Here is a 55,896-nt window from a genome sequence, read left to right on the forward strand (position 1 = left end):
CTCCCTCGGCGACAGCGAGATCTCGGGCGAGGGCGTCGGCAACTACGACCCCGCCACCAACACCCCCTCCAACCAGTGCCACCGCTCCCCGGACGCGGCGATCCACCGCACCGGCATCCCCGCCGACCTGACCTTCAACGTCGCCTGCTCCGGCGGCTACACCGGCAACATCCGCATCGGCGGCGCCAAGCAGTACGCCGACGAGCTCGTGCAGAGCGACAGCCTCGCCATCAAGGCCCGCAACACGCGCATCAAGATGGTGCTCCTGGTCGCGGGCGCCAACGACGACCTCCAGTTCGGCCCCGTGATGACCGACTGCGTCACCCGGTGGATCCTCAGCCAGGGGACCTGCGAACCCAAGTACGCACCCGGCTGGCAGGCCCGCGTGGACGGCCTGAAGCCCAAGGTCGAGGCCACGGTCGGCGACCTGAGGACCGTCATGCGCCAGGCCGGGTACGCCGACTCCGACTACAAGCTCGTGGTGATGGGCTACCCCAGCCCGATCGGCCCCGACTTCGGCGACAACCCGAACTTCCCCGGCAAGCTCCCCGGCGGCTGCGCCGGCTACGACTCCGACGCCACCTGGGGCCGCAATTACGCCGTCCCCACCTTCGAGAAGGGCATGCGCGCCGCCGCCCGCGACTCCGGCGCCCTCTACCTCGACAACTCCCGCCTCTTCCACGGGCACGAGGTCTGCATGGAGGACACCTGGGCCCGCGGGCTCTACCTGGACCTCGGCGACCACTTCCCCTGGGACGAGAACACCGCCCGCCAGTCCTTCCACCCCAACTACCGGGGCCACGGGGCCTTCGCCTCCTGCCTGACCCAGTTCTACGACTCGGGCCTGCGCGAGGCCTCCTGCGCCGACCCGGCGAGCACCGGCACCCCCGTCCTCCAGGCCGGCGCCTGGGACGACCTCTACCGGCCCCTGCGCAACGAGGCCACCGCCAACTGCCTCGACACCTTCGGCGGGTCCAGCGCCAACGGCACCCGGGTCGTCGCCTGGGACTGCCACGGCGGACGCAACCAGGGCTGGTGGTACGACGCCGCGAAGAAGTCCGTCCACGTCGAGCTGACGCACGACCGCTGCCTGGACGTCCCCGGCGCCGACTACGGCAACGGGGTCGGCGTGATCGTCTGGAACTGCCACGGCGGCGCCAACCAGCAGTTCGTCCGCGACGGCTCCACCCTGCGCCCCGCCTCCGCCCCGGGCATGTGCCTGACGGTGGCCGCCGCCCACGAGCAGCTGCGCCTGCGCGGCTGCGACGGCTCGGCGAACCAGCGCTTCGCGTAACCCGCTCCCGCTCCGCCGCACGAATCCGTACGAGTCCCCCGTACGAATCCCCGTACGACCCCCACACCCGGCCGGCGCACCCCGGCCGGGTGATCACCTCCCGGCCAGTCGCTCCCGCACCTCGCGCGGCCGGTTCGTGATGATGGTGTCCACCCCCAAGCGCACGCACAGCTCCACGTCCTCGGGCTCGTCCACGGTCCACACCCGCACCGACAGCCCCTTCGCCTTCAGCCGCCCCACCAGCCCCGGGTCCCTGCGGACGAGGTCGATCCCGGGCCCCGCGTGCCCCGCGAACGGCGGTCGCGCCGGCCGCAGCCGTCGCTCGATGAGGTACACCGCCGGCAGGCCCGGAGCCAGCCGGTGCAACCGGGACAGCGCGGTCCGCGAGAAGCTCATCACCTCGACGAGCCCCGAGGCGCCGTCAGCGAGCCCGTGCTCCCCGAGCACCCGCACCAGCTCCGCCTCCAGCCGACCGCCGGCGCGCGTGGGGTGCTTGGTCTCGACGGCCAGCCCGACGGGCCGGTCCGCGGCCAGCGCCTCCTTCAGCAGCTCCTCGAAGAGCAGCACCCGCGCCCCCCGGTGCGCAGGCCCCTTCCAGCCGCCGAAGTCGAGGGCGGCGAGCTCCTCGTAGGCCATCGCGGACACCACCCCGCGCCCGTCCGAGGTCCGCTCCACCCGCCGGTCGTGCACGCACACCAACCGCCCGTCGGCACTCAGCCGCACGTCGCACTCCAACGCGTCCGCCCCGTCGGCGATGGCCTGCCGGTAGGCCTCGATCGTGTGCTCGGGATGCTCGTGGGACGCCCCACGATGGGCGATCACCCGGGTGGCGCGGGCGGTACGGAGCGAAGACGTCGTGGTCATGGGGAGATCCTCGCAAAGCAGAGTGAACGACCGGCCAAGGGGCCGTGTCCACAGGGCCGACCGGGTGACGCCCCGCCGCCGTGAGTCGTGACCGGGGCTACCGGGCGGTCTTCGGGAGGGGCGGGAGGGGGGCCGGGGTGACCTTGAAGCCGCCCTCGACGACCTCCGTGAAGGGGGCGGGGGCCATGCAGGTGCCCGCGGACGGCTTGGCGACGCCGCCGTCCGGGTCCTGGCGCGGCGGGTCGAGATTGGCGACGCCCCAGGAGAAGCCCAGGCGGTCCGGCTCGCCCCGCCCGCCGTCGTGGACGCTGATGCCGATCCGCCGGCCCTCGGTGCCGACGTTCGACTTGGTGACCACGGCCGTGACGGTCGCGGTCCTCCCGCCCGTCACCAGGCAGTCCACCTCGGCCTCGAACGTACCGGTGACCCCGTGCTCGGGGGAGTGGTGGTAGACGGTCACCTTGCCCCGGGCGTCCGTCGGGAGCCCGTTTCGGCCCTGCGGGTCGGGGATCGGCCGGGTGAAGGGGGCCGCCTGCGCGTCGACCGTGAAGCGGATGTCGTCGTCCGGGGAGTAGGCGTACAGCACCGAGGCCGCGCCGTGGACGGCGGCGAGTTTCACCGCCGGGGCCGCCGGGGCCGCCGGGGCGGGCGCCGCCGCGATCAGCGTCGCGAGCAGCGCGGCGGATCCGGCGAAGGCCAGGGCGCGGGTGCGGGTGCGGGTCCTCATCGTGAACTCCTCTGTCCGTACGGCGTGTTCGGGTACGGCAGAAGCCTCGCCGCCCGACGCCCCGCGCTCCATCCGCCGTTCGGCAGACACGGGAGAGGGGCCCTCCGCCGTTCGGCGGAGGGCCCCTCGTCCACGCGCGCTACAGACCCGGGCCGCGCACCGGGATGTGGGTGAACGTCGGCTCCGGGGCCGGGTTCCGGAAGAAGTCGTTCGGCTTGTTCTGCTGACGGGAACCCCCGTGGCATCCGGTCATGATCAAGGACCCGAGGGTCCTGGGGGACGTCCGGTTGTCCCTCCTCAAGGACGACACGACGGGTCCGGAGAAGCAGCGCCACGCAGTAGAGCACTGTGCCGCCGGCCCGGCCGTCGACGGCCGCGTAGTCGGCTGGGCTGAGGACCTGGACTTGTCGTATCGCCTCACAGGGCTTGGGCTTCGCCTCCCCGCACGGCGCGGACCAGAAGTGTGCCCGTGGTGCGCTTGTCGGTCTTGGGGGCCGGGATCACGGTCGCGGTCACTTCGGGGAATCCGTACTCCTTGAGGAGCGAACACCAGATGTCGGGCTGGAAGTCCCACCGCTTCACGATGGCGGGGTCTTCGTCGGGGCCGCGAGGAATGTACGACGCCTGGCACCCGTAGCAGCCGTCGACAGGCGGCCGGTGGGAGAAGGCGAAGACGCCACCCGGCTTGAGGGTGGCGTGAACGATGGGGAGGAGTAGGCCGGGGTCGGTGAACCAGGCGACGCCGAAGACGCTGAACATGGCGTCGAAGATGGTGAAGGTCTCGCCGAGGTAGGCCAGGGCTTCGCCCCGGTGCAGTTCCATGCCGTCCACGTCCGGCCACCGTTCGCGGGCCTTGGCAAGCTGCTTGGGGGAGATGTCCACACCGGTCGCCTTGATGCCGAGGGACGCGAGATGGGCGAGGTTTCCGGCGGACCCGCAACCGAGGTCGAGCACGGTGTCCCCCGGGGCGAGTGCCAGTACTTCGGCGCCGGGGCCATGGTCCGAGTACTGGGTCCAGTTGAACCAGGTGGTCTCACCCTTGGCGTTGGTCTGCCTTCGCTGGGGCTTGCTCTGTGAGTAGGTGTCCCATGCGTCGCTTCGATCGTCAGTCATCCCGTGTCCGTTCTCGGTCATGGCGACAGCCGCCCGGCGTGATGCCGGGCGGCTGAAGTGGAGGGTGCTACTTCTTCACGGGGCTGTCACTGCACCCGGCGTACGACTGGCTGCAATCGCCCGAGCAGTCGGCCGCGTTGCCGGCCGGCCAGAACTCGGGATCGGTCCGATAACCGGCTCCGCGGATCAGCTCGGCGGTTCGGCGCATCGCGGCCCGGCCCTTCTCGGGGTCGTGGCCGCTGTTGCGGTCGGGGACGTGGTGGATGAACCCGCCGTCGAGGGCCTCGCAGAAGTCGGCGTACGGCTTGGTGTGGAGCACGAACGCGTGCCAGAAGAGATCGACACGAAGGCTGGGGGTCGCCTTCTCCGAGGTGGTCGCGGCGACGGCCAGGAACGCGGCGAGCTGTTCCACGCCCCGGGCGCCCTGGTCGTCGGTGATCTCCGGCCAGTAGTCCTCACGGACCATGGTGACGAGGTCGGCCCTCAGACTGGGGCTGATCAGGGCGAGGGCGCGGGCGGTGTCGTACGGGGTGATCGTCACTGTTGTGCCTTCCTTGTCGATGAACATCGGGGGCACTTGCAGGGGGGCCATGCGGCGGACGCCATGGCGGTGAGCGGCTTCTCGGCACTGTTGCCCGGGTAGGTCACCGCGCCTTCCCACGTCCGGCCCGAGTCGCGCGAAACCCGAACGGTGAGGGTCACCGGAAGACCCGGTGGGAACGGTGATCGCGCATCCTGACGTTCGAGTCGGAGACGGCGGAGCAGTCGCCGCGCCGGTGTGCCGCCGACCGCTTCGCGTTCTCCTCTCCACAGGTCTCGCAGCCCTCCACGGGCGTGGGTTGGAGGGCCGGCAGGGAGAGGGTCACGGCTGCGCCGAGACCTCCGCCCGGGGCTCCGTCGTTCTGGCTTGCCATCACTCGCCCCCTCGTCCGGTGGCCGGGTTGGTGAGGTAGATGTTCCTGTCATCGGGCGGCCGGAACGACGGCACTTCGGGCGTCGCCTGGGCGTCACTCGGCAAGGCGTCAATGACGCCGCCGCAGGCGTCAAACCGGTGTCATTGCAGGCGGGTTGGGGCTAGCTTTGACGTCATGACGACGACCGTCGTGGTGCCGAACGATGTGTTGCGGGCCGTGCGTATCGGCCTGCGGATGAGCCAAGACGACCTTGCCAAGGCCCTGCGACGGGCAGGGGTGGAGCTGGGAGAACCCAACGAAGCGTCGAAGCGTCTGGTACAGCGCTGGGAGTCGGGTACGAGCAGGACACCCCGGGGTGTGTACGCCAGGGCGTTGGAGCGGGTCACGGGCCGCCCCGTCGAGGCCCTGGGGTTCTCCCTGCCCGTGCCGATGGCGAGGGTCCACGCAGACGGAACAGGAGGGCATGACATGGATGCAGGGGCAGAGGGTGTCACCTCCGCCACCGTAGGCGCGCAGTCGGCAGCGCGGAGCGCCCAGGAAACGTTCGGGGGCGTCTGGCTCAGCCGGTACGAGTTCTACTCGTCCAGCCGGGGAGACACGTACGAGGGCAAGCACTACGTGGTGATCGTCCAGCACGGGAACCGGCTGACGGCTCAGAGCCTGCCGGGGGCGTCCTCGAACCCGGACAGCCCGCTCACCCTGGATCTGACCGTTGACCGCAACGTGGTCACAGGGTCGTGGGTGGAGCAGACCGCTTCGGACGGCTATTACAACGGGGCCCGGTATCACGGGGCCGTTCAGCTCTTGGTTGAGCCGACCGGCCGACGGATGGCCGGAAAGTGGGTCGGCTTCGGGAAGGACTTCGACGTGAACACGGGCCCCTGGGAACTCCGCCTGGTGGACAAGTCCACGTCGAAGGCGACGCTGGAGCGGTACAGCGTCGCCCCCGAGTAGGAGGAACGCCAGGCCTGCGCCCCCGCACGGGAGAGGGGCAGGCCTGGCAAAGGAGCCCCTGGCAAGCGCGCCGGGGGCTCCTCTGGTCGTTCACAGGCCGGGTTACGCCAGACCGGGACCCCGCACCGGGATGTGGGTGAACGTCGGCTCCGGGGCCGGGTTCTGGAAGAAGTCGTTGCCCTTGTCGTCCACGACGATGAACGCCGGGAAGTCCTCGACCTCGATCTTCCAGACCGCCTCCATGCCGAGCTCCTCGTACTCCAGGACCTCGACCTTCTTGATGCAGTCCTGCGCCAGGCGCGCCGCGGGGCCGCCGATCGAGCCGAGGTAGAAGCCGCCGTGCGTGCCGCACGCGTCGGTCACCTGCTGCGAACGGTTGCCCTTGGCCAGCATGACCTTGGAGCCACCCGCCGCCTGGAACTGCTCGACGTAGGAGTCCATGCGGCCGGCCGTGGTCGGGCCGAAGGAACCGGAGGCGTAGCCCTCGGGGGTCTTCGCGGGGCCCGCGTAGTACACGGGGTGGTCCTTGAGGTACTGCGGCATCTCGGCGCCCGAGTCCAGCAGCTCCTTGATCTTGGCGTGCGCGATGTCGCGCGCCACGACCAGGGGACCGGTGAGGCTCAGGCGGGTCTTGACCGGGTGCTTGGTCAGGGTCGCGAGGATCTCGTCCATCGGCCGGTTCAGGTCGATGGAGACCACGTCCGCCGACTCGTCCAGCTGCGCGTCGGTGGTGTCCGGCAGGAAGCGCGCGGGGTCGCGCTCCAGCTGCTCCAGGAAGACGCCCTCGGCGGTGATCTTCGCGGTGGCCTGGCGGTCCGCGGAGCAGGACACGGCGATGGCGACCGGCAGGGACGCGCCGTGGCGCGGCAGGCGCACGACGCGGACGTCGTGGCAGAAGTACTTGCCGCCGAACTGCGCGCCGATGCCGATCTTCTGCGTCAGCTCGAAGACCTGCTGCTCCAGGGCCTCGTCGCGGAAGCCGTGGCCCAGCGGGGACCCCTCGCGCGGCAGCTCGTCCAGGTAGTGGGCGGAGGCGTACTTCGCGGTCTTCAGCGCGTGCTCGGCGGAGGTGCCGCCGACGACGATCGCCAGGTGGTACGGCGGGCAGGCCGCCGTGCCGAGCGAGCGGATCTTCTCCTCCAGGAACTTCATCATGGAGGCCTCGTTGAGGACCGCCTTCGTCTCCTGGTAGAGGAAGGACTTGTTCGCGGAGCCGCCGCCCTTGGCCATGAAGAGGAACTTGTACGCGCCGCCGTCGGTCGCGTACAGCTCGATCTGCGCGGGCAGGTTCGAGCCGGTGTTCTTCTCCTCCCACATGGTGAGCGGGGCCATCTGCGAGTACCGCAGGTTCAGGCGCGTGTAGGCGTCGTAGATGCCGCGCGAGAGGGCCGCCTCGTCGCCGCCCTCGGTGAGGACGTTCTGGCCGCGCTTGCCCATCACGATCGCCGTGCCCGTGTCCTGGCACATCGGCAGGACGCCGGCCGCCGCGATGTTCGCGTTCTTGAGGAGGTCCAGCGCGACGAACTTGTCGTTCGACGAGGCCTCCGGGTCGTCGATGATCCGACGCAGCTGCGCCAGGTGCGCGGGGCGCAGGAAGTGCTGGATGTCGTGGATGGCCTCTTCGGCGAGCTTGCGCAGCGCCTCGGGCTCGACCTTGAGGAACGTACGGCCGTCGGCCTCGAAGGTCGAGACGCCCTCCGAGGTCACCAGCCGGTACGGGGTGGTGTCCTCGCCCAAGGGCAGCAGGTCGGTGTACGCGAACTCCGGCATGGTGGCCATTCCTCACTCGGCAGACTGCGCTGGCGACCTTTTGGCAGCGCGACTCACCAGCGTAGAACGTCCCGGCGCGGCTGTGTTGGTGAGGTAAGGCTCAGTCGGTAGTATCGCGATCTATCGTGTCTCGCTATGCTGGGCGACGTGGACCTGGAAAAGCACCCCGCCGCCCCCGGCGCCCCCGCGGCCGCCGCCCCCGCAGAGCTGCGCGCCTCCGACGCCGACCGGGACCGGATCGCGCAGATCCTCGCCGACGCCGTGGCCGAGGGCCGGCTGACCGCCGAGGAGCACTCCGAACGGCTCGATTCCCTCTACGCCCGCAAGACCGTCGGCGAACTCGACGCCCTCGTGCGCGACCTCCCGGCCGGCGCTCCCGCCGCCGCGCCGGCCGCCCCGTACGCCGGTGCGACCAGGCCCGCGGTCGGCCCCGTCGAGACCGTCGTCGCGGTGTGCAGCAGCTCCGCCCGCAAGGGCCGCTGGCGCCCCGCGGCGCACACCCGCGCGGTCTCCGTCATGGGCGACATCACCATCGACCTCACCGAGGCCGTCTTCGAACAGCAGATCACCGAGATCAACGTGACCTGCGTACTCGGCAACGTCGAGGTGCTCGTCCCCGAGAACGTCACCCTGCGCGGCTACGGGAGCGGGGTCCTCGGCAACTTCGAGGTGCGCGGCGAGAGCCGCGGCGAGACCGACCCGCAGGCACCCGTCGTGATCGTGCGGGGGTTCTCCCTCCTCGGCAACATCGAGGCCCGCCCCAAGCTCGGTGCCCGCCTGGTCGACCTCGCCCTCAGGCTCCGCAAGCGCCTCGAAGGCTGAGGCTCCCCGCGGGGCGGGACGCGGCCCGACGCGTCCCGCGCCCGCGGCACGGCATGCACACGCGCCTCGCACGGGCATCGTATTTCGGTCGAACCTCCCGCCCCCGGTGGCACACAGTGCATAGGGGCACGCACAGCGGGTAGGGACAGGTGCATCGTGTCTCGCTCGCGTATACGTCGTCAGGAGTAGACCGTGCCGCATCCGCCGCATCAGTCCCTGCAGGCAGCCGCCGTCCAGAGCCTTCAGACGCGCCCGGCCGCCGTGCCGAAGCCGCGGGCGGCGGACCGGGAGGAGGACGGCCCATGGCACGCGGAGGCGGTGTGCCGCAGGGACGAGGCGGGCCTGTTCTTCGCGCCCTCCAAGGAGCCGACCGCCGCCCGACTGGCCCGTGAGGAGGCGGCCAAGCGCGTCTGCGCCCGCTGCCCCGTGATGGTCGCCTGTCGTGAGCACGCCCTCCTCCAGCCCGAGCCCTACGGCGTCTGGGGCGGCCTCACCGCCGCCGAACGCCGCGTGGTGCTGGGCCGCAGGCGGCGCAGGGCCGCCGAGCTGCTCCCGGGCGCGGCCGCGTCCGGCCCCGTGGCCGCCGCCGGCTGAGCGGCTCGGGCCCCGCGTCCCGCCCTCCCGCCGTCCCCGCCCCTCGACCTCGTCTCCGCGGACCCACGACGCCCGCGGGACACCGGACACCGGGCTCCCGCGACCCACGACGTCCGCGGACCCCGCGCGAGCGAGCCGCGAGCCGCGCTCAGCGCTCCGTACCCCCGCACGCGACGGAGGGGCGGTCCCCCGCACCGGGACCGCCCCTCCGTCGTACCGTCACCGGCCGAAGCCGCGTACCCCCGCTACTTCGCGCGGTCGAAGTCGATCGCGCTGTACGCGCGCAGCTTCGACAGGCGGTGCGTGGAGTCGATCTGGCGGATCGTGCCCGACTTCGAGCGCATGACCAGCGAGGAGGTCGTCGCGGTCTCGGAGCGGTAGTGGACGCCGCGCAGCAGTTCGCCGTCCGTGATGCCGGTGGCGACGAAGAACACGTTCTCGCCGGACACCAGGTCGTTGGTGTGCAGGACGCGGTCCAGGTCGTGGCCCGCGTCGAGGGCCTTCTGGCGCTCGGCCTCGTCCTTCGGCCACAGCTTGCCCTGGATCGTGCCGCCGAGGCACTTTATGGCGCAGGCCGAGATGATGCCCTCGGGGGTGCCGCCGATGCCCAGGAGCAGGTCCACGCCGGTGCCCTCGCGCACCGCCATGACCGAACCGGCGACGTCGCCGTCCGAGATGAACTTGATGCGGGCGCCCGTCTCGCGGATCTCCTTGACCATGCCCTCGTGGCGGGGGCGGTCCAGGATGACGACGGTGACGTCCTCGACGGCCATGTTCTTGGCCTTGGCGACCCGGCGGATGTTGACCGAGACGGGGGCGTTGATGTCCACGAAGTCGGCGGCCTCGGGGCCGGTGACGAGCTTCTCCATGTAGAACACGGCGGACGGGTCGAACATCGAGCCGCGCTCGGCGGCGGCCAGGACGGCGATCGCGTTCGGCATGCCCTTGGCGTTCAGGGTGGTGCCGTCGATCGGGTCGACGGCGATGTCGACCTCGGCGCCCGTGCCGTCGCCGACCCGCTCGCCGTTGAAGAGCATCGGAGCTTCGTCCTTCTCGCCCTCGCCGATGACGACGACGCCGTTCATCGAGACGGTGGAGATCAGGGTGCGCATCGCGTTGACCGCGGCGCCGTCGGCGCCGAGCTTGTCACCGCGGCCGACCCACCGGCCCGCGGCCAGGGCGGCGGCCTCGGTGACCCGTACGAGTTCGAGGGCCAGGTTGCGGTCGGGGGCTTCGGGAGAGACTTCGAGCTGGGGCGGCAGGTTGTGCTCGGTCATCGGAGCGCACCTTTCTGTACGACGACGGCCGGGATGTGAGGGTGCTGGAACTCTATCGGTACGTCGACATATTGAGCAGAGCGGGTCACGTATGAGCGGAATATCGGTCGTTCGGTTGGCCTGAGCGGACATCTTGCGGCACGTCCCTCCCGTGTGGAGCGCGCGGCGCGCACGCCACGCCCGACCCCGTCGGTGATCGCCGGCGGCCATGCGGGACGATGGGGGCGTGGCAGGTATGAAAGGCAAGCAGACGGTCTGGGACATGGTCCGCTCGTTGGCGGTGATCGGTGTCGTCGTGGCGGGGATCTACCTCTTCGTCCCGCACGACGACGAGGCCGACCCGACGCGCACGGTCGACTACCGGGTCGAGACCCTGACGGCCCGGCGCGCGGCCCCGTACCCGGTGGCGGTGCCCCTGGGGCTCCCCCAGGAGTGGCGGGCGACGTCGGTCACCTACGAGCGCAAGAACGCGAACGCCTGGCACCTGGGCTTCCAGGACCCGGACCGCGAGTACGTGGCGGTGGAGCAGTCCACCGACACCTCGGAGAAGTACGTCACCAAGGTCACCCAGAAGGCCACGGCCACGGGGCAGACCCAGCAGATCGGCGACCGCTCCTGGGAGCGCTGGGACGGCGAGAAGTACGACGCCCTGGTCCTGCGCGAGCAGGGCTTCGTGACGGTCGTGACCGGTACGGCGCCGGCCGACCGGCTGACGGCGATGGCCGCGGCGCTGGAGTTCAAGCAGGGTCCGCAGGCGCCGCAGGCGCCGTAGACCCGGTAGACCCCCCGTAGGCCCGGCGCCCCGGTGGACCCGTGGGCGCGCGGCGCGCGAGCGCCCGAACACGCGGAAGGCCGCCCACCCCGTACGTCGGGGTGGGCGGCCTTCTCGTCGTGCGCGGGGGCCCGGGGGATCAGACGGTGGTGACGACCTGGTCGAAGTCCAGGCGCGGGGAGCGGGGGAACCAGGCGTTCTCGCCCGGCTTGCCGATGTTGATCACCATCAGCGGGGTGTGGTCGGCGTCCAGGAACTCCTTCTGCACACCGGCGAAGTCCAGGCCGGTCATCGGGCCGGCGGCCAGGCCGGCGGCGCGGACGCCGACGATGAAGTAGGCGGCCTGGAGGGCGCCGTTGACCAGGGCGGACTGCTCGCGGACCGGGCGCTCGGAGAAGAAGGCGTCCTTGGCCTGCGGGAAGTGCGGCAGCAGCTGGGGGAGCTCCTCGTGGAACTCGTTGTCCACGGACAGGATCGCGACCAGCGGCGCGGCGGCGGTCTTGGCCTGGTTGCCCTCGGCCATGTGCTTCACGAGGCGCTCGCGGGCCTCGGCGGAGCGGACCAGCGTGATGCGCAGCGGGGTCTGGTTGAAGGCGGTGGGGCCGAACTTCACCAGGTCGTAGATCGCCTGGACCTGCTCCTCGGTCACCGGCTCGTCGGAGAACGAGTTGGCGGTGCGGGCCTCGCGGAAGAGCAGGTCCTGTGCGGCGGCGTCGAGAACGAGAGACATCGAAAAGCCTTCTTCTGTACGGAGGTGAAGCGCGATGTCCTGAACTCTACGGTGAAAGTAGATGAAATTTCAACTAAAGCGGTGTCGGGGGTGGCCCGAATCACTCCTGGCGGCCGGCCGCGTCCCCTTCGGCCTCCGCCTCGCGGGCGGCCAGGGCCGAGTCCAGCCGGGCTCGCGCCCCCTCCAGCCAGCGACGACACACCTGGGCCAGCTCCTCGCCGCGCTCCCAGAGCGCCAGGGACTCCTCCAGGGAGGTGCCGCCGGCCTCCAGCTTGCGGACGACCTCGATGAGTTCATCGCGGGCCTGCTCGTACCCCAGCGCCGTATCGGTTTCAGCCATTCCCGTGATCGCTCCCTGAATAGTAGGTGTGTAGTGCATCGAGATTGTTGCCGGAGTGTGTCGAGACCGTTCGTGGACGCGGCTACGCCCGAGGCGCGGGACCCGGGGCCGTGTCCGAGGGCGCTTGCGGGGTGGTGGCCCGGGTCGCGTCCCGGGCCCCGTCCCGGGCCGCGTCCCGGGCGCCATCCTGGGCCGCGTCCTGGGCGGCGTCCTGGGCCGCGTCCGTCACGGTAACCGCGAACTCGCCCGCCGCGACCCGCGCCCGCAGCGGCTCGCCCGCCGTCACCTCCGCCGGCGCCCGCACCACGTGTCCGTCGGCCCGCTGGAGCACCGCGTACCCCCGCTCCAGGGTGGCGGCCGGCGACAGCGCCACGACCCGCGCCCGGGTGTGCTCCAGCTCCGAGTCGGCCCGGTCCAGCAGGTGCCCGAGCGTGCGCCGGCTGCGCCCGAGCAGGGCCTCCAACTCCGCCTCCCGGGCCTCCACCATCCGCTGCGGGTGCACGAACACCGGCCGGGCGAGCGCGTGCGCCAGTCCCCGTTCCTCCCGGTCGAGCAGTCCGCGCAGGGCGCGCAGCCCCCGACCCTGGAGCTGGCGCACCCGCTCCAGCTCCTCCCCGACGTCCGGGACCACCTTCTTCGCCGCGTCCGTCGGGGTGGAGGCCCGCAGGTCGGCGACCAGGTCCAGCAGCGGGGAGTCCGGCTCGTGCCCGATCGCCGAGACCACGGGGGTACGGGCCGCCGCCACGGTCCGTACGACCTCCTCGTCCGAGAACGGCAGCAGGTCCTCCACGCTGCCGCCGCCGCGCGCCACGATGATCACGTCCACGTCGGGCCGGGCGTCCAGCTCCCGTACGGCCTCGATCACCTGCGGTACCGCGTGGACGCCCTGCACGGCCACGTTGCGCACCTCGAACCGGACCGCCGGCCACCGCCGCCGGGCGTTCTCCAGCACGTCGCGCTCCGCCGCCGAGGCCCGCCCGACCACCAGTCCGATCAGCTGCGGCAGGAACGGCAGGGGCTTCTTGCGGTCCAGGGCGAACAGCCCCTCGGAGGCCAACGACCGCTTGAGCCGCTCCAGGCGGGCCAGCAGCTCCCCGATGCCGACCGGACGGATCTCCGTCACCCGCAGGGACAGCTGTCCGCGCGGCGCGTACCACTCCGGCTTGGCCAGGACGACGACCCGCGCGCCCTCCGTGACCACGTCCGCGACCTCCTCGAAGACCTGCCGGAAGCAGGTCACGCCGACCGAGATGTCGTGCGAGGGGTCGCGCAGGGTCAAGAAGACCACCCCGGCTCCCGGGCGCCGGTTCAGCTGGGTGATCTGCCCCTCCACCCAGACCTGCCCGAGCCGGTCGATCCAGCCGCCGATCAGCCGGGAGACCTGACCGACCGGGAGCGGCGCGTCCGCCGACGTGTTGAGAGCCATGCAGGCAGGCTAACCGGCCCGGCTGACAGCGTCTCAGGCGGCGGGGCGGGTCGTGCGGCGGCCGCGCTGGACGAACAACACCACGAGCCCCACCGCCAGCCACACCGCCCCCACCAGCTGCGCCGCCCGGGACGCCTCGACGATCACCGCCACCGTCACCACCGCGCCCAGCACCGGAACCACCAGGTGCTTCCACCACACGGGAGCGCCCCCGCCCCGCTTGACCACGAACCAGCCGACCACCGACGCGTGCAACAGGGTGAACGCCACCAGCGCCCCCACGTCCACCACCGAGACCAGGTGGTCCAGCCCGTCGTCGCGCCGCGCCGCCCACACCGCCGCCACCAGCGTCACCGTCGCCGCCACCAGCAGCGCCACCCGCGGGGTGCCGTGCGAGGTGCGGGCGAGCGCGCGCGGCAGCCGCCCTTCCCGGGCCATCGCGAACAGCAGCCGCCCGGCCGCCGCCTGCCCCGCCAGCGCCGCGAACGCCGCCCCCACGGCCTTGCTCACCGCCACCAGGTCGTGCAGCCACACCCCCACCGACGCCTCGACGCTGTCGTAGAAGGCCGGCCCCTGCTTCGCCGGATCGGCGGCCAGCTCCGCCGAGGAGACCGGCGTCAGCAGCGCCGCCAGGTAGGTCTGCGCGATGAACAGCACCCCCGTCAGGGCGAGGCAGAACAACACCGCCCGCGCCACCCGCGCACCGCCGCCCGTGACCTCCTCCGCGAACGAGGCGATGGCGTCGAAGCCGAGGTAGGACAGGACCGCCACCGACACCGCGCCCAGCACCGCCGCCGTACTGAACCCCAGCGAGCCGTCCCCGGTCAGCGGCGACAGCCAGCCCCGCCGGGCACCGTCGCGCACCAGCACCGTCACCGCCGCCACCAGGAACACCAGCAGCACCACGATCTCCATGGCCAGCACCGCGAAGCCCACCCGGGCGGCCGCCCGTACGCCCCACAGGTTCAACGCGGTGGTGACCACCACGGCCAGCGCCGTCCACACCCACTGCGAGACCGCCGGCACCAGCGCGTGCATCGCGATCCCCGAGAACAGGTACGCCACCGCCGGGATCAGCAGGTAGTCCAGCATCGCCATCCACCCCGCGATCAGCCCCGGCCCCTCGCCCAGCCCCTTGCGGGCGTAGGTGAACACCGAGCCGGCCTGCGGGGCCACCCGCACCATCTGCGCGTAGGAGAAGGCCGTGAAGGCCATCGCCACCGTGGCGACCAGGTAGACGAGGGCGACGGCCCCGTGCGACTTGGCGTCCAGCGTGCCGAAGACCCCGACCGGGGCCATCGGGGCGATGAAGAGCAGCCCGTAGACGACCAGGTCCCGGAAGCCGAGACTCCGCCGGAGCGCCGTGGGCTCGGGCGGGCGGGAATCCGTAGCGGATGTCATCGTTCCTCCGGGTGATCTCCGGTGCGGACGTTCGACCGGATCCCTGCGCGTCCCCGCAAGTCTCTGCCGAACGGGGGACGTCCGGCCTGCTGGAGACCCCCGTACGATGGAGCGTATGACTGCTCCCGCCCCCGCTCCCGCATCCCGCCGCGTCCTGCTCGCCGCCCCGCGCGGCTACTGCGCGGGCGTGGACCGAGCCGTGATCGCTGTCGAGAAGGCCCTCGAGCAGTACGGTGCGCCGGTCTACGTCCGACACGAGATCGTGCACAACAAGTACGTCGTCCAGACGCTGGAGAAGAAGGGCGCCATCTTCGTCGAACGGACGGAGGAGGTCCCGCCGGGCAACATCGTGATGTTCTCCGCGCACGGCGTGGCCCCGGTGGTGCACGAGGAGGCGGCGCGCGGCCGGCTCGCGACGATCGACGCGACCTGCCCGCTGGTCACGAAGGTCCACAAGGAAGCCATCCGCTACGCCAACGACGACTTCGACATCCTCCTCATCGGCCACGAGGGCCACGAGGAGGTCATCGGCACCTCCGGCGAGGCCCCCGACCACATCACGATCGTCGACGGCCCCCACGACGTGGACAAGGTCACCGTCCGTGACGAGTCCAAGGTCGTCTGGCTCTCCCAGACCACCCTCTCCGTCGACGAGACGATGGAGACGGTCGACGCGCTGAAGACCAAGTTCCCGCTGCTGGTCTCCCCGCCGAGCGACGACATCTGCTACGCCACCTCCAACCGGCAGGCGGCGGTCAAGGTCATGGGCGCCGACTCCGACCTGGTCATCGTCGTCGGTTCGAAGAACTCCTCGAACTCCATCCGCCTCGTCGAGGTCGCCAAGGACGCGGGCGCCAGGGCCGCCCACCTGGTCGACTTCGCGAGCGAGATCGACGAGGCCTGGCTGGAGGGCGTCACCACGGTCGGCCTGACCTCGGGCGCCTCGGTGCCGGAGGTGCTCGTCGAGGAGGTCCTGGAGTGGCTCGCGGCCCGCGGTTACGCGGACGTGGAGATCGTCAAGACCGCCGAGGAGTCCATCACCTTCTCGCTGCCCAAGGAACTGCGCCGCGACCTGCGCGCCGTGGCGGCCGAGCTGGTGGCCGACGGCTCCGACAAGTAGCGGCCGGCGGCTCCGACGAGTAGCTACGGGCGCGGCTCGTTCGTACGGTGATTCCATGCAGATCTTCGGTGTGGACATCGGCGGTTCCGGCATCAAGGGCGCTCCCGTCAACGTGGAGCGCGGCGAGCTCGCGCAGGAGCGGCACAAGGTACTGACCCCCCACCCGGCCACCCCCGACGGGGTGGCCGGATGCGTCGCCGAGGTGGTCGGCGCCTTCGACTGGAGCGGCCCGGTCGGCGTCACCTTCCCGGGCGTGGTCACCAACGGCATCACCCGCACGGCCGCCAACGTCGACAAGGCCTGGGTCGGCCTGGACGCGGCGGCCCTGCTCTCCTCACGGCTCGACGGGCGCCCTGTGACGGTCCTCAACGACGCCGACGCGGCCGGCGTCGCCGAGATCACCCACGGGGCGGGCCGCGGCGTGGCGGGCACGGTGCTGCTGCTGACCCTGGGCACCGGCATCGGCAGCGCCCTCTTCCGCGACGGGGTGCTCGTGCCCAACACCGAGCTGGGGCACCTGGAGCTCAAGGGTCACGACGCGGAGACCCGGGCCTCGGTCAAGGCCAAGGAGGACGGGGACCTCAGCTGGGAGCGCTGGTCGCACCGGCTGGCCCGCTATCTGGCCCACGTGGAGATGCTCTTCTCGCCCGACCTGTTCATCCTCGGCGGCGGGGTGAGCCGCAAGCCGGAGAAGTTCCTGCCGCTGGTCAAGGACCACGTCCGGGCCCCGATCGTCCCCGCCGAGCTCCAGAACAACGCGGGCATCGTGGGCGCGGCGATGGCCGCGCGGGGCGCCGCGTAGCCGTCCCCGGCCGCCCCGCTCCTCCTACGCCGTACTGCTGCGCCGGGCCGCCGCGGCCCGCCTGCGGCCGCTGAGCGCGGCCCGGCGCACCAGCGCGATCAGGGCGGCGACGAGCGTGCCCGCGTACAGCCAGCCCGCGTGCAGGGACAGCGCGGACACCACCCCCATCAGCTCCCCGCCGAAGCCGCCGGAGCCGCCGGAGACGGGCCACACCCCGGCGGCGAAGGCGATCGGCACGGAGATGGGCGCGGTGATCAGGTCGGCCGGCCTCACCCAGACGGCGGTCGCGGCGGCGACGGGCAGGAACAGCAACCCGTACGCGAAGAGCGAGGAGTCGAAGAGCAGCCAGGAGACCCCGGCGACCAGCAGCATCGCCACGCAGGCGAACAGCCCGCCGCCGAGACCGGTCAGCATGGGCCGCGGCATCCGCCGGGCCGGCCCGGCGGCCGGGGGACGGGGCCGTCGCGCCTGAGGGTGAGGTACCGAACGCATCCTGTATTGCTCCACCCCACCAAACTAGGCGGGAGGGCACCGAGTGGCCGCCTGGACACGCGTACATCCACCGGCGCTCATCGGAAAGTAAACTGTCCGACGGCCCACTCCGGGCCGCCGCCCCCTCCAGCTACGGGAAGTCGCCAACGTGTCGCTCACGATCGGAATCGTCGGCCTGCCGAATGTCGGCAAGTCGACCCTGTTCAACGCCCTGACCAAGAACGACGTGCTGGCGGCCAACTACCCGTTCGCCACCATCGAGCCGAACGTCGGCGTCGTCGGCGTGCCGGACCCGCGTCTGGCCGTCCTCGCGGGCATCTTCGGCTCGCACAAGGTCCTGCCCGCCACCGTCGACTTCGTCGACATCGCCGGCATCGTGCGCGGCGCCTCGGAGGGCGAGGGCCTCGGCAACAAGTTCCTCGCGAACATCCGCGAGTCGGACGCGATCTGCCAGGTCATCCGCGCCTTCAAGGACGAGAACGTCGTCCACGTCGACGGCAAGGTCTCGCCGAAGGACGACATCGAGACGATCAACACCGAGCTGATCCTCGCCGACCTCCAGTCCATCGAGAAGGCGGTGCCGCGCCTGACGAAGGAGTCCCGCCTCCAGAAGGACAAGGTCGCCGTTCTGGCCGCCGTCGAGAAGGCCCAGAAGATCCTGGAAGCGGGCGAGACCCTCTTCTCGAAGGGCATCACCAAGGGCACCGAGCAGGGCGACCTCCTGCACGAGCTGCACCTGCTGACCACGAAGCCGTTCCTGTACGTCTTCAACGTGGACGAGGACGAGCTGACGGACGACGCCTTCAAGGCGGAGCAGTCCGCGCTGGTCGCCCCGGCCGAGGCCATCTTCCTGAACGCGAAGCTGGAGGCGGACCTCGCGGAGCTCGACGACGAGGAGGCCCTGGAGCTCCTCCAGTCGGTCGGCCAGGACGAGCCCGGCCTCGCCACCCTCGGCCGCGTCGGCTTCGCCACCCTGGGCCTCCAGACGTACCTGACGGCCGGCCCGAAGGAAACCCGCGCCTGGACGATCAAGCAGGGCGCCACCGCCCCGGAGGCGGCGGGCGTCATCCACACCGACTTCCAGCGCGGCTTCATCAAGGCCGAGGTCATCTCCTTCGCGGACCTCGTCGAGTGCGGCTCGGTCACCGAGGCCCGCGCCAAGGGCAAGGCCCGCATGGAAGGCAAGGACTACGTCATGCAGGACGGCGACGTGGTGGAGTTCCGCTTCAACGTCTGATTGGACGTGGACAAACGGCCTGACCTGCGAGAAAGCAGGTCAGGCCGTCGTGCTGTCCGCAGCAGTCCGCAGAACGGGAGCAGCTACGTGTCGTAGACCGTGGAGCGGTGTCCGACGTGCACGACCCACACCACGAGCTCCCCGTTGTCGATCGTGTAGACGACGCGGTAGTCGCCGAATCGCAGTCGCCGGCGTTCCGGCTGCGATACGAGCGCGGTGGTGTTGAAGCCGAGGGGGTCGCTCTCCAGCTCGGTCAGCTTGGCCAGGATGCGCAGCGCCATGTCGCGAGGGATCTTCCGAAGCTCGGCCTGGGCCTCTGGCCGGAAGACGGTTCGGTACTCACTCACCTCGCGCCAGTGTCTCCCTCATGATGTCCTCGATCGGGATGCCGGGAGCCGGGTTGGCCATGCGCTCGTCGATGATCCGGTTGATCTCGCGCTCTTCCCACTCCTGGTACTTGCGCAGCACCTCAATGGAGACGACGGCGGCGACTTCCTTGCCCCGGCGCGTGATCACCGTGGGTACGTCGTCGCGATCCGCGCGCTCCACGACCTCAGCCAGGTGTGCGCGCACGTCGCGGATGGACTCTGTGGGCAGCGGCCGTGTCATGCGCTCAAGCGTACCGAGTGTGCCATGTGTACACAACGGACGTGTGGTGATGATCGGGCTGCCTCACCGTGAGCCCGTTGTGGAGGGAGTGCCGGGCGCGGCACTGTTGTGGCTTCTCCCGGCATCCCGTGCGGATCGATCTCGTCTGTCTCAGGTCACGTTGATGCGTGCTCGGCGCGCATGTTCCTGACGTACCGGCGCAGGGCGTCGGCGCTGTGGAAGACGCGATAGTCGCTCGCTTCCATCGCTGCCTGCTCTGCGGGCGTCGTGTCGATGGCCAGGACCACGGACCCGCCCACCTCCTCCTGGAGGCCATGAGGCCAGTAGGCGGTGGCGATGGCGATCGCCTCACCCGTACTGGGATCGACCACCTCGCTGTCCAGGTCGGGCGTCGCGAATCCTGCTTCCTGGACCTCAAGCAGGAGCGCCGCGAGGCCGGGAACGTCGTCGAACGAGGTTGGTTCGGACACCGCCACAGCAGTACGCGGAAGGCCGGATCGTGAGGGAGAGACGAGGTCTACAGGGGCTGGGCCATCGTGGAGCGCGTCCAAGAAGTCGTTTGCGGCGTACGACAGGAGTTCGCGACGCGCGGCCAGGAACTTCGGGTAGTTTTCAACGCGCCAGAGTTCCGGATCCACCGGGATCCACTGTGATTCCAGCGCGCCCGGCATACGCATCGTGATCTCCGCAAGGTACTCCGCGGGATTCTTGGCCCCAACCCGTAGGTTGGTGTCCTGCGTGAGGAAGCAGAAGTTGGCCACCGCGTTGATCTCGGCGTGACTGTACCCATACGCGCGCAAGCGAGCCTTGGGAAAGATGTGGTGCACCTGGAGGGAGTTCAGTCGGCCCAGCATGCCGTCCCGCAGTGGTACCCCGCTGTCCAGATCCTGCGCGCCGTGGACCCGCGTGAGCATGTACAGCAGGGGGTAGAAGCGCGATCCCATGCTGGCACCTGCGAAGTCGTCGGGGCTCACCTGCAGTCGTCCGCCGTTACTGCGTCGCAGCACGTCGATGAGCAGCTCGACTCCGCCGTCGTCGAGCGCCTTCAGATCCTGATTGAGCGTAGTTTCCGTCGCTCCCGTGTGACGGCCCCACAGGAAGCTGTGGACATACCAGTAGAAGAGCCGGTCGCGGGTTGTCCCGTCAGGGAATCGTCCGCCGTGGATGTGGAGCAGACGGCTCATGACAGGAAAGGCTCCCCGGCCACTGATGACCCTTCCGTGGTCGAGCCCCAGCCGTCCGCCCAGCGCGTTGAGCATGTAGTCGACGGAGTCGATGGTCCCTTTCAAGCCGGCCTGGAAGGGCAGGACTCCAACTTCTGCGAGCTTCGAGAACTGCGCCTCGCCGGTGAGCACTGCGTTGACATTGCGCAACAGCCAGTCGAGCTTGAAGTCGAACCCTGCCGCGGACCAAGTCGTCAGGGCCCCGTTCATCGTCGGCCGGGCTTCCGGCCATGAGGCGCAGATCGCAGCCAGGGCCAGATCGCCTTTGGAGAGCTTGGTGCCGCCGGAATTCACCCGGTTGAAGATTTCGACGACGACATCGATGGTCTTGTCCTCACCTGTGACTTCGTCGATGTGGACCTCTCGGTCCATGATCTGGGTGATGCGGTTCAGGCGTTCGATGTAGGTGGACAGCACCTCGGTGTCTCCGTCAGCCAGTTGGTTCACCGTCTGCAGGTGGGTGCTCAGACCGTTGCGAAGGAGAGAGGTGACGTCCAACCACAAGGGGTTGTCCTTCATCTTCGCCGGTGCGTAGAACTCGAACGTCTCTGTATCCAGGTTGAAGTGCAGCCCTGTCAACGTTGCGGGGTTCCCCTCGAAGAAGTGGGGAGGCCGACCGCGGGTCACGCCGTAGAGCGTGGTCACTCGCTGCTGCCCGTCCAGCAGAAGGTTTACAGTGCCGTCCCTGTCGGCCCGGACCCCTCTGGTCTGGGTGCTTTCAACCTTGGTTCCCCAGGTGAGAAAGCCGCCGATCGGGTAGCTGCGATAGAGGGACTGGAAGAATCCGCGTACCTGGTCGCGGGTCCATACATATCCGCGCTGGAATTCCGGCAGGGCGATGTCGCCGGAGTCGATCTTGTCGAGGATCTGGGCAATGCGCATTGTCTTCCTGATCTCCAAGCCCCGGCGGCTTCCCCCCACCAGGTTGCGATCATCGTAAAATATCAGTCACGTCGAACGGTGGCCCCGGGAAGGGGCCAGAGGCTTGGGCAGGTCATCGGCATCCTGCTCCTCCTCCCTGCTCCAGCCGCCCTCATGACCGCCCTGATAGGCCGACGCTCCGTTTGGGCTTCGACTGCAGGCAGGACACAGCGGCTCGCCCCAGCTCTCCGCTGCGCGCCAGGACGACGTCACCACTTCGGAGGGGGGAATCGCTCCAAGCGGCATCCTGCTCACTGTCGCGTCGGATGTTCGCCGTACTGAAGTCGATTCCTGTCAGGTCTTTGGGCACCACGACCGGGACGCCCCGAAGCAGCACACGAGGAACGTCACCGTCGCTGTGAGCCGCTTGTTCGCCCTCACCGACGCGTATCGCCGGCCGTCGGCGCTCGATCACGTAGCCGTAGCCGGTCTCCTCGGGGTGCCGGAACGGCGTCGGTCACCTCTCCGGGTGTAGGTCGGTGCGGTCGATCCAGGTGGGAGCGACGAAGATGGTGTCGGCGCCGTGGGCTTCGGTGGCTTCCAGGAGGAACCATGTGCGGGCTTCCTCGACCAGGTGCTTCCAGGGCGCAGGCCAGTCGAGCTGCCAGTCGAGGCCGGGGCCGGAGACGCCGTACGTGTGGCTGGCGGCCACTCGCCGGAACCGGGAGTAGAGGATCAGTTGGGAGTGGTCGGCCAGGTCGTCGACGATCTCCGCGAAGTGGGACGAGGGCCAGCCGGGGCTGTCCGGTCCGGTACCGGCGCGCAGGCGGGCGGTCGGGGAGGGGACGACGGGGCTGCGGGCGTCGAGGTCGGTCAGGGCCCAGCGGATGGCGACGTGTTCGGACTCGTCGTGTGGAGTCTGCCGCTCCAGGCAGGCGCGGTAGGCGCGCCGCAGGGGCTCGACCGCGTCCTCGATCTTCAGGCTCGCCAGGATCTCATACGAGCCGAGCACGGCGTCGAGCACGCGGTGTCCGCAGCAGGGGCAAGGTGTAGCGGTCGCTCACCTGCGCAGTCTCGTCGTAGGTCCCGCCGGTGTGCCATGGATTTCTCCGCCACGGCACCCCCGGCCAGTCCGTAGCCAGTCCGCCGGACTGTCCTAAACAGTCATCGGGAGCCAACGCATGCCAACAGGGAAATGGCTGGTCGGAGCCCCGGACGGGGCTCCGCCGCAGGTCAGGATCGGGCGGCAGACATTCCGCTTCGACGTGTTGGTCGGCTGCCTGCCGTGATGCGGATGATCTGGCAAACGTGCAGCTCAAAGGGGGTCGGCTCTTCGGAGTCGGACCCCTGACCGTTTCCCGTGCCGGGATGGCGCCGGGAAGCGCGACCCCGCGGCACCTCTCGTCACCCGGCTCTCCCTGCCCAAGGAGTGCCGAAGTGGTACGTTATCAAGTACCACTTCGGGGAAGAGGTCAGGCCATGTCCATAACCGCCAGCGAAGCCCGCAGGGAACTCTTTCCGCTGATCAAGAAGGTCAACGAGAATCACGAGGCCATCGAGATCGTCTCGAAGCACGGCAACGCCGTGCTCGTCTCGGCCGAGGACTACGCGGCCCTGCGCGAGGGCTCCTACCTGCTGCGCTCTCCGGCGAACGCCCGCCGGCTGCTCAAGGCGTACGAGAATGCCCTGGCGAACATCAACGTGTCGGAGCGAGAACTGATCGATCCGGACTCGGCGGACGCGGGTGCGGGTGCCGGGTGAGGCTTGTCTTCGAGGATCAGGGCTGGGAGGACTACACGTCCTGGCTCAAGAGCGACCGCAAGATGCTCGCCCGGATCAACAAGCTCATCGAGGACGTCAGGCGTGACCCCTTCTCGGGGATCGGCAAGCCCGAACCCTTGAAGTACCACCTGCCCGGCGCGTGGTCGCGGCGGATCGACGACGAGCACCGCCTCGTCTACCTGGTGACGGAGAGGGAGATCATCATCCTTGCGGCTCGGTACCACTACTGACCGCGGGAACCTTCGGAAGGGGTCGACTCCGTCGGGCGTCGGCCCCTTCGTCGTGACCGTCAGGTGTCGTACGCGGACGAGGGGTGTCCGATGTGCGCCGTTCAGGGCGAGGTGGCGCGGGAGGCTCCCGTACATCCTCGTCACGTGGCTCTCGGCGGGTTTCGTGACGGCGGCGGTCACCCCTCCGGGTGCAGGTCGCTGCGGTCGATCCAGGTGGGGGCGACGAGGATGTCGTCGGCGACCGGGGCCTCGGAGGCCTCCAGCAGGGACCAGGTGCGGGACTCCTCGACCAGGTGCTCCCAGGGCGCGTCCCAGTCGAGTTCCCGGTCCAGGGAGGTGCCGGAGAGGTCGTACGCGCGGCCGGCGGTCACCCGTCGGAACTGCGAGTGGAGGATCACCTGGGCGTGGTCGGCCAGGTCGTCGACGATCGCGGCGAAGTGCGCCGAGGGCCAGCCGGGGGCCTCGTCCGGGGGTATGGAGCGCAGGCGCGCGGTGAGGGCCGGGACCACGGGGGTGCGGGCGCCGAGGGTGGTCAGGGCCCAGCGCAGTCCGTCGGGTTCGCTCCGGTCGGGCGGGGTGCGCCGGTCCAGGCAGGCGCGATAGGCGCGGCGGACGTGTGCGACGGCCCCGTCGATCCTCAGGTCCGTCAGGGCGATGGCGGCCCATTCGCGGACGGCGGCGTCCTCGCTGTCGAGCAGGCCGACGAGGGCGGGCCCGCAGCGGGGGTCGGCCACCTCCTCGAAGACCTCGATGGCGGTCAGCTGCCCGAAGGCGTCGAGGGAGGGCAGGCCGTCGATGAGGGCGGGTACGGCTTCGGCGCCGATGCGGATCAGCTCCGCGCGGGCGTCGTAGGACGGGCCCGTCGAGTCGTCGAGCCGGCTGATGAGGTGTGCGAGGCGGGAGGGCGTGACGTCGGCCCGTCCGGGTTCGGGGAGCGGGTGGGGCGGCGAAGGGCGGTGGCGACTCACCCGCGCAGTCTCGCCGACCGGTCGCCGCGCGGGAATACCGGGCCGGGCCGGGTGTTGATCACGGCCGGGAGCGGAGGCTTCCGGCGGGACCGGCGACCAGGGGGATCCGATGTCGTATCCGGAGTATCCGGAGCAGGTGTACCACCGCGAGCAGGGCGAGGTCAGCGCGGTCTTCCGGACCGTGGACACGCCGCCCGAGCTGGGGGCGGCGGGCGGGGACGCGATGCACTACCTGGCGACGAAGGCCTCCACGCGCGGGGAGTTCGGGCTCTACCGGGTGGAGATGAGCGCGCGGGCCGGCGGTCCGAAGACGCACTTCCACAAGACGATCTCGGAGTCGTTCTTCGTGCTCGACGGCACGGTCCGGCTGTTCGACGGCGAGCGGTGGGTCGACGCGGGCAAGGGCGACTTCCTCTACGTGCCCCAGGGCGGTCTGCACGCCTTCCGCAACGACTCCGACGCACCCGCCGAGATGCTGATGATCTTCGCCCCGGGGGCCCCGCGCGAGGAGTACTTCGAGGGGCTGGCGGCCATGGCGGACGCCACGGACGAGGAGCGCGCGGAGTTCTTCGTGCGCCACGACTCCTACTTCGTCGACTAGCGCGTACTTCGTCGACCGGTTCGGCCGGAGTCCAGGAGGGCTCCGGGGGGCGCCGGCAGGCTGGGGGGATGGACTACCAGGGGCTGATCGAGGCGTTCATCGGGATCGTCAACGAGGTCGACGACGGGCGGCGGCGAACCGGCGTCGAGGTGCTGTTCACCGAGGACGCCGAATACTGCGACCCCGACGTACGGGTGCGCGGGCGCGAGGCGCTCGTCGAGCACCTCGCGCGGCTGCGGGCGAGCTTCCCGCCGGGGGTCTCGTTCTCCCTGACGGGAAAGGTCGACGGCCACCACGAGCAGGCCCGCTTCGGGTGGGCCTTCGGGGAGGAGGGCGCCCCGGTGCTGGTGGGCACCGACGTCGCCCTGTTCGAGGACGGTCGGATCAGGGGCGTCCACGCCTTCTCCGACCCGAGCTGAACCCCCCGCCCGGAGCCCCCCCCGGAGCCCCCTAGAGCCCCCGCACCGCCGCGACCGTGAAGGTCGTCGGGGCGCCCGTGGTCGGGTTCATCGGGCCGCCGTCCCTGTCGAACTGGGAGCGCACCACCAGGGTGCGCCCCGGGGTGTGCGCCAGGGTCGTCGGGATCTGGAGCGACGCGTCCGTGACGGAGCGGACCAGGCGGGCGCGGGTGCCGTCGGCGCTCAGCTGCCAGCGGGTCAGGGTGTTCGGCAGGTTCTGGGCCACCCGCAGGACGCCGCCGGCGGCGAGGTCGAGGCCGTCGGCGGCCTTCAGGTCGCCGCCGCTCAGGGCGACGCGGCCGATCGCACCGGTGCGCAGGTCGACGCGGTGGAGCTCGCCCGCGGTCATGTCGACCGTCAGGAGGTAGCGGCCCGCGGGGTCGGAGACGATGCCGTTCAGCGCGAAGCTCCCGGCCGGCGACGGCGCGAGGTGTCCGCTCAGGTCGTGCGCCACGGTGAGCGGGCCCGAGCCGGTCCGCAGTTCGGCCGGGGTGACGCGGTAGACCACCGCGCGGACGCTGTCCGTCAGGTAGGCGGTGCCGTCCGGGGTGAGGGTCAGGTCGTTGACGAAGCGGGGGCCTTCGCCCGGCACCTCGAAGTGCGCCAGGCGGGCGCCCGACCGGGTGTCGTACACGGACACCCCGGCGGTGGAGTCGGTGACCCACAGCCGGTGCCGGGCGGCGTCGACGCGCAGGCCGTTCGCCGTGCGCCTGCCGTCGCGGCCGGCCGGGAGGAAGACCTCGGCCGTACGGGCCCCGGGGCGGGCGCGGTACACGGTGCCGTCCGCGTAGGAGCCGACGTAGACCGCACCCGTGCGCGCGTCGGTGGCTATGCCCTCGGGGAAGACCTTCGCGCCGGGGAGGGTGAACGCGGTGGAGACGGTCGGGGCCCCGCCGGCCGCGGCGGGGGCGGCGCCCGCGGTGCCGAGGGCGCCGAGGGCGCCGAGGGCCAGGGCCGCGACGGTGGTCAGGGTGGCGAGCCGGGAAAGCTTCGAGGACTTCGGCATATGTGCATCCGTTCGATCGAGTGTGCTCGAAGAGTAGTTAGGGTTCTAATGCTTGGCAAGGGTCGTAGGATGCGCCCATGACCTCCATGCCCCCCGAGGAGCGGATCGGCGCGCACGTGAAGCGCGCCGAGCAGGCGCTCCTCGCGGCGAAGTCCGCCGCGCTCAAGCCGGCCGCAGTAACGGTTCCGCAGTACGCCGCGCTGCTCTGGCTGGCCGAGAAGCCGGGCATCTCCGCCGCGGCGCTCTCCCGGCTCTGCGGGGTCACGCCGCCCACCATGAACACGGTGCTGAAGAACCTGGACGAGCGCGGGCTCATCGAGCGGACCCCGCACGAATGGCACCGCAACGTGCTGGAGACGCGGCTGACGCCGCGGGGCCGCGAGGTGATGGAGCAGGCGGACGTGGCCGCCGTGCGGGTGGAGCGGGCGCTCGCCGACGCCTTCTCCGAGGAGGAACGGGAGCGGCTCGTCGAGCTGCTGGGGCGGTGCGCGGACGTGCTCGACACCCTGAGGTGACGCGGGGGCGGCGCCGGGGCGACCCCGCCGTGACGTTCGGGGGCCGGGGCCGGTGTCGACGTTCGTCACAGGTTTTTGCGAGCATTTGGAACTTCGTGGGCCGTTCCCCCATCCCAACGTAGGGGATGTCCACCCGTCCTGCCCCGCCCCGGGGCAGGCATGACCGTTCGGAGCGAAGTTCGTGCACGAGTACCCGCAGCAGTCGTCCGGCTACGAGCCCGAGCCCCCGCGCGGGAGCGGTCGGGGGAGCGGGAAGTCCCGGCGCGCGATATGGATCGGCGCGGGCGTCGCCTGCGTGCTGGCCCTGGGCGGCGGAGGCTTCGCCGCCTGGAAGTACGAGTGGTTCTCGGGCAACGGCGAGGCCGTCAGCTTCGGCAAGAGCCCGGCCGGCGGCGCGGACGCGAGCGCCGGGAAGAAGGGTTCCGACCCCTCCGCGCCCGCGGGCAAGCCGAGCGGTGACCCGGACGTGCTCATGCCGTCCGGTCCGAGGTCGGAGTTCAAGCAGACCGCCAAGCTCGACGACGGCACGATCATCGCGAAGACCCGCCTGGCGGGCGCCAAGTCCGGCTTCGAGGGCGACGTCTGGGTCTGGGCCCCCAAGGAGTACGACGACCCGAAGTACGCCAAGAGCGCCTTCCCGGTCCTCATAGCCCTGCCCGGCGGCAACGGCTTCCCGGCCAACTACTGGTCCGACCGCAGCCTCGGCCTCCAGAAGGCCGTCGCCGAGGGCGCCTCGGCGGGCACCAGCCTGCCCTTCATCCTCGTCATGCCGGTGCTCAACCCGGACAACAAGTACTACTACGACGGCGCCGACATACCCGGCCAGGCCAAGATGGGCACCTGGATGGCCGAGGACGTGCCGGACTTCGCCCGCAAGAACTTCCGCACCTACAAGTCCCGCGAGGGCTGGGCCTTCATGGGCAACTCCTCCGGCGCCTTCGTCGGCCTCAAGCAGGTCATGCAGCACCCCGACCGCTTCAAGGCCGTCATCGCCAACGGCGGCGAGATCGTCCCGGACTCCCCGCTGTGGAAGGGCCACCAGGCGGAGATGGACGCGAACAACCCCGAGAAGCTCGCGCAGAAGCTGATCGACACCAAGGGCCCCGACGTCCACGTCGCCTTCCAGTACGGCACCAAGGAGGGCGGCCGGGCCCGCCTGGACAAGTTCCAGCAGCAGTTCGGCAAGGGCCCGATCAAGGTCACGATCCACGAGATCAAGGGCGGCGACCACAACGGCTGGGACTACGTCCGGGGCATGAAGGAGAGCGCGCTCGCCGAGGTCAGCAAGGTCCTGAAGGGCCCCAAGCCCGAGGCCGGCTGAGCCGCCCCGCCCCGACCGCCCCGCACGGGGGCGCGACGTGGCACGCGCCACGTCACCCCGGTCCCAGGCAACCCTTCCGCTCGTTCACACCTCTGTCAGGGGTGTAAGGGGGACCTATCGGTCCGACCCGCGTCCAACCAGGGCGCCGGAGAAGGAACGGGAACAAATCCGTGCAGTATGACCAGCAAGGCGACGGCGGCACCGTGACCAAGGCCCGCCGTCGCCCCAAGCGCCTGCGCCAGATCATCCTCGTCGGCGGCCTCGCGGCCGTCCTCGCCGCCGGGGGCGGCGCCGCGTACAAGTTCGGCCTGTTCTCCGACATAGGGGATCCGGTGTCCTTCGGGAAGATCCAGGAGTCGGCCGCCGCCGAGGACATCCGTCCCGGGGTGCTGATGCCCACGGGTCCCAAGGCCGAGTTCGCCCGCACCAGCCGGCTGCCCGACGGCACGCAGATCGCCAAGACCACCCTGGTCGGCGCGAAGTCCGGCTTCACCGGTGACGTGTGGGTGTGGGTGCCGAAGGAGTACGACGAGCCCCGGTACGCCAAGAGCGCCTTCCCGGTGCTGATCTCCCTGCCCGGCGGCCGCGGCTACCCCACGAACTATTGGGGGACCGGCCCCGGCCTCGGCCTCCAGCAGGCCGTCGCGGACGGGGCCGCGGCGGGCACCAGCCTGCCCTTCATCCTCGTCATGCCGGTGACCAACGCCGACACCAAGCACCACTTCGACGGCTCGGACATCCCCGGAGAGCCCAGGATGGGCACCTGGATGGCCGAGGACGTCCCGGATTTCGCGAAGGCCAATTTCCGCACCTTCACCTCCCGCGACGGCTGGGCCTTCATGGGCTCCTCGGCCGGCGGGTTCAACGGCCTCAAGCAGGTCATGAAGTACCCCGACCGCTTCAAGGCGGTCATCGCCAGCGGCGTCGACATCGTCCCCGACTCCCCACTGTGGAAGGGGAACCGGCAGGCCATGGACGCGAACAACCCGGAACGCCTGGCCGAGAAGCTGATCAAGGCCGGCGGTCCGGACGTCTACGTGAACTTCCAGATCGGCACCAAGGAGAGCGGTCGCGATCTGGCCGAGAAGTTCATGAAGGAGTACGGCAGGGGCCCCGTGCACACCTCGCTCCAGGTGATCCAGGATGGTGAGCACAACGGAAAGTCGTACGTACGTGGCATGAGGGAGGGCTCCCTGGCGTGGATCAGCAAGGTGATGCAGGGACCGACACCCGACCCCGCCGTGCCGTGAGCCCGGTGGTGAAGGGGGCCTCGGCCGCGGCCGCGGCGGGCATCACGGCGGTGTGCGCCGCCGTGTTCCTCACGGCGTCCGCCGAGCGGCCGGTGCACCCCTTCCCGACCGTGGGCGTGCTGATGGCGGGCGGCGAACACTGGTGCACGGCGAGCGTGGTCGACAGCCCGAAGGGCAACGTCGTCGCCACCGCCGCGCACTGCGTGGCCCCCGCCGGCGAGGACGGACAGCCGGGCGAGGTCGCCCACGACGGCCTCGCCATCGGCGAGCTCTCCTTCGCCCCCGCCTTCTCCGGCGAGGGCTCGGGCACCCAACCCCTCGGCACGTGGAAGGTCCGCGCCATCCACGTCGACGAGCGGTGGACGAAGTGGGGCGACGAGACCGCCGACTACGCCTTCCTCACCATCGACCCGGACGAGGACGGGCGCGGCGTCCAGGAGCGGGTCGGCCGCGGCGAGGCCCCGACGCCCGACTGGACCTCCGGCTACGAACGCGACGTCACCGTCGTGGGCTACCCGGAGTCCGAACACAACCCGCAGAACAAGCCGGTGTCCTGCACCACCCAGACCCGCCACGACCTGGACGACCCCGCCATGCTGTACATCAGCTGCGCCGGCTTCTGGACGGGCACCAGCGGCAGCCCCTGGATCGCCGACCGGGGCGGCACGGGCAGCCCGGGGCGCCTGATCGGCGTCCTGAGCGGCGGGGACACGGACGTGGACTCCACCGCCGCGCTCTACGACGACCGGGCCAAGGCCCTCTACGAGCGGGCCGCGCGGGGCTGAGCGGAGCCGGGCTCGGCGGCCGGGTCCGGATCCGGGGCCGGGTCGGGGGCGGGAGCGGGGGCGGCCGGTGGCCCGGCCTTGCGCCGTTCCGTACTGACGATCACGCCGACCGCCGCCACCACGATCCCGCCGCCGGCCAGGATCGGCCAGGTCAGGGCCTCGTCGAGGATCAGCGCGCCCAGCGCGACGGCGACCACCGGATTGACGTAGGCGTACGTGGACACCAGCGACAGCGGCGCCGACCGCAGCAGCCACGCGTACGCGGTGAAGCCCACCGCCGAGCCGATCAGCGCCAGGTAGGCCAGGGCCACCCAGGAGGCGGTGGAGAAGGAGCCCACGTCCAGGCCGCGGCCCTCCCCGCGCAGCAGCCCGATCGCGATCCCGGCGACCCCGCCGACCAGCATCTGGTAGGCGCTGCCGGTGAAGGGGTTCGTCGGCGTCGACAGCTTCGAGCCCGAGAAGGAGCCCAGCGACCAGCTCACGGAGGCCGCCAGCACGAGCAGCACCCCCGAGAGCCGGACCTCCCCGCTCAGCCCGGGGCCGATCAGCACCGCCAGGCCGGCGAGGCCCACCAGCACCCCGACCAGGGTCCACGCGCGGGGGCGGTCCCCGCTGCCCGCGCGCAGCAGCACCACCCACATCGGGACCGACGCCACCAGCAGCGCGGCGAGCCCGGACGGCACCGAGGTCTCGGCCAGGGCCACCAGGCCGTTGCCGCCGGGGATCAGCAGCAGCCCGACCAGGACGGTGGAGGCGAGCTGCCGACGGGTGACGCGCAGCGCGCCCGGGCCGAACCGCACGGTGACGGCCACGGCCAGGACGAGCCCGGCGGTGATGAACCGGGCCCCGGCCGACAGGAACGGCGGCATGGTCTCGACGACGATCCGGATGCCGAGGTAGGTCGACCCCCAGACCACGTACACGAGGGTGAGGGCGGTCCACACCGCGCCGCCCGTGCGCCGCGCGGACGCGGTCGGCGCGGTCGGCGAGGTGTCCACCGGGCTCGCTCTGTTCATGAGCGGATCGTACGGTCGGCCCACGGCCGCGTCCCCTCGATTTCTCAGCCCTTGAGCAGGGCGTTCAGCTCCCCGTACGGGAGGGCCCCGGCGAGCGCCCCGTAGCCGCCGCCGGCGAGGATTTCCTCGGTGGCGCGACGGGCCACGGCGTAGGCCGTCTCGGCGACCCAGCTGCCGAGGCTGACGCGCGCCACCCCGAGGGCGGCGAGTTCGGAGACCGTCGGCGCGCCGGGGGCGGCGAGCACGTTCAGCGGCGCCCCGACGCCCTTGACCAGCTCGGTGATCACGGCCGGGTCGACGACCCCGGGCACGAAGACGCCGGTGGCACCCGCCCGGAGGTAGGCGGCGGCGCGGGAGAGGGTCTCGTCGAGCCGGGACTCCGGGGCGCCGAGACCGAACAGGAAGGTGTCGATGCGGGCGTTGACGTACAGCGGGACCCCGGCGGAGTCGGCGGCGGCCCGCGCCGCGGCGAGCCGCTCGGCGAACTCGGCGGGGGAGCGGGTGCCGTCCTCGATGTTCACGCCGACCGCGCCGGCCGCCAGGACCCCGGTGATCGTCTCGCCGACGGCCTCGGCGTCGGCGCCGAAGCCGCCCTCGATGTCGGCGGTGACGGGTACGGAGACCGCGTCGACGACCCGGCCGATCAGGTCCAGGGCCCGGTCGCGGGCCAGGAGGTCCCCGTCGGCCGCGCCCAGGGACCAGGCGACGCCCGCGCTGGTGGTGGCGACGGCGGGGGAGCCGGCCGCCTCGACGACGCGGGCGCTGGCGACGTCCCAGGCGTTGGCGAGGGCGAGGGGGGAGCCGGGGACGTGCAGTGCGGCGAAGGCCTCGGCGCGGGCGGTCAGGTCGTGTGTGGTGGTCATGGGGTCAGTTCAACAGATCGCGCCGCCCGGGTCCGGCGGATTTCCGACACGACCGGCCCCCGACGACCGGCCCCGCCCACGACGGTCCGCGACGACCGGCCCCCCAGCCGGCCCCGCGCCGACGGCCGGTCCCGCGCCGACGACCGGTCCCGCGCCGACGATCGGCCCCGGCGCGCCGGGGTCCGGGGGCGCTCCTACGGGGCCGGGGCCAGACCCGACTTGGCGCCGGCCCCGCACAGCGGCAGGACGGCGGTACGGCCCTGGAGCGGGTCCCCGGGAGCGCCGGGGCCCACTGCGGCCCAGCAGGCCGCCGCCGTCGGTTCCACGAAGAGGCCGCGCCGGGCGAGGTCCCGCTGGGCGGCGCGCAGCCGATCGTCGGGGACCGTCAGGAAGGTCCCCCCGGACTTGCGTACCGCGGCCAGGATCTGCCGGGCGCGCGGCGGGGCCGGGATGGCGATGCCCTCCGCCAGGGTGGGCCGCTGCTCCACGGGTTCGACGTCCTCGGCGCCGGCGGCGAAGGCGTTCGCCAGCGGTGCCACGGCCTCGGCCTGTACGGCGATCAGCGCGGGCGGTCGTACGCCGCGCCGGGCCAGCTCCTCCGCGGCCAGCGCGGCGCCCAGCAGCAGGGTGCCGTTGCCGACGGGGAGCACCAGGGCCTCGGGCAGCCGTCCGCCGAGGGCCTCCCAGATCTCGTACGCGTACGTCTTCGTCCCGTGCAGGAAGTACGGGTTGAAGACGTGGCTCGCGTAGAAGACGCCGGGGGTGTCGGCGGCCCGTCGGGCGGCCAGGGCGGTGTCCTCGCGCCCGCCCGGGACGACGCGTACGGTCGCCCCGTGGGCGCGGATCTGCTCGGTCTTCTTCTTCGAGGTTGCCTCGGGCACGAAAACTTCACAACTCAGGCCGGCCCGCGCGCAGTACGCCGCGACGGAGGTTCCCGCGTTGCCGCTGCTGTCCGCGACCACCCGGTCCGGGGCCAGCCGGCGGGCCACCTCGGCGAGCATGACGGCGCCCCGGTCCTTGAAGGACAGCGTCGGCATGAGGAAGTCGAGCTTGGCGTGAATCCGCTCGGCGAGCGGTACCAGCGGGGTGTGCCCCTCGGCGAGGGTGACGGCGAAAGCGCCCGGTAGCGGCAGGGCGGAGGCGTAGCGCCACAGCGAGGGGGGTCCGGAGGCCGGATCCAGGACGCCGGCCGGATTCGGTGCGAAGTCGAGGTCCCAGGGGCCCTCGCAGACCGGGCAGCACCAGGGCGCGGTCCGGACGTCCGCGCGCGTGCCGTCCTCGGGGCAGAGGTATCCGGGAAGTGCGTGCGTCATGTGCGGAGCACCTTTGCCCTTTCATGGCCGTTGTATGGCACGGATGTTACGCGTCCGTTGTCCTCTTGTGGGACGGCGCGGGGGTGGGTCAACCTTTCGGAGGCGACGGCCCGTTGAGCACGGCGGCTTGTCATGGTCATGTCTACCGGCATGGTCCGGCGTCGTGTCCGAGGGGCCCGTCGACCCCCCGCAACGCACCACCAAGAGGAGGACCCTCGCATGTCAGTGATGCGTACCACCCGCCGCAGGTTCGCCGGCGCCGGCGCGATAGCCGTCGTCGCCCTCGCGCTCGGCGCGGCCTCCGCGTTACCCGCTTCCGCCGTCGACAACACCCCGTGGGGCGTCATCGAGAACGCGGATGCCGCCGGGGCCGTCCCCGGCAGCTACATCGTCACGCTGAACGACTCCGCCGCCCGCTCCACCGCCGAGAGCGGCAAGGCGGTCGCCAAGCGGTACGGAGCGAAGATCGACCGGACCTACAGCTCGGCCCTCAACGGCTACTCCGTGGAGGTCTCCGAGGCGCAGGCCAGAAAGCTCGCCGCGGACCCGGCCGTGAAGTCGGTCGTGCAGAACCGCGTCTTCACCGTCGACGCGACCCAGCCCAACCCGCCGTCGTGGGGCCTGGACCGCATCGACCAGCGGAGCCTCCCGCTCGACCAGAGCTACACCTACCCGGACAAGGCCGGTGAGGGCGTCACCGCCTACATCATCGACACCGGCGTGCGCATCACCCACCAGGACTTCGGCGGCCGGGCCTCCTACGGCTACGACGCCATCGACAACGACAACACCGCCCAGGACGGCCACGGCCACGGCACGCACGTCGCCGGCACCGTCGGCGGCACCGCGCACGGCGTGGCCAAGAAGGCCAAGATCGTCGGCGTCCGCGTGCTCAACAACCAGGGCTCCGGCACCACCGCCCAGGTCGTCGCCGGCATCGACTGGGTGACCCGCAACGCGGTCAAGCCCGCCGTGGCCAACATGTCCCTCGGCGGCGGGGCGGACTCCGCGCTCGACACGGCCGTGCGCAACTCCATCGCGGCCGGCATCACCTACGCCGTCGCCGCGGGCAACGAGTCGACCGACGCCTCCACCAAGTCCCCGGCCCGCGTGGCCGAGGCCATCACCGTCGGCTCGACCACCAACACCGACGCCAAGTCGAGCTTCTCCAACTACGGCTCGATCCTGGACATCTTCGCGCCCGGCTCCAACATCACCTCCACGTGGGGCACCGGGGACACCGCCACCAACACCATCTCCGGTACGTCGATGGCCTCCCCGCACGTGGCCGGCGCGGCGGCGCTCTACCTCTCGCAGAACCCGGCGAGCACCCCGGCCCAGGTCTCCGCGGGCCTGGTCGCGGCGGCCACCCCGAACGTGGTCACGGGCGCCGGCTCCGGCTCCCCGAACCGACTGCTGAACGTGGGCGCGTCCACCAACCCGCCGAACCCGGGCACCCGCTTCGAGAACCTCAACGACTACGCGATCAACGACAACTCAACCGTCGAGTCGCCGATCACGGTCAGCGGGATCTCCGGCAACGCGCCCTCGAACCTCAGCGTCCCCGTCGACATCAAGCACACCTACGTCGGTGACCTGAAGGTCGACCTGGTCGCCCCCGACGGCTCGGTCTACAACCTGCGCAACCGCACCGGTGGAAGCGCCGACAACATCATCCAGACCTTCACCGTGAACGCCTCCTCCGAGGTCGCCAACGGGGTCTGGAAGCTGCGGGTCGCCGACCTCGCGGGAGCGGACGTCGGCAAGATCGACTCCTGGGCGCTGCAGTTCTGATCCCCGGCCGGGAGATATGACCTCCGCCCGGGGCACCGGGCGACGAGGAGCGCGACCGCAGGGCTGGTTCGCGCGGTGAACGCGGGGGCGACCGAGCAATCGGTCGCCCCCGTCGCCGTTTCCGCTCCGGGCCCTTGTGGGTAACGCGCGGTAACGGGTTTGAGTGACCAGCCTTCATCACTTCGGGTGAAACTCTGGCCCGTGCTTGCGCAGCTCAACCGTCGGTTGCCAGGGTGTAGCTGTCTGTCAACCTGATGGGAGTGGCGAGTGACTTTCGGTGAGCAGCCGGCCTATCTTCGCGTCGCCGGGGATCTGCGACGGAAGATCGTCGACGGTTCCCTGCCCCCGCACGCCCGGCTCCCGTCCCAGGCCCGCATCCGCGAGGAGTACGGCGTCTCCGACACGGTAGCGCTGGAGGCGCGCAAGGTCCTCATGGCGGAGGGCCTCGTCGAGGGCCGTTCGGGTTCGGGTACGTACGTGCGGGAGCAGCCGGTGCCGCGCCGGGTGGCCCGCTCCGGCTACCGCACCGGCGGCGCGTCGACCCCCTTCCGTCAGGAGCAGGCGGACTCCGGCGCGCGGGGCACGTGGGAGTCGAGCAGCGAGCAGGAGGAGGCCCCGGCCGACATCGCCAAACGGCTCGGCATCGAGCCCGGCGACCGGGTCATGCGCACCCGGTACGTCTTCCGGGACGCGGGCGAGGCCATGATGCTCTCCACCTCCTGGGAACCCCTGGCCGTCACCGGCCGGACCCCGGTGATGCTGCCCGAGGAGGGACCGCTCGGCGGTTCGGGGGTCGTCGACCGGATGGCCGCCATCGACGTCGTCGTGGACAACGTGGTCGAGGAGGTCGGCGCCCGACCGGGCCTGGCCGAGGAGATCATGTCCCTCGGCGGGGTCCCCGGACACGTGGTCCTCGTCGTCAGCCGCACCTACTTCGCCTCGGGCCGCGCGGTCGAGACCGCCGACGTGGTCGTCCCGGCCGACCGCTACCGCCTCTCCTACCACCTGCCCGTCCGCTGAGCCCGGGCCCGCCGTGACGGACCGTCACGGCCGCCGTACCACCACCCCGCCGAGCGGCGGCGTCACCGACGCCGCCGCTCTCGCGTTTCCGGCGCCGCCCCGCGCCCGGCGCGCCCCGGCGCGCACCGGCTCACACGGCCCGCTCGTACGCCTGGCCGGATGCGTACGCCCCCGAGGTACCTCTTCGTGAAAAACCGTATCCGCTCAGTAAAGGTCGGGCGTAAGCTCCGGCATATGCGCAATGCGGTTTCCTGGGCAGGTACATCGGCGGAGGGTGAAGCGCGATGAACGACAGCGGTGCCCTGCTCGCATGGCTGGTCATACGTCAGGACGACAACGGCAACCGCTACCGGGTGGGTCGGTACGCCACCCGGGCCGAGGCCCAGAAGGTCGTCGACAGCCTCGACGACCGGGGACACAAGCAGCTCTACTGGGTCGAGCGGATCGGACAGGGCAGCCAGACGGCCACCACGAACTGAACGTGGCGGCGCGGCCCTGACGAGCACCGGGAAAGCACCGAGAAAGAACCGAACGAGCGTCGAACGAGCGCCGAACGGGCACGTGCACGATCCCGAGCGCGATCCCGAGCACGAGGACCGGCCCGGGAGCGGGTCCGGAACGGCGTCGAACGGCCTTGGCATAGGCTCCGCCCATGACGGTACGCGTGGTCGTGGGCGGAGCCCTTTGTCATGACGGGCGCCTGCTGGCCGCCCGGCGCAGTGCGCCCCCCGAGCTCGCCGGCCGCTGGGAACTCCCCGGCGGAAAGGCCGAACCGGGCGAGACCGTCCCCGAGGCGCTGGTCCGCGAACTGCGCGAGGAACTCGGCGTCGAGACCGAGGCGGTGGAGCGGATCCCGGGGGAGTGGCCGCTGAAGCCCGGCCTGGTCCTGCACGTGTGGACCGCACGTCTGCTGGCCGGGGACCCGACGCCGCTGGAGGACCACGACGAGCTGCGCTGGCTCGCCCCGCACGAGCTGGATTCGGTCGACTGGCTCGACCAGGACCGCCCCGCCGTCGCCGAGGCCGGACGCCGTCTGAGCGCGGAGCGGTGAGGGGCGCGCGGGAGGGGGCGCACCCCCGCCCGCGCGTGCGGATCCCCCTCCGGTCGAGCGCCCGCCGGGCCCGCGGCGTACCGTGGGGCGAGACGTCCGGCCGCGCGGGCGGGCGCCCTGCCGCGCCCCGCGCGCCGCACAGTGGGGCGCATCGGGGCGCGTGACGCGCACGCCGTAGGCCGTCCGCGCCACAGTGCGCCGGTGCGTGACGGATCGAGTGGTACGACGCCTCGAATATCGGGTATGTCGCTATTAGTCCCAATCTCGTCCCCCTTTCGTCCCCGACGAACCGGACTGGGGTCGCTGGTGGCCCGGGAAGTGATCGGCGTGATCGACACAGACGGTGAATGCGCCGAGTGGGCCTTTCCCGCCGAGCCCGGTGCCGTTCGCACCGCCCGCCACGCCGTGCGCGGCACCCTCCGCTCCTGGGGCCTCGACTCCGTCGGCGACGTGACCGTCCTGCTGGTCAGTGAGCTGGTCACCAATTCCCTGCGCTACGCCTCCGGCCCCATCGGGGTCCGTCTGGTACGCCGCAATCCGGCCGCCCCCGACCACCCGGGCGGCCCCGCCCTGCTGGTGGAGGTCTCCGATCCGCTTCCGGATCCGCCCCGCGAAAGGGTGGCGAAACCCGACGACGAGGGGGGCCGGGGACTCCACCTCGTGGCCGTCTCGGCGCAGCGCTGGGGAACCCGCCACGGTAAATCGGGCAAGACGGTGTGGTTCGAGTTGGCTCTTCCTGGTGAGTAACAAGGAGAAGGGTGGCAGGGGGTCTCCCGGACGGCGCCGGGGAGACCGCCCGGCGTGGCCGGAAAACAACGGGACCCTTTTGTGATCGTGAACGCCGTGCCGTACGGGGCCGTGGTGCTGAATACTTCGGTCATGGCCGGTCCGGTTGCGGTGAGCTGGAGGGGACGGTCGCGTGAGCGAGATACCTGCGCAGGCACATCAGGCCCGAGTGTCCGAGGAGACGTGGCACGACTCCTTGTGGCACAGCAGCCCGCCTGGCTCGATATATGACTACATAAAGGTCGCTTCGTTCTCGATCGGTCCGGACGGGCTCGTCGACCAGTGGAGCCTGCGCGCCGAGGAGCTGTTCGGGCTCACCGCCGCCCAGGCGGTCGGGCGCGATCCGGTCGAGGCGTTCATGCCGCCGGACCTCCGGGCCGGCGGGCACCGCAAGGTGGCCGAGATCCTCGACGGCAAGGAATGGACCGGTCTGATCCCCTTCCGGATCCCCGGGGGCGGCGGCGCCCACGGCGTGGCCGAGATCTATGTGATGCCGACCCAGACCGAGACCGGCGAGCGGGCCGCCCTGTGCGTCGTGGTCGACGTACGCGCCCTGCGCCGCATCGAATCCGACCTTGCCGCTTCGCAGGCCATATTCGGCCAATCTCCCTTCGGTTTCCTGCTCTTTGGTACGGACCTCACCGTGCAGCGCGCCAACCGCCGCTTCGCGACCGTCTTCGGCGGCGCCGCCGAGGAGCACCGCGGCCGGACCGTGCACGACTACCTGCCCGCGCACGAGGCCGACCGGATGTCCGAGGCCCTGCGACGGGTGTTGGAGACCGGCGACTCCGTCACCGACCTGAGGATCACCGGCGCGGCCCCGGGCAGCCGCGACAACCGCCACTGGTCCATCAACCTCTACCGGGTCCACGGCGGTTCCGGCCGCCCCGTCGGCGTCGCCGGCATCGGCACCGACGTCACCCGCCGCCACCTCGCCGCCCGCGAGGCCGCCGGCGTACGGCGCAACCTCGCCCTCCTCAACGAGGCCGGGCACCGCATCGGCAACTCCCTCGACCTGGAGACCACCGCCCGCGAGCTGCTCGATGTCACCGTGCCCGGCTTCTGCGACCTGGCCGCCGTCGACCTCTACCAGGGACTGCTGCTCGGCGACGACGACCGGCCCGCCCGACCGCAGGGACCCGGCGTGCCCACGCTGCCCGGCCAGGGCGCCGGGCGGGCACCGTCCGCCCCGCTGCGCCGGGTGGCCTTCGCCTCCGCCGTGTCCGACGCCCCCCTGTCGGGTTCCGGCGCGCCCGTCTCCGTGGGGGAGACGCACCGCTACCCGGCCGCCTCGCCCGAGGCGCTGGCCCTGCGCACGGCCCGCACCCGGCTCGTCGAGGGGGGAGCCGCCGACGCCCTCGTCCAGTCCACCCTGATCGTGCCGCTGGTCGCCCACGACACGGTGGTCGGCCTGGTCCGGTTCTCCCGTACGAAGGGCAGCGAGCCGTTCGGCGAACGCGACCGGGCCGTCGCCGTCGAACTGGCCGCGCGGGCCGCCGTCTGCATCGACAACGCGCGCCTGTACCGGCGCGAACACGAGCGGGCGCTGATACTCCAGCGCAGCCTGCTGCCCCCCGGCGACCCCGAGGCGGCCGGCCTCGACATCGCCTGCCGCTACCTGCCGGGCAACGCCGCCACCGAGGTCGGCGGCGACTGGTTCGACGTGATCGAACTGCCCGGCCACCGCACCGCCCTCGTCGTCGGCGACGTCATGGGCCGGGGCCTGCGCGCCGCCGCCGCCATGGGCGAGCTGCGCACCGCCGTCCGCACCCTGGCGCTCCTCGACCTGGAGCCGGCGGAGGTGCTCACCGCGCTCGACGAGGTCGCCCGAGGCCTCGGCTCCCACGGGGGCCCGGCGGGCTCCGAGGGCCCCGGCGGCTCCCAGGCCTCCCGCGCGGCCCTGCACACCCGGGACGCCGACCGCTCGGAGGTGTACCTCGCCACCTGCGTGTACGCCGTCTACGACCCGGTCACCCGGCGCTGCACGATCGCCAACGCCGGCCACATGCCGCCCGTACTGGTCGAACCCCCCGAGGAGGGCGCCCCGCCCCGCCCCGGACTGCTGCTGGAGGTGCCGCCCGGGATGCCGCTGGGCGTCGGCGGCGAGCCCTTCGAGGAGGTCGAGGTGGAACTGCCGGAGGGCGCCCTCCTCGCCCTGTACACCGACGGGCTCGTCGAATCCCGCGACCACCCGCTGGACGAGGGGCTGCGCGGCCTGCGCGAGGCCCTCGCCGACCCCGTACGGCCCCTGGAGGACGTCTGCGACCACGTCCTGAACACCCTCGACACCCGGCACGGCGAGGACGACATCGCCCTGCTGATGGCGCGCGTCCAGGGCCTGCCCGTGGACGCGGTCGGCGACTGGCAGCTCCCGCGCGAGGCCCGCTCCGTGGGCCGGGCGCGGGAACTGGCGCGGGGCAAGCTGCCGGCCTGGGGCCTCGAAGGGCTGCTCGACACCACGGAACTGCTGGTCAGCGAGCTGGTCACCAACGCCCTGAGGTACGGGGAGGGCGAGATCCGGCTGCGGCTGCTGCTCGACCGGACCCTGGTGTGCGAGGTCTGGGACGCCAACCTGGCCCAGCCCCGCCGCCGCCGGGCCCGCGACACCGACGAGGGCGGCCGCGGCCTCCAGCTCGTCGGCCTGCTGTCCGCCGGGTGGGGCACCCGGCGCACGCACCGGGGCAAGACGGTCTGGTTCGAACTGCCGCTGCCGATGCCCGGGGGAGTCGGGGACGAGGCCGTCACCGAACTCTCGGCGGAGCAACTGCTCAGCATGTACGGGTAGGCCCCCACCTCGTGCGGGCACCGCGCCACCGCCACCGCGGCGCCCGCACGACGGTCCTCTCCTACGCCGCCCGACCGGCCTTGAGGGCGGCGAGGCGGGCCTCGACCTCCGAGGTCGCGGCGAGGTCGTCGAGCGCCTCGAACTGGGCGTCCAGCGAGGAAGCCGCCAGTTCGCTCTTGCCCATCGCCATGGCCTCCTCGCGGCGCACCTTCTCCTCGAAACGGTGCAGTTCGCTCGTCGGGTCCAGGACGTCGATGTTCTTCACCGCGTCCATCATCGTGTTCTGCGCCTGTGCCGTCTTCGCCCGCGCCACCAGCTCGTCCCGCTTGGACTGGAGTTCGGCGAGCTTGTCGCGCATCGAGTCCAGGCCCGCCTTGAGCTTGCCCACCACCTCCGTCTGCGCCGCGATCGTCGGTTCGGCCGCCGTCGCCTCCTTCTCCGCCCGCAGCTGCCGGCCGAGCGCCACCTTGGCGAGGTTGTCGAACCGGTCGGCCTCCGCCGTGCCACCGGACGCGCGCAGCTCGTCCGCCTTGCGGCTGGCCGCCAGGGCCTTGCCGCCCCACTCGGCGGCGGCGTCCGCGTCCTCCTTGTGGTCGGCCTCCAGCATCCGCAGGTTCCCGATGGTCGTGGCCACCGCCTGCTCGGCCTCCGAGATGTTGTTCGTGTAGTCGCGGATCAGTTGGTCGAGCATCTTCTGCGGATCCTCCGCCTGGTCCAGCAGGGCGTTGATGTTCGCCTTCGCGAGCTGGGTGACACGGCCGAGGATGGTCTGCTTGCTCATGACGGTTTCTCTCCCGGTTGCTGGTGAGGGGCATCGGTCGTGCGGGCCCGCGACGCGTGCGTGCGGGCGCGTCGGTCAGAAGCGGCCGCCACCGCCCATCCGGCCGCGGGTGCCGCCCCCGCCGAAGGTCCCGGGACCGCTCCCGCCACCGCCTCCGCCGAATCCGCCACCGCCTCCGCCGAATCCGCCCCCGCCGCCGCCGAATCCACCCCCGCCGCCGCGTCCGCCGCCGCCGAAGCCGCCGCCTCCGCCCCGCAGGATCTCGCCGAGGATGATCCCGCCCAGGACGGCGCCGCCCCGCCCGCCGCCCGCGCGCCGCCCCCCGTACGGATCGCCGTACGCCGCCACGTCCCGCTCCGCCTCCCCCTGCGCCTCCCGCGCCAGCGCGTCCGCCCGCTGCGCCTCCGCCAGGGCGGACGTCGGGTCCGTCCCGGCCAGGGACAGCGACCGCTCCAGGTGCCGCTGCGCCTCCGCCAGGCGGGTGCGGGCCCGGCTGCCGACCGCGCCCCGGCTGGTGGTCACGTAGTCCGTGGCCGCGCCGATCGCGCTCCGGGCCGACAACAGGGCCTGGTCCAGCAGCTCCGCCGCCCGCCGACGGCCCGACTCCCTTTCCCGCGCCCCCGCCAGGGCCTCGTCGAGCGCCGCGTCCGCCTCCTCGACCCGGCGCAGGGCGTCGATCGGGTCGTACCGGCCGGCGCCCTGCTCCCGGCGCACGTCCGCCACCACGGCGCGGGCCCGGGCGATCCGGCCGCGCAGGTCCGCGGTGGAGGTGCCCTCGGTGGTGCCGGTGAGCAGCCCCTCCGCGTCCGCGAGGTCGTCGTCCGTCTCGCCGAGGGTCCCCGGCAGCTTCCCGGCCGCCTCCGCCAGCTCCCGCGCCCGCCGCTCCACCGCGTCCACCAGCGTCGCCGCCTGGTCGACGGCGCCCTCGGCGGCCCGGACGTGCACGGCCGCCCGCCCGTTGTCCGCGGCGTCGAGGGCCGCCCGCGCCTCGCCGAGGTGGGTGGTCGCGAACAGCAGCCGGTCCTTGGCCTGTTCGGCGTTGGAGGCCACCGGCGCGGACGCGGAGTCCGCGTAGCGGCCCGTCAGCGCCGTCAGGGTCGCCTCGGCGGTGGTCGTGCGCCCCGTCAGGGTCCGGAAGTGCGCCTCCACGGTGGCCAGGGCCTGAGGGGCGTTCTTCTCCAGGTCCCGCAGCCGGTCGAAGTCCGCCGACTCGGCGTCCAGCCGCCGGTTCGCCTCCGTGCACCGGGCCACGATCTCGTCCAGCATCCGGCGCCGGGTCGCGTCGTCCTCCGGGTAGGCGTCGTCGAGCTGCTGGCGCAGCCGGAAGGCCTGCGTCAGCTCGCTCTTGGCGTACTCCACCGCCTCCGTGAACGCGCCGACCGCCTCGTCGCCGAACTGGGCGGTGGCGAAACCCAGCTCCTCGGTGCTGGTGCGCACCGCGTCGTCGGTCTCCACCAGCAGGGCCTTGGCCCGCGCGTCCAGTTCCGGCAGCGGGCTCCGCGCCGCGCCCGGCCCCTCCCATCCCTGATGGCCGGTGGAGGTGCCGCGCCCCGCGCCCCCGCCGCGCTTGCGGCGCGTGTAGGCGTACGCGCCGAGGGCCCCGGCCGCGCCGACGGCGACCACCGGCAGGACGAAGTCACCGGCCCCCGTGGCACCGTTCGCCGCGTCCCCGCCCGGGTCCCGCTCGCCGGGGGTGAGGGTCGGCGTCGGCACCGGGAGCCCGCCGAGCACCGCGTCGTAGCCGTTCGCCGCGCCGATCGCGGCGCCCGCCCAGTCGTCGACCCGCAGGGCCGGCTCGATGGCGCTACGGGCCACCTCGGCCAGTTGCTCCCGCGTGAACCCGGAGTCCACGTCCGCCGAATAGGCGTACTGCCGGGCGCCCGTGGCCACCGCCAACAGGACGTCGTCCTGCCCGAGGCCGTTCTTCTGCGCCGTGGCGTCCGCCCAGCCCTGCGCCGAACGACCGGAGAAGTCGTCGACGTACGTCACGAACAGCTGGATCCTCCGGTCGGCGTACAACTTCTCCAACGCGGCGGTCACGGCGGGGACCCGGTCGCCCAGCGCCCCCACGCGGTCGGTGATCTGCCCCTGCCCCGAGAGGGTGACGGGATCCTCCGCGCGGGCCGGCGGCGCCCCGACCACCCCCCAGCCGCCGAGCGCGAGCAGCGCGGCGGCGAGGGCCAGGCAGCCGCGCGCGGCCGTGCCGGAGAGGGCCTTGCTTCGCGTCCTGCTTCTCGGCGGATACACATTTGGGAGGTTATGGGCCGCTACGTGCCCCCGCACCCCGAGCACGGAGACCCGCGCCGCGCCGCGGCCCGCGCCCGCGCCCGCTCCGGCGCGGCGCGGCCCGGCCCGCTCCGGCTCGGACCGGCCTAGGGCAGCGGCAGCCCGATCCCCGTCAGCGTCGGCAGCCCCACGACCAGGGTGTCGCGCCCGAGCACGACATCGCCCGCCGCGAACTCCTCGCGCTCCCACAGCCGCGAGGCCCGCCCCGACCCCAGGTCCAGGCCGACCAGGAACGGCGAGCCCGTCCGGCCCTCCCGGGACATCCGCCCGAGCAGCCCCCGCCGGCTGCCCTCCCGCGAGCGCAGGTACAGCACGCTGCCGCGCACCCCGAGCGGCTCCAACGCCCGGCGCGGGTTCTCCCGCCGGGCCACGGGCCGCTCCCAACGCCCAGTCCCGTCGCGCGCGTCCAGGGCGTGGACCACGTCGCCCCCGGCCGCCGACCGGTACGCGGTCACGTACACCACCCCGTCGTGCGGCAACGGCCGGGAGGCCGCCGGGCCCGGATCGAAACTCCACACCTCGAAGCCGGCCGACCGGTCCAGGGCCCGTACGACGCCCCCGTCCAGCACGTGCACCGGACCGGCCGCCCGCCCCGCCGGCCCGTGCCCGTGCCCGCCGGAGCGGTACCCGCGCGGCCAGGACCACAGCTGCTCCCCGTCCGACGGGGACAGGGCGCGCAGCCGTTCGCCGGACCGCAGGAGCACCAGGTCCTCGGCGACCTCCTCCACCCGGGTGCGCTCCGGCAGGTCCCGCCGCCACAGGGTCGCGCCGTCCCGGCCGTCCAGCGCGGCCAGCTCCCCGTCCACCAGCCTCAGCACCACGTCCCCCGCCGGCCGGACCTCCGCCCCGGTCGGCAGCTCCCGCCACCAGCGCACCCGGCCGTCGGCCGGCTCCCGCACCACCAGCCGCTCCGGTGACCCCTCCGCCGCCGGCACCACCACGCAGACGGCGTCCCCGTCCGCCCGGCACACCACCCGCCCCGGGTCCGGAACCCGCTCCGGCGGCGGGGGCGCGGCCACCCCCTCGTCGGCGTGCGCCCGCCACAGCACCGCCCCCGTCGCCGCGTCCGCGCAGCCCACCTCCGAGCCCGCCGTCCACACGACGCGCTCCCCGGCGGCGGACACCGCGTCGGGGCGGGCGCCGACCTCCCACCGGGTGCCGCCCGGCTCCACCCGCCGGGCCGGGCGTCCGGACTCCGCGCTCGTGGTCACCGTCACGGCCGGCGGGGGCTGCGGCCCGGGATCCCGGGCGGCCTCCGCCAGCCAGGGCGCCCCCGCCGTGCAGTCCCGGGCGATCCAGGCCAACTCCCGACCCCGCTCGGCGGGGTTCGTCAGGGCGCGCGCGGCGGCCACCCGCTCCCGCGCCGCGTCCAGGTCCGACACCGACGGGTACTCCCCGCCGCTCAGGTCCCGGGCCGCCTCCAGGGCGCGGACGGCCTCCTCCACCTCGGGGTCGCGGCCCGTCGCGCCGCCCGTCGCAGCGCCCGCGCCCGCCGTACCGGGCCGCGCCGGCCCGTGTCCGTTCGCGGAGTACGGGGCCACCCACTCGGCCAGCGCCCGTTCCGCCAGGGCCAGGGCCCCGGCCGCCCCCGACCGGTCCCCGACGGAGGCCCGCTCGACCACCACCCGGCACAGGGCCCGCACCCGCCCGGAGCCCGCGGGGATCCGCTCCGCCAGGGCCAGGGCCGCCGCCGGGTCCCTCCGGGCCACGGCCGTGACGGCCTTGGCCTCGGCGGCCGCGCGCACCGCCGGATTGCGGATGGCCGCCAGGTACTCCCGCGCCCGCGCCGGATCGGTGGCGGCGCTCGCCGGCACGGCCCGGGCCAGTACGCCGTCCTGCGCCGCGCTCCCGGGGAAGTGCCGCCGGGCCAGGGCGAGACCCCGCTCGGGGGCGACGGCGGCCAGTTCCTCGGCCACCTTGCGCAGCCGTCTTTCGCGCCGCTGCCCGTCCACCGTGAACAGCGCCTGGAGCGCCCCGGTGAGCACCCGTTCGGTGCGGGCCGGGGCGTCCGGGGAGATCCGCCGGGCCAGCTTCGTCAGCAGGCCGGCGATCCGTTCCCCGTCGCCGGCCCCGTCGGTCCACGCCCACCGCTCGGCGTCCGACAGCAGCCGGCCGGCGAGCCGCGCGTCGAAGCGGGCCGCCGCCTCCGCCGCGAGGGCGAGCCCCTCCGTACGCACCTCGCCCGCGCCGGGGGGCAGCGAGGTCAACGCCACCTCCGCCTCCAGCAACACCTCGCGCACGAAGTCCCGTACGGGGGCCGGGATCAGCACGGCCGCCGCCGGCACCCCGCCCCGGGCGTCCCCCACACTCCCGGGCCCGGTGCTCCCGGCCCCGGTGTTCTCGATCCTGGTGGTCGGGGTCCCGAGGTTCCCGGCCTCCGCGTTCCCGGCCGCCCCGGCGCTCCCGCGCGCCCGCGTCCCCCCGGCCCCGGCGCTCCCGGCCCCGGTGTTCCCGATCCCGGTGTTCCCGATCCCGGTGGTCCGGGTCCCGAGGTTCCCGGCCTCCGCGCTCCCGGCCGCCCCGGCGCTCCCGCGCGCCCGCGTCCCCCCGGCCCCGGCGGTCCCGGGCGGCGGGCTCGTGGGCCCGGCGCGTCCGGCACCCGTGGGGTCGCCCCCGGCCCGCCCCGAGGCCGTCCCCTCGGACGCCCCCGTCCCGTCGGCCTCCGCGTCGCCCGCGTCCCCGGCCCGCTCCGTGACGCCGTCCCCGCCGGTCGGCACCGCCCCGGCCCCGGCCCCGTCCCCCGGCGTCGGCCCCACCGGCAGCGCCCGCAGGGCCTTCGCCACCCACGCCGCCGACTCCGGCCGCTCCGCCGGGTCCTTCGCCAGCAGCGCCGACACCAGCCGCTCCAGCTCCGGGGAGACCACCGCCCCCGCCTCGCGCAGGGTCAGCGGGACGTCCTCCACGTGCCGGCGCATCAGGACGTACATCGGCTCGGCCGAGCCGAAGGGCGGCTCCCCGCTCAACAGGGCGTACAGCACGCACCCCAGCGCGTACAGGTCGCAGCGGGCGTCGACGTGTTCGCCCCGCCACTGCTCGGGCGCCATGTACGGCGGCGTGCCGAACATCCGCCCCGTCACGGTCCAGCCCGCCGTCGCGTCCGCCGAGTGCGCGATGCCGAAGTCGCAGATCTTCAGCCGCCCCGCGACCGGGGCCTCCCCCGGGGCGTCGCGGCCGGAGCGGAGCAGGAACAGGTTGCCGGGCTTGAGGTCCCGGTGCACCACCCCCCGCTCGTGCGCGGCGGCCAGCGCCTCCGCCGTCTGCGCGGCCAGGTCCACCGCGACCTCCGGCGCCACCCCGCCCCGCTCCCGGGCGAGGACCGCCCCCAGGTCCTCCCCGGTCAGCAGTTCCATCACGATGAACAGCCGGCCCTCGTGCCGGCCGACGTCGTGCACGACCGTGATGCCCGGATGCTGGAGCCGCGCCCCGATGGTGGCCTCCCGCCGGAAGCGGGCGATCAGCTCCTCACCGGTCGCGGCGTCGAGCAGCACCTTGACCGCCACGGCCCGCTCCAGGGCCAGGTCGTGCCCCGCCCACACCTCGCCCATGCCGCCCGCGCCGAGCCGCCGGTCCAGTCGGTACCGGTCCGCAAGCAGATCCCCCACCCGCACCGCGAAGCCCCCTGACATCACGTCAATCGACGAACACCAGGGGGCATTGTCCACGGCGCACGTGTCCGGCGGGGGTCGCGCCGGACATCGGTTCGATCAGGTTCGATCAGGAGCGGCGGCGGATCCGGCTGCCGAGCCACACCAGGGGGTCGTACTTGCGGTCGACGGCCCGCTCCTTCAACGGGATCAGGGCGTTGTCGGTGATCCTGATGCCCTCCGGGCAGACCTCCGTACAGCACTTGGTGATGTTGCAGTAGCCCAGCCCGTGTTCCTCCTGGGCCGCGCGCCCCCGGTCCAGGCCCGCCGCCTCCGCCGCGTCCAGCGGGTGCATGTCCAGTTCGGCGACCCGCATCAGGAAGCGGGGCCCGGCGAAGGCGGCCTTGTTCTCCTCGTGGTCGCGCACCACGTGGCAGGTGTCCTGGCACAGGAAGCACTCGATGCACTTGCGGAACTCCTGCGAGCGTTCCACGTCCACCTGCGCCATCCGGTACTCGCCGGCCGCCACCCCCTCCGGCGGGACGAAGGCGGGCACCTCCCGGGCCTTGGCGTAGTTGAAGGACACGTCCGTCACCAGGTCCCGGACCACGGGGAAGGCCCGCAGCGGGGTGATCGTGACCGTCTCGTCCCGGGTGAAGACCGACATCCGCGTCATGCACATCAGTCGGGGCCGGCCGTTGACCTCCGCGCTGCACGAACCGCACTTGCCGGCCTTGCAGTTCCACCGCACCGCGAGGTCCGGGGCCTGGGTGGCCTGGATGCGGTGCACGATGTCCAGCACCACCTCCCCGTCGTGCACCTCGACCGTGAAGTCCCGCAGTTCCCCGCCCTCCGCGTCGCCGCGCCAGACCCGGAAGGCGGCATCGTAAGCAGTCACTCGTACAGCTCCTCTTCGGCGAGGTACTTGGCCAGCTCTTCCTTCTCGAACAACGCGAGCAGGTCGGCGCGGATCGGTTCGGTCCGGGTGCGTACGAGGACGATCCGGTCGGCCGCCGGATCCGCCGGGGCCGGCTCCACCGGCCGGCACAGCAGGTTCACCGGCCGCCACTCCCGCTCCATCGCCGGGCGGTCCTCCCGGGTGTGCCCGCCGCGGCTCTCGGTGCGCTCCAGCGCCGCCCGGGCCACGCATTCGCTGACCAGCAGCATGTTGCGCAGGTCCAGGGCCAGGTGCCAGCCGGGGTTGAACTGCCGGTGCCCCTCGACCCCGGCCCGCGCCGCCCGCACGCGCAGGGTGGCCAGCCGCTCCAGCGCCTCGGCCATCTCGCCCTCGCGGCGGATGATGCCGACGAGGTCGTTCATGGTCGTCTGGAGCTCCTGGTGGAGCGTGTACGGGTTCTCCGCGCCCTCGGCGGCGTGGAAGGGGGCCAGCGCCTCGCCCGCCGCCCCGTCGACCGCCTCCTGGGAGACCTCGGGCCGCGCGCCGGCCGCGGCGGCGTGCTCCGCCGCGTGCAGTCCCGCCCTGCGGCCGAAGACCAGCAGGTCGGAGAGGGAGTTGCCGCCCAGCCGGTTCGAGCCGTGCATGCCGCCCGCGACCTCGCCGGCCGCGAACAGCCCCGGCACGCCGACCGTGGCGGCGGACTCCGAGTCCACCGCGATCCCGCCCATCACGTAGTGGCAGGTCGGGCCGACCTCCATCGCCTCGGCGGTGATGTCCACGTCCGCCAGCTCCTTGAACTGGTGGTACATGGAGGGCAGGCGCCGACGGATCCGCTCGGCCGGCATCCGCGTCGACACGTCCAGGAACACCCCGCCGTGCGGGGAGCCGCGGCCCGCCTTCACCTCGGAGTTGATGGCCCGGGCCACCTCGTCTCGGGGCAGCAGCTCGGGCGGACGCCGGTTGTGGTCCGGGTCCTCGTACCAGCGGTCGCCCTCCTCCTCGGACTCCGCGTACTTCTCCTTGAACACGTCCGGCACGTAGTCGAACATGAACCGCCGGCCCTCGGAGTTGCGCAGCACCCCGCCGTCGCCGCGCACGGACTCGGTGACGAGGATGCCCTTCACCGAGGGGGGCCAGACCATGCCCGTCGGGTGGAACTGCACGAACTCCATGTTCAGCAGCGGCGCCCCGGCGAGCAGGGCCAGGGCGTGCCCGTCGCCGGTGTACTCCCAGGAGTTGGAGGTGGTCTTGAAGGACTTGCCGATGCCGCCGGTGGCCAGCACCACGGCGGGGGCCTCCAGGACGAAGAACCGGCCGCTCTCGCGCTCGTAGCAGAAGGTCCCCGCGACCCTCTCGCCGTCCTTCAGGATCCGGGTGACCGTGCACTCCTGGAAGACCTTGAGCCGGGCCTCGTGGTCCCCGTGCTCCCGGAAGTCCTCCTGCTGGAGCTGGACGATCTTCTGCTGGAGGGTGCGGATCAACTCCAGGCCCGTACGGTCGCCCACGTGCGCGAGGCGCGGGTACTCGTGGCCGCCGAAGTTGCGCTGCGAGATCCGTCCGTCGGGCGTGCGGTCGAAGAGCGCGCCCCAGGTCTCCAGCTCCCAGACCCGGTCCGGGGCCTCCTTCGCGTGCAGCTCCGCCATCCGCCACTGGTTCAGGAACTTGCCGCCGCGCATGGTGTCGCGGAAGTGCACCTGCCAGTTGTCGTGTCCGTTGACATTGCCCATGGAGGCGGCGATCCCGCCCTCCGCCATCACCGTGTGGGCCTTGCCGAACAGGGACTTGCAGATCACGGCCGTACGGGCGCCCCGCTCGCGGGCCTCGATCGCGGCCCGCAGCCCGGCGCCGCCCGCGCCGACCACGACCACGTCCCACGGCTGTCGTTCCACCTGTGCCATCTCAGAAGATCCTCGGGTCGGTGATGGTGCCACTGGCCAGCAGGTACACGTAGAAGTCGCACAGGGCCACGCTGATCAGGGAGGCCCACGCCAGTTGCATGTGGCGGGCGTTGAGCCGGCTCACCCAACCCCACAGGCGGTAGCGCACCGGGTGCTTCGAGAAGTGCTTCAGGCGGCCGCCCATGATGTGCCGGCAGGAGTGGCAGGACAGGGTGTAGGCCCAGATCAGGGCGATGTTGACGAGGAACAGCAGGGTTCCCGCGCCCATGTGGCCCCAGGCGTAGCGCTCGTCGCGGAAGGTCAGCACGGTGTCCCAGGTGAGGATCCCCGCGACCGGCACCGCCGCGTAGAAGAAGTAGCGGTGCAGGTTCTGGAGGATCAACGGGAAGCGGGTCTCGCCCGTGTACGAGGCGTGTGGCTCGGCGACGGCGCAGGCGGGCGGCGAGGCCCAGAAGCCCCGGTAGTAGGCCTTGCGGTAGTAGTAGCAGGTCAGCCGGAAGCCGAGCGGGAAGATCAGGATCAGCAGGGCGGGGGACAGGCCCCACCAGCTGCCGAAGAGGTCGAGGTTGGGGCCGCCGCGCATCGTCTCGCAGTTCTCCGCCAGGCAGGGGGAGTAGAAGGGCGAGACGTACGGGGCCGCGTAGTAGTGGGAGTTGGCGAAGGCCCGCCAGGTCGAGTAGACGACGAAGGCGAGCAGCCCGGCCGCGGTGCCGGCGGGCGACAACCACCACCGGTCGGTACGCAGGTGCCGGGCCGCGATCGCGGCCCGGGAGGGGGAGTGCACGCCTCCGGGCCGCTGTCGGGGTGGTTCCGTGCCTGTGGCCAAAGGAAACTCCGCGGGGAGTGACGGGGGTGGCCCAGGAGGACCGGCCGCGGGGCGGCCGGTCCCGATGGGGTGGACGGCTCCGCGACGCCGGGGGCCGGCCGCGGCGGGCCGGCTACGGCGCCGCGGGGCCCGGTGGTGCGGATGGTGCCGGGTGGTGCGGGTGGCGCCGGTTGGTGCGAGTGGTGCCCGGGGTCCGCGACGGACGTCAGGGCGCGCGGCGGTCGCGCGCGCCGAGCCCCTCGTCGTCGCTGTCGGTCCACAACGTGCTGTCGTACGGGGTGTCCGGGACGGAGACCATCCCGCCGGGGCCCGTCGAACGGCCGGCGCCGGCCGGCGACTGCCGGGCGATGTCCTGCTCCAGCCGTTCCACGGAGCGGACCAGTTCGTTCAGGTTGCGTCGTACGGCGGTCAGATCGTCTTGCAGGGACATGTCGTGACCTCATTTCCGCGGGTGCGATGGCATCGCTCACGGGCGCCTGAGAGTGTCGCCCCTCCCGTCCCCGGTTGTGAAGGGACGTGCAGCGATTGCGGGTGCGCAGGCACCGGCCGTGCGCCCCCTCCCCGCCCCCATTGTCGTCCCTCGTACGGGGGAACGCCCTGCCGTCCCGCGCGCCCGATTGGTCCGCACGGGTGGGGTTCGCGGCGTGGCGGGGGTGCGGTCCGCGGGACCCGGGGGGCCGTCGATTTCAGTGGGTTCCGGCACCAGTGTGATCAGCTCCATATACCGCCGAACGTGATCGAAAGCACCGGTCTCCCGCTCCCGTTGTTCACGGCCCCCACGCCACGCCCCGGAGGTACCACCCATGACCCAGAGAAGGCGCAGGTCCTTGGCGCTCCTCACCTCGGGAGTCCTCGCACTGCCGCTCCTCGCGGGCTGCGGGGCGGGCGAGGACGAGGGCGGACCGGTCGCCGCCGGTCAGGACATCGCGACGACCACCCGCGACCGGGTGGCCGACGGCGGGGTGCTGCGCTGGGCCGTGGACGCCCTCCCCCAGACCCTGAACGCCTTCCAGGCCGACGCCGACGCCACCACCACCCGGATCGTGGGCGCGGTGCTGCCGCAGCTGTTCACGCTGGACGCCAAGGGACGGCCGGTCGCCAACCCGGACTACCTGGAGAAGGCCGAGGTCGTCGAGCGCGAACCCAAGCAGGTCGTGCTGTACAAGCTCAACCAGCAGGCGGTGTGGAGCGACGGCCGCGAGATCGGCGCGGCGGACTTCGTCGCCCAGTGGCGGGCCCTGAACGGCAAGGACTCGGCGTACTGGACGGCGCGCAACGCCGGTTACGAGCGGATCGAGAAGATCGAGCGCGGCAAGACCGACCTGGAGGTCAAGGTCACCTTCGTCAAGCCGTACGCGGACTGGCGCTCCCTGTTCAGCCCGCTCTACCCCAAGCAGGTCACCGGGACCCCGGACGCTTTCAACGAGGGGGCCCGCGGCACCCTGAAGGTCACCGCCGGCCCCTTCGCCCTCGGGGCCATCGACAAGAAGACGGGCACCGCCGCCCTGACCCGCAACCCGCGCTGGTGGGGGGCGCCCGCCAAGCTGGACACCCTCGTCCTGACGGCCGTGCCCCGGTCCGGCCGGCCGGCCGCGCTGGCCTCCGGGAAGGTCGACCTCGCCGAGGTGGACCGCGCCGGCGTCGACCGGATCGCCCTGGCCCACCGCGACGCGGGCCGCGTCGACGGCCGGCACGGCCCCGGGGCCTCGCTGACGCCCGCCCAGGCCACCCTGTCCTGGGCGCTGGCCCACGGCGCCGACGAGGCCAAGGCCGCGGAGGAGACGGACAGCCGCCGCAAGAACGCCGACGCCGTCAAGAAGTACGCCGAGGAGCAGGCGGCCCTGCGCGGCTTCCGGATCCGCAAGTCCCTGGAACCGGCCTACACGCAGCTGGCCATGAACGGCGCCTCCGGAGCCCTGTCCGACGAGCGCGTCCGCCGCGCGGTCGCCCGGGCCCTGGACCGCAGGGCGCTCGCCGAGGCGGTGCTCAAGCCCCTCGGCCTGCCGGCGAAGCCGGTCGGCAGCCACCTGGCGCTGGCCGGGCAGCAGGCGTACGCGGACAACAGCGACGCCCTCGGCGGACAGGACACCCAGGCGGCCCAGGCCCTCCTCGCGGACGCCGGCTGGCGCAAGGACGGCAAGCTCACCGAGCCGGCCGGCGCCAAGGCGGGCGCGCAGAACGCCGAGGGCGCCGAGGGCGCGCCGCACGACGACTCCAAGACGCCCGCGGGCCCCGGCACCGGCAACGACGGCCTCTACATCGTGGGCCAGGACGACGGGCGCAACGGCGACCTGCGCTCCGCGACCGCCGACCTGCCCGCCCGGAAGGCCGGCCCCGCGATGCCGGGCGCGGCCCCGGGCGCCCTCGGCGACGCGCTGCCCGCGCTGCCCGAGGACGCCCTCCCGGGCGTCGAGGGGCAGGCGTCGCGGACCTCCCCGGTGCTCGCCCCGGGCTCGCTCGCCGTCGAGCAGGGCCACGTACTGCTCCGGCAGGCGCGGGCCCTGGAGGACGCGGCGGCCGAGGCCGCCGAGGGCGGGGGAGAGGGCGAGGACGACGGCAAGAGCGCCCGCGCCGACGGGGACGCCGACGGCGCGGACGACGACAAGGAACCGGCGAAGTCCACCCCGGCCCCCGCACCGGCCAAGCAGAACGTCCGTACCTCCGGCTCGATGCTCGCCAAGGACGGCAAGCCGCTCAGCCTGCGCTTCGTCCTCCCCTCGGGCCCCGGCTCGGAGGCGCTGCGCACGGTGGGCGACCGGATCTCCCAGATGCTCCGGAAGATCGGGATCGCGACGGAGATGAAGAAGGTCGCGGACGAGAGCTTCTTCAAGGACCACATCGCGTCGGGCCAGTACGACCTGGCCCTGTACTCCTGGCCCGCGACGGCCTACCCGGCCACGGACGCCCGCCCGATCTTCGCGAAGCCGGAACCGGCGGCCGACGGCTCCCTCCTCGTCGAACAGAACTACACCCGGGTCGGCACGGACCACATCGACCAGCTGTTCGACCAGGCGGTGGGCGAGCTGGACGAGGCCCAGGCGCGCGAGCTGATGCGCAAGGCCGACGCCCGGATCTGGGCCGCCGCCGGCTCCATCCCGCTCTACCAGCGCCCGGAGCTGGTCGCCACGAAGCCGGGCCTGGTCAACGCGGGCGCCTTCGGCCTCGGAACCCCCCGCTACCAGGACATCGGGTGGAAGAAGCCGCCCACGGCCAAGGACGCGAAGAAGAAGTAGTCGAGCGAGTCATCGCGAAGAAGAAGTGGTGACAAAGGGGTGCCGAACAGGTTGACCCGCGGGTCACAACCTCAGAAGTGACTCAATTCCCTTGCCCGCCGTTGACCCGGCGGGCAAGGTCGTGTGTACCCGTTGACCCGCGTGTAACCCCGTAGTGACAAGGCTCCACCCGCAGCCCCCACCCCCCGCCCGGGCCCCGTCCGGGAGCGGGCTGTGCTCAGTCGTCCGGCCTCTTGACAGACCCCCCGGCAGGCGGTTCCCGCCATCCGACGTACGATGGGGTAAGGCCGTGGCAGGTTTTCCGCCCGGTCGAGGCGCGCGTGCCGGACCGTACGCGACGCCATCCACGATCCCGGGAGAAGCGCCGAAGTGCCCACGCGCCACGACATCCGTAACGTCGCCATCGTCGCCCACGTCGACCATGGCAAGACGACCATCGTCGATGCCATGCTCAAGCAGGCCGGTGCCTTCGCCGCCCACCAGCAGCTCGACGACCGCATGATGGACTCGAACGACCTGGAGCGTGAGAAGGGCATCACGATCCTCGCCAAGAACACGGCGGTGAAGTACCACCCCAAGGACGGCGGGGCGCCCATCACGATCAACATCATCGACACCCCCGGCCACGCCGACTTCGGTGGTGAGGTCGAGCGCGGTCTGTCGATGGTGGACGCCGTCGTCCTGCTGGTGGACGCTTCCGAGGGTCCGCTGCCCCAGACCCGCTTCGTGCTGCGCAAGGCGCTCCAGCAGCGCAAGCCCGTCATCCTCTGCATCAACAAGACGGACCGCCCGGACTCCCGGATCGACGAGGTCGTCAACGAGACGTACGACCTCTTCCTCGACCTGGACGCCGACGAGGACCAGATCGAGTTCCCGATCGTCTACGCCTGCGGCCGTGACGGCGTCGCCTCGCTGACCAAGCCGGAGGACGGCACGGTCCCCGCGGACAGCGACAACCTGGAGCCGTTCTTCTCGGCCATCCTGGAGCACGTCCCGGCCCCGGTGTACGACGAGGAGGCCCCCCTCCAGGCCCACGTCACCAACCTGGACGCCGACAACTTCCTCGGCCGCATCGCGCTGCTCCGCGTCGAGCAGGGCGAGCTGCGCAAGGGCCAGACGGTCGCGTGGATCAAGCGCGACGGCACGATCTCCAACGTCCGCATCACCGAGCTGATGATGACCGAGGCGCTCACCCGCAAGCCGGCCGAGGTCGCGGGCCCCGGTGACATCTGCGCCGTCGCCGGTATCCCGGACATCATGATCGGTGAGACCCTCGCCGACCCGGAGAACCCGATCGCGCTGCCGCTGATCTCGGTCGACGAGCCGGCGATCTCCATGACCATCGGTACGAACACCTCCCCGATGGTCGGCCGCGGCGGCACCGGCAAGGGCGCGGACGCCAAGGCCGCGGTCAAGGACCGCAAGGTCACCGCCCGCCAGGTCAAGGACCGCCTCGACCGCGAGCTGATCGGCAACGTCTCGCTGCGCGTCCTCGACACCGAGC

Annotated in this window: 52 protein-coding genes (2 of these 52 cut by a window edge); 24 read left to right on the top strand and 28 right to left on the bottom strand. The window is 72.3% G+C overall.

Going from position 1 to position 55,896, the window contains the following annotated elements:
* Positions 1 to 1,294: the 3' portion of a ricin-type beta-trefoil lectin domain protein gene (locus ACZ6ZI_RS31035; protein WP_469526349.1), read on the top strand. 236 nt of this gene lie to the left of the window's left edge; 1,294 of the gene's 1,530 nt are visible here — the last part of the coding sequence; the start codon falls outside the window, past its left edge; it ends in the stop codon at positions 1,292 to 1,294.
* A 93-nt stretch (positions 1,295 to 1,387) separates the two neighbouring features.
* Here ACZ6ZI_RS31035 and ACZ6ZI_RS31040 read toward each other — a convergent pair whose 3' ends face one another.
* The 5 genes from ACZ6ZI_RS31040 to ACZ6ZI_RS31060 form a co-directional block, all read right to left on the bottom strand.
* Positions 1,388 to 2,158 (bottom strand): glycerophosphodiester phosphodiesterase, encoded by a 771-nt coding sequence (locus tag ACZ6ZI_RS31040; protein WP_469526352.1) that lies wholly within the window; start codon positions 2,156 to 2,158, stop codon positions 1,388 to 1,390.
* A 97-nt stretch (positions 2,159 to 2,255) separates the two neighbouring features.
* The gene (locus ACZ6ZI_RS31045) at positions 2,256 to 2,885 is read right to left on the bottom strand and encodes a hypothetical protein (RefSeq protein WP_469526354.1); all 630 of its coding nucleotides are present in this window, start codon (positions 2,883 to 2,885) and stop codon (positions 2,256 to 2,258) included.
* A 417-nt stretch (positions 2,886 to 3,302) separates the two neighbouring features.
* Positions 3,303 to 3,998: a class I SAM-dependent methyltransferase gene (locus ACZ6ZI_RS31050; RefSeq protein WP_469526357.1), complete on the bottom strand. Its 696-nt coding sequence runs from the start codon at positions 3,996 to 3,998 to the stop codon at positions 3,303 to 3,305.
* Positions 3,999 to 4,065: 67 nt separating this feature from the next.
* A complete protein-coding gene (locus ACZ6ZI_RS31055) occupies positions 4,066 to 4,590 on the bottom strand; it encodes a glycine-rich domain-containing protein (protein ID WP_469526359.1) in 525 nt (174 codons plus the stop codon).
* Positions 4,591 to 4,696: 106 nt separating this feature from the next.
* The gene (locus ACZ6ZI_RS31060) at positions 4,697 to 4,912 is read right to left on the bottom strand and encodes a hypothetical protein (protein ID WP_469526361.1); all 216 of its coding nucleotides are present in this window, start codon (positions 4,910 to 4,912) and stop codon (positions 4,697 to 4,699) included.
* A gap of 174 nt (positions 4,913 to 5,086) precedes the next feature.
* Between ACZ6ZI_RS31060 and ACZ6ZI_RS31065 the strand changes: the two genes are divergently transcribed.
* Complete coding sequence (locus ACZ6ZI_RS31065) at positions 5,087 to 5,866, top strand: helix-turn-helix domain-containing protein (RefSeq protein ID WP_469526363.1); 780 nt, start codon at positions 5,087 to 5,089, stop codon at positions 5,864 to 5,866.
* A 102-nt stretch (positions 5,867 to 5,968) separates the two neighbouring features.
* Here the strand turns inward: ACZ6ZI_RS31065 and ACZ6ZI_RS31070 are convergent, their stop codons facing one another.
* Entirely contained in the window at positions 5,969 to 7,636 is a 1,668-nt protein-coding gene (locus tag ACZ6ZI_RS31070) for a fumarate hydratase (RefSeq protein WP_469526364.1), read from the bottom strand.
* 147 nt (positions 7,637 to 7,783) lie between these two features.
* Here ACZ6ZI_RS31070 and ACZ6ZI_RS31075 point away from each other — a divergent pair, with 147 nt between their 5' ends.
* Both ACZ6ZI_RS31075 and ACZ6ZI_RS31080 read left to right on the top strand, forming a co-directional pair.
* Positions 7,784 to 8,458 (top strand): DUF1707 SHOCT-like domain-containing protein, encoded by a 675-nt coding sequence (locus ACZ6ZI_RS31075; RefSeq protein WP_469526367.1) that lies wholly within the window; start codon positions 7,784 to 7,786, stop codon positions 8,456 to 8,458.
* Positions 8,459 to 8,650: 192 nt separating this feature from the next.
* Positions 8,651 to 9,052, top strand: a complete 402-nt coding sequence (locus tag ACZ6ZI_RS31080) for a WhiB family transcriptional regulator (RefSeq protein WP_469526370.1) — start codon at positions 8,651 to 8,653, stop codon at positions 9,050 to 9,052.
* A 245-nt stretch (positions 9,053 to 9,297) separates the two neighbouring features.
* On the opposite strand, the gene glpX is transcribed toward ACZ6ZI_RS31080, so the two are convergent.
* Positions 9,298 to 10,329 carry a class II fructose-bisphosphatase gene (gene glpX, locus ACZ6ZI_RS31085; protein WP_249767597.1) on the bottom strand — a complete coding sequence of 344 codons (1,032 nt, stop codon included), beginning with the start codon at positions 10,327 to 10,329 and terminating at the stop codon, positions 9,298 to 9,300.
* 235 nt (positions 10,330 to 10,564) lie between these two features.
* Between glpX and ACZ6ZI_RS31090 the strand changes: the two genes are divergently transcribed.
* Entirely contained in the window at positions 10,565 to 11,101 is a 537-nt protein-coding gene (locus tag ACZ6ZI_RS31090) for a DUF4245 domain-containing protein (protein WP_469526569.1), read from the top strand.
* 139 nt (positions 11,102 to 11,240) lie between these two features.
* On the opposite strand, the gene ACZ6ZI_RS31095 is transcribed toward ACZ6ZI_RS31090, so the two are convergent.
* The 4 genes from ACZ6ZI_RS31095 to ACZ6ZI_RS31110 all read right to left on the bottom strand — a co-directional run bounded on the left by ACZ6ZI_RS31095 (position 11,241) and on the right by ACZ6ZI_RS31110 (position 14,998).
* Positions 11,241 to 11,831, bottom strand: a complete 591-nt coding sequence (locus tag ACZ6ZI_RS31095; protein WP_363053054.1) for a malonic semialdehyde reductase — start codon at positions 11,829 to 11,831, stop codon at positions 11,241 to 11,243.
* Between the two features lie 100 nt (positions 11,832 to 11,931).
* On the bottom strand, positions 11,932 to 12,171 hold the full coding sequence (locus tag ACZ6ZI_RS31100; RefSeq protein ID WP_469526373.1) for an exodeoxyribonuclease VII small subunit: 240 nt from the start codon (positions 12,169 to 12,171) through the stop codon (positions 11,932 to 11,934).
* An 82-nt stretch (positions 12,172 to 12,253) separates the two neighbouring features.
* Positions 12,254 to 13,597: an exodeoxyribonuclease VII large subunit gene (gene xseA, locus ACZ6ZI_RS31105; protein ID WP_469526374.1), complete on the bottom strand. Its 1,344-nt coding sequence runs from the start codon at positions 13,595 to 13,597 to the stop codon at positions 12,254 to 12,256.
* Positions 13,598 to 13,630: 33 nt separating this feature from the next.
* Positions 13,631 to 14,998: an APC family permease gene (locus tag ACZ6ZI_RS31110; RefSeq protein WP_469526377.1), complete on the bottom strand. Its 1,368-nt coding sequence runs from the start codon at positions 14,996 to 14,998 to the stop codon at positions 13,631 to 13,633.
* A gap of 106 nt (positions 14,999 to 15,104) precedes the next feature.
* Between ACZ6ZI_RS31110 and ACZ6ZI_RS31115 the strand changes: the two genes are divergently transcribed.
* Both ACZ6ZI_RS31115 and ppgK read left to right on the top strand, forming a co-directional pair.
* Positions 15,105 to 16,118 (top strand): 4-hydroxy-3-methylbut-2-enyl diphosphate reductase, encoded by a 1,014-nt coding sequence (locus ACZ6ZI_RS31115; protein ID WP_469526379.1) that lies wholly within the window; start codon positions 15,105 to 15,107, stop codon positions 16,116 to 16,118.
* Between the two features lie 55 nt (positions 16,119 to 16,173).
* Complete coding sequence (gene ppgK, locus ACZ6ZI_RS31120; protein ID WP_469526382.1) at positions 16,174 to 16,920, top strand: polyphosphate--glucose phosphotransferase; 747 nt, start codon at positions 16,174 to 16,176, stop codon at positions 16,918 to 16,920.
* Between the two features lie 24 nt (positions 16,921 to 16,944).
* Here ppgK and ACZ6ZI_RS31125 read toward each other — a convergent pair whose 3' ends face one another.
* Complete coding sequence (locus ACZ6ZI_RS31125; RefSeq protein WP_469526385.1) at positions 16,945 to 17,334, bottom strand: DUF6542 domain-containing protein; 390 nt, start codon at positions 17,332 to 17,334, stop codon at positions 16,945 to 16,947.
* A 226-nt stretch (positions 17,335 to 17,560) separates the two neighbouring features.
* Here ACZ6ZI_RS31125 and ychF point away from each other — a divergent pair, with 226 nt between their 5' ends.
* Positions 17,561 to 18,649 carry a redox-regulated ATPase YchF gene (gene ychF, locus ACZ6ZI_RS31130; protein WP_469526387.1) on the top strand — a complete coding sequence of 363 codons (1,089 nt, stop codon included), beginning with the start codon at positions 17,561 to 17,563 and terminating at the stop codon, positions 18,647 to 18,649.
* 83 nt (positions 18,650 to 18,732) lie between these two features.
* Here ychF and ACZ6ZI_RS31135 read toward each other — a convergent pair whose 3' ends face one another.
* The 4 genes from ACZ6ZI_RS31135 to ACZ6ZI_RS31150 all read right to left on the bottom strand — a co-directional run bounded on the left by ACZ6ZI_RS31135 (position 18,733) and on the right by ACZ6ZI_RS31150 (position 22,366).
* On the bottom strand, positions 18,733 to 18,996 hold the full coding sequence (locus tag ACZ6ZI_RS31135; protein ID WP_469526390.1) for a type II toxin-antitoxin system RelE family toxin: 264 nt from the start codon (positions 18,994 to 18,996) through the stop codon (positions 18,733 to 18,735).
* Complete coding sequence (locus ACZ6ZI_RS31140) at positions 18,989 to 19,258, bottom strand: type II toxin-antitoxin system Phd/YefM family antitoxin (RefSeq protein WP_126274136.1); 270 nt, start codon at positions 19,256 to 19,258, stop codon at positions 18,989 to 18,991. The genes ACZ6ZI_RS31135 and ACZ6ZI_RS31140 overlap by 8 nt, the downstream gene beginning before the upstream one ends.
* 155 nt (positions 19,259 to 19,413) lie before the next feature.
* On the bottom strand, positions 19,414 to 21,381 hold the full coding sequence (locus ACZ6ZI_RS31145) for a GmrSD restriction endonuclease domain-containing protein (RefSeq protein ID WP_469526394.1): 1,968 nt from the start codon (positions 21,379 to 21,381) through the stop codon (positions 19,414 to 19,416).
* Positions 21,382 to 21,859: 478 nt separating this feature from the next.
* On the bottom strand, positions 21,860 to 22,366 hold the full coding sequence (locus tag ACZ6ZI_RS31150) for a hypothetical protein (RefSeq protein ID WP_469526395.1): 507 nt from the start codon (positions 22,364 to 22,366) through the stop codon (positions 21,860 to 21,862).
* A 455-nt stretch (positions 22,367 to 22,821) separates the two neighbouring features.
* On the opposite strand from ACZ6ZI_RS31150, the gene ACZ6ZI_RS31155 reads away from it, so the two are divergent.
* Positions 22,822 to 23,103 carry a type II toxin-antitoxin system Phd/YefM family antitoxin gene (locus tag ACZ6ZI_RS31155; protein WP_469526399.1) on the top strand — a complete coding sequence of 94 codons (282 nt, stop codon included), beginning with the start codon at positions 22,822 to 22,824 and terminating at the stop codon, positions 23,101 to 23,103.
* Positions 23,100 to 23,354 (top strand): Txe/YoeB family addiction module toxin, encoded by a 255-nt coding sequence (locus tag ACZ6ZI_RS31160; protein ID WP_469526401.1) that lies wholly within the window; start codon positions 23,100 to 23,102, stop codon positions 23,352 to 23,354. The genes ACZ6ZI_RS31155 and ACZ6ZI_RS31160 overlap by 4 nt, the downstream gene beginning before the upstream one ends.
* Positions 23,355 to 23,530: 176 nt before the next feature.
* Here ACZ6ZI_RS31160 and ACZ6ZI_RS31165 read toward each other — a convergent pair whose 3' ends face one another.
* Entirely contained in the window at positions 23,531 to 24,322 is a 792-nt protein-coding gene (locus ACZ6ZI_RS31165; protein WP_469526404.1) for a HEAT repeat domain-containing protein, read from the bottom strand.
* Positions 24,323 to 24,431: 109 nt separating this feature from the next.
* Here ACZ6ZI_RS31165 and ACZ6ZI_RS31170 point away from each other — a divergent pair, with 109 nt between their 5' ends.
* Positions 24,432 to 24,923, top strand: a complete 492-nt coding sequence (locus ACZ6ZI_RS31170; RefSeq protein WP_469526407.1) for a cupin domain-containing protein — start codon at positions 24,432 to 24,434, stop codon at positions 24,921 to 24,923.
* Positions 24,924 to 24,991: 68 nt separating this feature from the next.
* A complete protein-coding gene (locus ACZ6ZI_RS31175; RefSeq protein ID WP_469526409.1) occupies positions 24,992 to 25,342 on the top strand; it encodes a nuclear transport factor 2 family protein in 351 nt (116 codons plus the stop codon).
* A 31-nt stretch (positions 25,343 to 25,373) separates the two neighbouring features.
* Here the strand turns inward: ACZ6ZI_RS31175 and ACZ6ZI_RS31180 are convergent, their stop codons facing one another.
* A complete protein-coding gene (locus tag ACZ6ZI_RS31180) occupies positions 25,374 to 26,387 on the bottom strand; it encodes an SMP-30/gluconolactonase/LRE family protein (protein ID WP_469526412.1) in 1,014 nt (337 codons plus the stop codon).
* A gap of 77 nt (positions 26,388 to 26,464) precedes the next feature.
* On the opposite strand from ACZ6ZI_RS31180, the gene ACZ6ZI_RS31185 reads away from it, so the two are divergent.
* From ACZ6ZI_RS31185 to ACZ6ZI_RS31200, 4 genes are all read left to right on the top strand, one after another.
* Entirely contained in the window at positions 26,465 to 26,902 is a 438-nt protein-coding gene (locus ACZ6ZI_RS31185; protein ID WP_363053084.1) for a MarR family winged helix-turn-helix transcriptional regulator, read from the top strand.
* 181 nt (positions 26,903 to 27,083) lie between these two features.
* Entirely contained in the window at positions 27,084 to 28,223 is a 1,140-nt protein-coding gene (locus tag ACZ6ZI_RS31190; protein ID WP_469526415.1) for an alpha/beta hydrolase, read from the top strand.
* Positions 28,224 to 28,393: 170 nt separating this feature from the next.
* On the top strand, positions 28,394 to 29,473 hold the full coding sequence (locus tag ACZ6ZI_RS31195; RefSeq protein ID WP_469526416.1) for an alpha/beta hydrolase: 1,080 nt from the start codon (positions 28,394 to 28,396) through the stop codon (positions 29,471 to 29,473).
* Positions 29,470 to 30,258, top strand: coding sequence for a trypsin-like serine peptidase (locus ACZ6ZI_RS31200; protein WP_469526419.1), 789 nt, complete (start codon positions 29,470 to 29,472; stop codon positions 30,256 to 30,258). The genes ACZ6ZI_RS31195 and ACZ6ZI_RS31200 overlap by 4 nt, the downstream gene beginning before the upstream one ends.
* Here ACZ6ZI_RS31200 and ACZ6ZI_RS31205 read toward each other — a convergent pair.
* The 3 genes from ACZ6ZI_RS31205 to ACZ6ZI_RS31215 all read right to left on the bottom strand — a co-directional run bounded on the left by ACZ6ZI_RS31205 (position 30,234) and on the right by ACZ6ZI_RS31215 (position 33,450).
* Complete coding sequence (locus tag ACZ6ZI_RS31205) at positions 30,234 to 31,274, bottom strand: EamA family transporter (RefSeq protein ID WP_469526421.1); 1,041 nt, start codon at positions 31,272 to 31,274, stop codon at positions 30,234 to 30,236. The genes ACZ6ZI_RS31200 and ACZ6ZI_RS31205 overlap by 25 nt on opposite strands.
* A 44-nt stretch (positions 31,275 to 31,318) precedes the next feature.
* Complete coding sequence (locus ACZ6ZI_RS31210) at positions 31,319 to 32,137, bottom strand: isocitrate lyase/PEP mutase family protein (protein WP_469526422.1); 819 nt, start codon at positions 32,135 to 32,137, stop codon at positions 31,319 to 31,321.
* Between the two features lie 194 nt (positions 32,138 to 32,331).
* Complete coding sequence (locus ACZ6ZI_RS31215; RefSeq protein WP_469526426.1) at positions 32,332 to 33,450, bottom strand: threonine synthase; 1,119 nt, start codon at positions 33,448 to 33,450, stop codon at positions 32,332 to 32,334.
* Between the two features lie 219 nt (positions 33,451 to 33,669).
* Between ACZ6ZI_RS31215 and ACZ6ZI_RS31220 the strand changes: the two genes are divergently transcribed.
* From ACZ6ZI_RS31220 to ACZ6ZI_RS31245, 6 genes are all read left to right on the top strand, one after another.
* Positions 33,670 to 35,244: a S8 family peptidase gene (locus tag ACZ6ZI_RS31220; protein WP_469526429.1), complete on the top strand. Its 1,575-nt coding sequence runs from the start codon at positions 33,670 to 33,672 to the stop codon at positions 35,242 to 35,244.
* Between the two features lie 267 nt (positions 35,245 to 35,511).
* Positions 35,512 to 36,264, top strand: a complete 753-nt coding sequence (locus ACZ6ZI_RS31225; protein ID WP_469526431.1) for a GntR family transcriptional regulator — start codon at positions 35,512 to 35,514, stop codon at positions 36,262 to 36,264.
* Between the two features lie 284 nt (positions 36,265 to 36,548).
* A complete protein-coding gene (locus tag ACZ6ZI_RS31230; protein ID WP_363053093.1) occupies positions 36,549 to 36,743 on the top strand; it encodes an SPOR domain-containing protein in 195 nt (64 codons plus the stop codon).
* Positions 36,744 to 36,916: 173 nt separating this feature from the next.
* The gene (locus ACZ6ZI_RS31235) at positions 36,917 to 37,315 is read left to right on the top strand and encodes a (deoxy)nucleoside triphosphate pyrophosphohydrolase (protein WP_469526435.1); all 399 of its coding nucleotides are present in this window, start codon (positions 36,917 to 36,919) and stop codon (positions 37,313 to 37,315) included.
* Between the two features lie 318 nt (positions 37,316 to 37,633).
* A complete protein-coding gene (locus ACZ6ZI_RS31240) occupies positions 37,634 to 38,062 on the top strand; it encodes an ATP-binding protein (protein ID WP_363053413.1) in 429 nt (142 codons plus the stop codon).
* A gap of 235 nt (positions 38,063 to 38,297) precedes the next feature.
* On the top strand, positions 38,298 to 40,886 hold the full coding sequence (locus tag ACZ6ZI_RS31245; RefSeq protein ID WP_469526572.1) for a SpoIIE family protein phosphatase: 2,589 nt from the start codon (positions 38,298 to 38,300) through the stop codon (positions 40,884 to 40,886).
* Positions 40,887 to 40,947: 61 nt separating this feature from the next.
* Here the strand turns inward: ACZ6ZI_RS31245 and ACZ6ZI_RS31250 are convergent, their stop codons facing one another.
* The 7 genes from ACZ6ZI_RS31250 to ACZ6ZI_RS31280 form a co-directional block, all read right to left on the bottom strand.
* The gene (locus tag ACZ6ZI_RS31250) at positions 40,948 to 41,667 is read right to left on the bottom strand and encodes a PspA/IM30 family protein (protein ID WP_469526437.1); all 720 of its coding nucleotides are present in this window, start codon (positions 41,665 to 41,667) and stop codon (positions 40,948 to 40,950) included.
* A 75-nt stretch (positions 41,668 to 41,742) separates the two neighbouring features.
* Complete coding sequence (locus tag ACZ6ZI_RS31255; RefSeq protein ID WP_469526574.1) at positions 41,743 to 43,851, bottom strand: TPM domain-containing protein; 2,109 nt, start codon at positions 43,849 to 43,851, stop codon at positions 41,743 to 41,745.
* Between the two features lie 188 nt (positions 43,852 to 44,039).
* Entirely contained in the window at positions 44,040 to 47,555 is a 3,516-nt protein-coding gene (locus ACZ6ZI_RS31260; protein ID WP_469526440.1) for a protein kinase domain-containing protein, read from the bottom strand.
* Positions 47,556 to 47,667: 112 nt separating this feature from the next.
* Positions 47,668 to 48,435, bottom strand: coding sequence for a succinate dehydrogenase/fumarate reductase iron-sulfur subunit (locus ACZ6ZI_RS31265; RefSeq protein ID WP_469526442.1), 768 nt, complete (start codon positions 48,433 to 48,435; stop codon positions 47,668 to 47,670).
* Complete coding sequence (locus ACZ6ZI_RS31270; protein ID WP_469526444.1) at positions 48,432 to 50,333, bottom strand: fumarate reductase/succinate dehydrogenase flavoprotein subunit; 1,902 nt, start codon at positions 50,331 to 50,333, stop codon at positions 48,432 to 48,434. The genes ACZ6ZI_RS31265 and ACZ6ZI_RS31270 overlap by 4 nt, the downstream gene beginning before the upstream one ends.
* 1 nt (position 50,334) lies before the next feature.
* Positions 50,335 to 51,159 (bottom strand): hypothetical protein, encoded by an 825-nt coding sequence (locus tag ACZ6ZI_RS31275; RefSeq protein WP_469526445.1) that lies wholly within the window; start codon positions 51,157 to 51,159, stop codon positions 50,335 to 50,337.
* Positions 51,160 to 51,364: 205 nt separating this feature from the next.
* On the bottom strand, positions 51,365 to 51,589 hold the full coding sequence (locus ACZ6ZI_RS31280) for a hypothetical protein (protein WP_469526447.1): 225 nt from the start codon (positions 51,587 to 51,589) through the stop codon (positions 51,365 to 51,367).
* Between the two features lie 373 nt (positions 51,590 to 51,962).
* On the opposite strand from ACZ6ZI_RS31280, the gene ACZ6ZI_RS31285 reads away from it, so the two are divergent.
* Complete coding sequence (locus ACZ6ZI_RS31285) at positions 51,963 to 54,392, top strand: ABC transporter family substrate-binding protein (RefSeq protein ID WP_469526448.1); 2,430 nt, start codon at positions 51,963 to 51,965, stop codon at positions 54,390 to 54,392.
* 369 nt (positions 54,393 to 54,761) lie between these two features.
* Positions 54,762 to 55,896, top strand: partial view of a translational GTPase TypA gene (gene typA / locus ACZ6ZI_RS31290; protein WP_469526450.1) — the 5' portion only. It continues 770 nt past the right edge of the window; 1,135 of the gene's 1,905 nt are visible here — the first part of the coding sequence; its start codon is at positions 54,762 to 54,764; the stop codon falls past the right edge of the window.

This window comes from Streptomyces sp. NPDC103540 (genome assembly GCF_055584445.1).

What these genes read in the sequence shown, in the direction of transcription:
- ACZ6ZI_RS31250 (WP_469526437.1), bottom strand. Translation starts at nt 41,667, where the DNA reads ATGAGCAAGCAGACCATCCTCGGCCGTGTCACCCAGCTCGCGAAGGCG.
- ACZ6ZI_RS31140 (WP_126274136.1), bottom strand. Translation starts at nt 19,258, where the DNA reads ATGACACGGCCGCTGCCCACAGAGTCCATCCGCGACGTGCGCGCACAC.
- ACZ6ZI_RS31170 (WP_469526407.1), top strand. Translation starts at nt 24,432, where the DNA reads ATGTCGTATCCGGAGTATCCGGAGCAGGTGTACCACCGCGAGCAGGGC.
- ACZ6ZI_RS31215 (WP_469526426.1), bottom strand. Translation starts at nt 33,450, where the DNA reads ATGACGCACGCACTTCCCGGATACCTCTGCCCCGAGGACGGCACGCGC.
- ACZ6ZI_RS31095 (WP_363053054.1), bottom strand. Translation starts at nt 11,831, where the DNA reads ATGTCTCTCGTTCTCGACGCCGCCGCACAGGACCTGCTCTTCCGCGAG.
- ACZ6ZI_RS31155 (WP_469526399.1), top strand. Translation starts at nt 22,822, where the DNA reads ATGTCCATAACCGCCAGCGAAGCCCGCAGGGAACTCTTTCCGCTGATC.
- ACZ6ZI_RS31230 (WP_363053093.1), top strand. Translation starts at nt 36,549, where the DNA reads ATGAACGACAGCGGTGCCCTGCTCGCATGGCTGGTCATACGTCAGGAC.
- ACZ6ZI_RS31285 (WP_469526448.1), top strand. Translation starts at nt 51,963, where the DNA reads ATGACCCAGAGAAGGCGCAGGTCCTTGGCGCTCCTCACCTCGGGAGTC.
- ACZ6ZI_RS31055 (WP_469526359.1), bottom strand. Translation starts at nt 4,590, where the DNA reads ATGGCCCCCCTGCAAGTGCCCCCGATGTTCATCGACAAGGAAGGCACA.
- ACZ6ZI_RS31110 (WP_469526377.1), bottom strand. Translation starts at nt 14,998, where the DNA reads ATGACATCCGCTACGGATTCCCGCCCGCCCGAGCCCACGGCGCTCCGG.
- ACZ6ZI_RS31040 (WP_469526352.1), bottom strand. Translation starts at nt 2,158, where the DNA reads ATGACCACGACGTCTTCGCTCCGTACCGCCCGCGCCACCCGGGTGATC.
- ACZ6ZI_RS31235 (WP_469526435.1), top strand. Translation starts at nt 36,917, where the DNA reads ATGACGGTACGCGTGGTCGTGGGCGGAGCCCTTTGTCATGACGGGCGC.
- ACZ6ZI_RS31280 (WP_469526447.1), bottom strand. Translation starts at nt 51,589, where the DNA reads ATGTCCCTGCAAGACGATCTGACCGCCGTACGACGCAACCTGAACGAA.
- ACZ6ZI_RS31270 (WP_469526444.1), bottom strand. Translation starts at nt 50,333, where the DNA reads ATGGCACAGGTGGAACGACAGCCGTGGGACGTGGTCGTGGTCGGCGCG.
- ACZ6ZI_RS31220 (WP_469526429.1), top strand. Translation starts at nt 33,670, where the DNA reads ATGTCAGTGATGCGTACCACCCGCCGCAGGTTCGCCGGCGCCGGCGCG.
- ACZ6ZI_RS31175 (WP_469526409.1), top strand. Translation starts at nt 24,992, where the DNA reads ATGGACTACCAGGGGCTGATCGAGGCGTTCATCGGGATCGTCAACGAG.
- glpX (WP_249767597.1), bottom strand. Translation starts at nt 10,329, where the DNA reads ATGACCGAGCACAACCTGCCGCCCCAGCTCGAAGTCTCTCCCGAAGCC.
- ACZ6ZI_RS31180 (WP_469526412.1), bottom strand. Translation starts at nt 26,387, where the DNA reads ATGCCGAAGTCCTCGAAGCTTTCCCGGCTCGCCACCCTGACCACCGTC.
- ACZ6ZI_RS31125 (WP_469526385.1), bottom strand. Translation starts at nt 17,334, where the DNA reads ATGCTGACCGGTCTCGGCGGCGGGCTGTTCGCCTGCGTGGCGATGCTG.
- ACZ6ZI_RS31210 (WP_469526422.1), bottom strand. Translation starts at nt 32,137, where the DNA reads ATGACCACCACACACGACCTGACCGCCCGCGCCGAGGCCTTCGCCGCA.
- ACZ6ZI_RS31100 (WP_469526373.1), bottom strand. Translation starts at nt 12,171, where the DNA reads ATGGCTGAAACCGATACGGCGCTGGGGTACGAGCAGGCCCGCGATGAA.
- ACZ6ZI_RS31115 (WP_469526379.1), top strand. Translation starts at nt 15,105, where the DNA reads ATGGAGCGTATGACTGCTCCCGCCCCCGCTCCCGCATCCCGCCGCGTC.
- ACZ6ZI_RS31090 (WP_469526569.1), top strand. Translation starts at nt 10,565, where the DNA reads ATGAAAGGCAAGCAGACGGTCTGGGACATGGTCCGCTCGTTGGCGGTG.
- ACZ6ZI_RS31065 (WP_469526363.1), top strand. Translation starts at nt 5,087, where the DNA reads ATGACGACGACCGTCGTGGTGCCGAACGATGTGTTGCGGGCCGTGCGT.
- ACZ6ZI_RS31060 (WP_469526361.1), bottom strand. Translation starts at nt 4,912, where the DNA reads ATGGCAAGCCAGAACGACGGAGCCCCGGGCGGAGGTCTCGGCGCAGCC.
- ACZ6ZI_RS31205 (WP_469526421.1), bottom strand. Translation starts at nt 31,274, where the DNA reads ATGAACAGAGCGAGCCCGGTGGACACCTCGCCGACCGCGCCGACCGCG.
- xseA (WP_469526374.1), bottom strand. Translation starts at nt 13,597, where the DNA reads ATGGCTCTCAACACGTCGGCGGACGCGCCGCTCCCGGTCGGTCAGGTC.
- ACZ6ZI_RS31070 (WP_469526364.1), bottom strand. Translation starts at nt 7,636, where the DNA reads ATGCCGGAGTTCGCGTACACCGACCTGCTGCCCTTGGGCGAGGACACC.
- ACZ6ZI_RS31050 (WP_469526357.1), bottom strand. Translation starts at nt 3,998, where the DNA reads ATGACTGACGATCGAAGCGACGCATGGGACACCTACTCACAGAGCAAG.
- ACZ6ZI_RS31045 (WP_469526354.1), bottom strand. Translation starts at nt 2,885, where the DNA reads ATGAGGACCCGCACCCGCACCCGCGCCCTGGCCTTCGCCGGATCCGCC.
- ACZ6ZI_RS31185 (WP_363053084.1), top strand. Translation starts at nt 26,465, where the DNA reads ATGACCTCCATGCCCCCCGAGGAGCGGATCGGCGCGCACGTGAAGCGC.
- ppgK (WP_469526382.1), top strand. Translation starts at nt 16,174, where the DNA reads ATGCAGATCTTCGGTGTGGACATCGGCGGTTCCGGCATCAAGGGCGCT.